Origin of the sequence: Schinkia azotoformans LMG 9581 (assembly GCF_000307855.1) — a bacterium.
In the GTDB taxonomy this organism is placed as follows: domain Bacteria; phylum Bacillota; class Bacilli; order Bacillales; family Bacillaceae_J; genus Schinkia; species Schinkia azotoformans.
The window spans coordinates 1-57671 of the sequence record NZ_AJLR01000044.1 but is presented as its reverse complement, the minus strand read 5'-3'; the positions used below and the strand labels follow the sequence as shown (position 1 = coordinate 57671).

Here is a 57671-nt window from a genome sequence, read left to right as displayed (position 1 = left end):
CGTTTTGACCTAATAACAAAGTTGCAGCAGTAGAAAGAATTTCCGTCCCATTTTCAAATGTTCCTGTTCCAGCCATTCTTGCACCAATTACACCAAGACAAACATAGATCATTGATAGTAAGATTCCTGCAATTAAACTTGCTTTTAAAGTATAGTTTCTTAATTGTTTACTGTCTTTTACACCGCGTTTTTTGATTGCCGAAAGAATTACAATCCCAAAAGCTAGAGCAGCAAGGGCGTCCATCGTGTTATATCCTTCAAGAAATCCTGTGAAAAAGGCACCTGATGTATATTGCTCTGTTGGGTGTTGAAATGGCGAATCAAGCTTAACAAAGCCGACTACACATAATACAACCATTGCAAGAAGTAGAGTCGGGGTAATAAAACGACCCATATACTTTTCCATTTTAGTAGGATTTAAACTAACCATATAGACAAGTGCGAAAAATAATACAGAAAACAATAATAAAACTAATGTCTTATTCATTGATCCACCCATATAAGGGGCAAAACCCATTTCAAAAGCCACATTTGCATTTCTGGGGATTGCTAAGAAAGGTCCGATACATAAATAAACAGCAACTGTAAATACCGTACTAAAAACAGGATGTACCCGATTTCCTATTGTTTGTACACCGCCCTTTACTAATGAAATAGCTAAAAGAACGATGAAAGGAAGACCGACTCCTGTTACGATAAAACCTGCCATTGCCAACCAGTAGTTCACTCCCGAACTTGCACCAAGCACTGGTGGAAAAATTAGATTTCCAGCTCCAAAGAACATTGAAAATAGCATAAATCCGATAAATAAAGTATCCAGTTTTTTCATCATCAATCTCTCCTTTTGTTATTTTTAAAAAACAAAAAGACCCGTCCCAAAAATAGGGACGAGTCTATAGCTCGCGTTACCACCCTTATTCCGTATATATAAATATACGACACTCAGTCAACGTACCATCATACGTGTTCCATCGTAACGGCGGACAACCCGTCAAAGCTTACTGTTTTCAGCTTTGCATCTCAGAGATGATTTTCGGATAAAGCCTGAACGTCGATTTTCACCAAGCATCGACTCTCTGGGGAACGGGGATTTTATCTTACTCTTCTCGTCATTGATTTTCTTGTTTGATAGTATATTAGCAAAACTTTAAATTATTAGTCAATAGTTTTATTTAAATTTTTTCATTGGGACAGAGGGTCGGGAACTATGGCACGAATTGTAGATGAATGTCAAAATAATAAACCAAAGTGGTGTTAATAATAATGGAATTCGTGTATCCTTTGCAAAGAGCATAACTACTAAAATAAATGCAAATAAAGCTAAAACAACATAATTAATAAACGGTGTTAATGGAGCTTTAAAGGTTGATTTCGCTCTTAAATCTGGACGACTCTTCGTATAGCGTATATGTGAAATTAGAATAATGCTCCAAACCCAAATGAAACAGATGGCGCTGATCGTTGTAACGATCGTAAAAGCTTGCTCCGGTACAACCTTGCTCAATAGGGCACCGACGGAAAGAACAATCGCTGACGTAACTAAGGCATTGCTTGGAACATGATTCTTATTCAAAATCGTAAATTTGTGATGTGCCAATTTATTGGAACTCAAATTATATAAAATTCTGCTCGTTGAAAATAAACCACTATTGCACGCAGATGCAGCAGATGTCAACACGACAAAATTGATAATACCTGCAGCAACCGGGATACCAATCAATGAAAATACTTCTACGAAAGGGCTGCTTGATGCACTCAACTTATCCCAAGGATTAATACAGAGAATAACAAAAAGTGCTCCAACATAGAAAAGTAGAATCCGAACAGGGATTTTATTAATTGCGGATGGTATACTTTTTTGCGGATTAGCTGTTTCTGCAGCTGAAACGCCTACCAACTCCACGCCGACAAAAGCAAAGACTACCATTTGTAATGAAAATAAGAAACCCGTTACTCCGTGTGGGAACATCCCCCCGTGGCTCCAAAGATTTGTGACCGAAACAGTTCCAGTATTCGTTTGAAATCCTATAACTAATAGGACAATTCCAACAATAATCAAAGCAATGATGGTGATTACTTTAATGATCGCAAACCAAAACTCTAATTCTCCGAACAGCTTAACGGTTAATAAATTGAAACCTAATAAAATAACAAGACAGATAAGAGCAGGTACCCATTGTGGGATGTCAAACCAGTATTGCGTATAGACACCGACTGCAATAATATCCGCCATTGCGGTCATAATCCAGCAAAACCAGTAGGTCCAACCAGTTACAAAGCCCGCCCAAGGACTGATATAGTCGGTAGCAAAGTCAGTGAAAGACTTATAACCGGAATTAGATAAAAGCAACTCTCCCAGAGCCCTCATAACAAAAAACAATGCAATACCGACAAGTAAATAGGTGAAAATAATCGATGGACCAGCCAGTTGGATTGACTTTCCTGATCCTAAAAATAAACCTGTACCGATCGTGCCCCCAATTGCAATAAGCTGGACATGACGGTTTTTTAAATCACGTTTTAATTCCTTTGTAGCCAATTTTTACGCCCCCTGTAGATACTATTTTGATATTATTCACAAGGACATTAGGCAACAAAAAATGAGATTGGATACTTCCAATCTCATAGAATAGCAGAATAACAATTTTATTGTCGTTACTCTTCTGTTCTTTTGCCTGAGATTGTGAATCCTTCGGCGCTGTACTAGGTACAGTCTCTCCAGAAGCCGCTCCAACTATAGTGTTATCCATAGCTTTCATCGCAAACTAGTATTTAGTTTATATTGATATATTATATTTTAAAAATATAACAGAAATTTTAGCACTTATAGCTTATTTCGTCAATGCACGAATAAATAGATGTATCTTTTTGCCTTGAGTAAATTTTTTTGGTTTGAATTAGGTGCCTTTTCAATAATACTGTAAAACTAAGAGAAACATAGAATTATTTTATTGACATATATAAATTATTGATATTTCTTTTATTGATTAAAATATATTATTCTTATTTCAAGAGAATTATTGAAAGGAGCCCTTATATATATGGAAACAGAAGTTTTAGTAGTCGGTGGCGGAAACGCCGCTATGGCAGCTGCCCTGTCAGCCCGTGATCGCGGTGCAAAAGTGCTAGTGATTGAACGTGCTCCTCACTTTTACCGTGGAGGAAATAGCAGACTTACTCGCGACTATAGATGTATGCACTTGGAGGAAAGCGAGTATATGCAGGGCCAATATACGGAAGAGGAATTTATGGACGATTTAAAACGTGTGGCCGGAGGAGAAATAAATGAAAGTCTTGCTAGATTAATAGTAAGAAAATCGGCAGAGCTTCCTGATTGGTTAGAGAGTCAGGGTATTCGTTGGCAGCCAACACTTTCCGGAACACTTCATTTAGGTAGAACGAATATATTTCAGCTTGGCGGTGGGAAAGCCGTAATGAATTCTTATTATCAGACAGCCAAGAAAAAAGGTGTAGAAGTATTGTACGATGCCAAGCTTGAAGATGTGGTTATAGAAAATAATGAGTTCAAGGCTGCGAAGGTACTTATAGATAATAAAGTAGTGATAATCAAAGCAAAGGCGATTATTTTTGCGTGTGGTGGTTTTGAAGCAAATATTGAATGGCATAAGCGCTATTGGGGTGAAGCTGCTGATAATTTCATTATCCGTGGAACCCCATATAATACTGGTAATGTCCTTGAAATGCTATTAAATAAAGGGGCTGCCCAAGTGGGTGAAAAGGACGCATTCCACGCAGTAGCTGTTGATGGTAGAGCGCCTAAGTTTGATGGTGGTATCGTAACACGTCTTGATAGTGTACCGTTTGGAATTGTGGTTAACAAGAATGGTCAAAGATTCTATGATGAAGGGGAAGACTTCTGGCCAAAACGTTATGCAATTTGGGGTGGATTAATAGCTAGACAACCTGATCAAGTGGCCTACTCAATTATTGATAGCGAAGCCCGAATGAGATTCTTGCCTTCCGTTTGGAAACCTGTTGAAGCACCAACAATTAAGGAATTAGCTGGGAAGCTAGGCCTTAATCCGGAGGCTGTGGAGAAAACGGTGAAAGATTTTAATAACGCATGTCGTCCTGGAAACTTTAATCCTGCAGAATTAGACGATTGCAAAACAGAAGGTCTAACACCACAAAAGAGTCACTGGGCATTAAAAATTGAAAAGGGTCCGTTTTATGCTTATCCACTTAAAACGGGAATTACCTTCACATATCTTGCAGTGAAAGTGACCGAGGAAGCAAGAATGGTCATGGATGATGGAAGTGTTACTAAAAATATGTTTGCTTGCGGAGAAATTGCCGCCGGAAACGTACTGAGACGAGGCTATTTAGCCGGATTTGGACTTACAATGGGAGCTAGTATGGGAAGAATAGCAGGGGAGGTAGCAGCGAATGCAATCTAACGATTCTAAAGATTTAGATTTAGTGGAAGATGGAAAACGCCAAATGGAATTATGTAACGCTTGCCGCTATTGCGAAGGCTATTGTGCTGTATGGCAGGCTATCGAATGGCGTAGGGACTTCAGCGATACCGATATGACTTATCTGGCAAATTTATGTCATGATTGTCGGGATTGTTACTATGCATGTCCATTCACAACTCCTCACGAGTTTGGTATAAATCCGCCACAATTATTTGCAGGTTTACGTGAGGAAACTTATCGAAAATATGCTTGGCCTGGTAAATGGGCAAAGGCATTAGGGGATAGTGTTGCAGGATTTTGGGCAACTTTTGTTTTCGCAATAATATTTGTAATAGGTTTTGTTTTTGCGAATAGTGGATTTGATGGATTATTCCGCCCGCAAACTGGTGATGGTGCATTTTATGTATTTTTCCCAGAAAATTTAATGATTGGTGTATTTGTTGCATTAGGATTATGGATGGTTGCAGGATGGGGTATTGGAGCTAACAGATTTTGGAGTGATATACGATCTACCAAATCTGAAAAAGACAGAGTATTATTCAAGGATATTAAGAAGGCTACATTATATGCAGCAAGTCTCAAGTACTTAGATGGTGAGGGCGCGGGTTGTACTTATCCATCAGAAGAGCCGGCTAAGGCTCGCAGAACGTTCCATCATCTTGTAGGCTATGGATTCCTACTTGATTTAGCATCTACAACGCTAGCATCCTTTTATGCACACTTTTTACACATTCCAGCACCATATCCTTTATTACACCCTGTTGTAATATTAGGATCAGTTGGAGGAATTATGCTTATCATCGGTCTTTGTGGACTTCTTTATCTTAAATCAAAAAGTGATAAAGAAGTTAATGATGAAAAGGCTGTTAAGACAGGATCTGCTTTTACATGGGCATTGTTGCTTGTTGCGGTAACAGGAATGGTGCTATTAGCATTCCGTGAAACAGGTGCAATGACAATGTTATTAGCTATCCATTTAGGTAGTGTCGCTGCATTATTCTTCACAGCACCATATTCTAAATTCTCTCATTTTGTATATCGCTATTTATCCCTTGTTAATTTTGCACAAGAGGAACGTGTAGCGCATGAGGCAGAAGTAGCTCAAAAAGCGAAACCTGCTAAAAAACCTGTTGCTATCGCTGGGGGAATTGCAAGCAAGAATTAATAAATTAAGTGTTCCCAATCCTTTCCCCAAAGGATTTATTATAATAGAGTTTTTAGAAAAGAAGGAATCGTCATGATTCCTTCTTTTCTGCTTAATTCAATCGCAATAATCGCTTAAAAAGTCAATAAAAGCTTTAACATATGCTAATTGCAAGGTGTTTTCTCGATAGATAATCCAGGTTTTTCTTAACAGTGGTTTACCATCACTGGTTATTATAGGAGCCATATAAAGGGGTTCTTCCTCCTTCACACAAATACTTGGAAGAATTGCATATCCGAGACCGTTCAAAACCATTTGTTTACAGGTATCTATCCTATCCACCTCCATTGAAATTCTTGGTGGAACTTTATACTTTTCTTGCCACCAATTGTCAATAAGGCTTTTCAAAGACGGGTCTGTTTGATAATTGATTCTTGAAAGTGTAGGTAATTCGTCAAAGTCAATAGGATTTATCGATGCAATACAAATTTTTTCCTCGCGAAATAAAACCTTGTTTCCTTGCCAGTTATAATCACCACGAACAATTCCAAGATGCACTTCTTCTTTATGGAGCATTTGATTTATTTCAGAACTCCACCCGGTTTTTAAATTAATATCAACATTAGGGTATCGATAGAGAAAATTTTTCATAATGAAGGGCAATTCATAACGAGCGAACATCCCGGAAACACCAAGTCTTAATGTCCCTTTAATTGTATCTTCTAAATTTAGGATATACTCCTTTGCTTTCTGTAGTTGCATAAGCATTTCTTTTGAGTATTGAACAAGATACTCACCCTGAACTGTAAATTCTACGCCTTTTTGACCCCGAGAAATGATCGTAGCGTCAAATTCCTTTTCGAGTTGTTGAATCCTATATGTGAGGGATGGTTGAGAAGTGTACAGTCGTTGGGCTGCTTTTGTTATATTTCGTTCTTCATATAATGTCTGCAAAATATTCCAATCTTTTTCATCCAAAGCTTTTTCCTCCTTTCCAAAAAGTAAAGAATTATTTTATTAATTTAAAATGTAAAACAATATATGATATTTTTCAATAAAAATTTTTTATCGAATTATATAAAACAATGATATTTTATTTATTTATGAAATTTTAATAGGATAAAAGGAAGGTCATAATAAATAATCTTAGGAGGGAAAATATGTCTGAAAATTATTTATATGAAACAGATGTGATTGTTATCGGTGCCGGTAATGCAGGCATGTGTGCAGCATTGTCTGCAAAAGAAAATGGTGCGGATGTAATTGTATTAGAAAAAGCACCTAAAAAGGAACGAGGAGGAAACAGTGCATTTTCTGCTGGTACTATGCGCTTTGCTTATAACGGAATAGAGGATTTATTAAATGCAGTTCCAAATCTTACTAAAGAAGAGATGGCGAACTCAGACTTTGGAACCTATACGACAGAGCAATTCCTAGATGATATTACTAGGGTTACACAATCTCGCACAGAAATGAGTTTAGCTAACATACTAGTCCGTGAAAGCTTAAATGCAATGGTGTGGCTGCGTTCAAAAAAAATTAGATTTGTCCCGATTTATGGTCGACAGGCTTTTAAGGTAAATGGGAAATTTACGTTCTGGGGTGGATTAGCAATTGAGGTTGTTGGAGGAGGTCCTAAGTTAATAGAAACTCTTCATAAAACTGCTGAAGAAGAAGGGGTAAAAATTTTATACGATGCTGAAGCGACCTCAATATTACATAACGATGACACTATATGCGGAGTAGAACTAAAAATAAAGGGCAAGACAGTGAGGATAAAAAGTAAGGCAGTTGTCTTGGCTTCAGGTGGGTTTCAAGCAAATACCGAAATGAGAACACGTTACTTAGGTGCAGGCTGGGAGTTAGCAAAAGTTCGTGGAACCCGTTATAACACAGGTGAGGGAATCCAGATGGCCTTAGCAGTTGGAGCAAGATCCTACGGCCATTGGTCCGGATGTCATGCAGTTAGTTGGGATTATAGTGCGCCAGAGTTTGGTGACTTGGCAATAGGTGATGGTTTTCAAAAGCACAGTTATCCGTTTGGAATTATGGTTAATGCAACAGGGCAAAGATTTGTTGATGAGGGGGAAGATTTTCGAAACTACACTTATGCAAAGTATGGAAGGGTAATTTTGGAACAACCAGGACAATTTGCGTGGCAAATATTCGATCAAAAAGTTGTCCACTTATTAAGGGATGAATACCGGATTAAGCATGTGACTAAAGTTAAGGCTAAAACAATTGAAAAGCTAGCACAGAAATTAGACGGTGTTGATTCTGCAGAATTTTTGGAATATATAAAAAGATACAATGAGGCAGTTCGATTAGAGGTTCCATTCAACCCGAATATAAAGGACGGACGAGGAACAGTAGGGCTTGAGGTTCCTAAAACTAACTGGGCAAATACAATTGATGAAGGACCATTTGAAGCTTATAAGGTTACTAGTGGAATTACCTTTACGTACGGTGGGGTAAGAATTAACGAGAAAAGTGAAGTAATAAATACTTTTGAAAAACCAATTTCAGGATTATTTGCTGCGGGAGAACTTGTGGGTGGTCTTTTTTACTTTAATTATCCAGGTGGTTCTGGGCTAACAGCTGGCTCTGTCTTTGGTAGGATCGCAGGGGAAAATGCTGCGAAATTTGCAATTGCAAGAATGGAAGAAGTTACGGTTTAAACAAATTTAATAGTTTGTTTTTACTATAGCGAATGATGTTATATTAAGAAAATTTTTTATTTACTTATATATTTTTAAACTTTATCATATTAGATATATATTTTGTTTAAATATCTACCTTTACCATACTAATATAGCTAGCGAAAATATTTTTTAACTATTATAACTATACAGAAAAATTGAATCATTAAAAATTTTTATGGTAACAGATAAACAACTAGTATTTTTGTTATGGTACAAGCGGTGATAAAATCAGTTTTGTAGTAAGTTAATTTAAAAGATTTGCAATTTTAAGTAAAGGGGAGAAAAAAGTTGAGAGGAATTGAAAGGGGTTTCACCAAGAATAAAAAACTAATGAATATAGCGAAAATGTCGCTACTTTCATTAGCACTGCTATTTCCGTTAGCTGGTTGCGGAGGTAATGAAGCAAGTTCTACAGAAGCTGCTAAAGGAGATTCGGATGCAGGTTATCAAAAACTATCAATTAAATTGTCACACGTTGCATCAGATAATACTCCTAAGGGATTAGCGGCTCTTAAATTCAAAGAATTAGTTGAATCAGAAAGTGGCGGTAATATCGAAGTTAAGGTTTATCCTTCCGGTCAGTTATACGGTGACAATGATGAGATTGAAGCAGTTCAAGCGAATAACGTTCAGATCATCATACCTTCAGCTGCTAAGTTAAGTGGTTTCGAGGAAACATTTGAGATTTTTGACCTACCATTTATGTTCAAAAACGAAGAACACCTTCGTGCCTTTGAAGATGGTGAAGGTGGACAAGAGCTATTAGCTACACTAGACGAGTATGGTATGAAAGGTCTTTCATTCTGGCCTAATGGTTTCAAACATATTACAAATAATAAAGTAGCTGTTGATGATCCAAGCGATGTTAAAGGATTAAAAGTCCGTACACATGGTGGACAAATCATCAATGAAGTGTATGAGACAATGGGAGCTTCTTCAACAAAGATTGCATTCAATGAAACATATCAAGCGCTTCAATTAGGAACAATTGATGGTCAAGAAAATAGCATTGTTAATATTGAAACTCAAAAATATGGTGAAGTCCAAAACCATTTGACACTTACAAGTCATGCTAGATCTGAATACGCTGTTGTTACAAATAAACAATGGTGGGATGGACTTGAGCCAAAAACACAAGAGTTATTAACAAAGGCAATGAAAGAGGCTACTAATGAAGGTAGAAATCAAGTAGAAAAGCTTGAAACTGAAGCAATTGAAAAAATTAAAAGTGAAGGCAAAATGGCAATAGTTGAATTAACAGATGAACAAAAAGAAGCATTTAAACAAGCTATTCAACCTGTTTTTGATAAGTGGGCACAAAAAATGAACCAAGATATTATTAACAAAGCTATTGAAGCTGGAAATTAAGAAAGAGAGTTTACCTCTCTTTTTTAATAAATTAAAAGGTTTTCTGGAAGGTGGTTAGGGTATGAATGCTATAAAAAAAGTCTATTCATTTTTAGAGGATTTCTCCTCCGGGATTTTCTTTATTACTGGTCTTTTGTTAATGTTTTATGAAGTACTAATGCGCTACGTCTTTAATTCTCCAACGACGTGGATAAACGAGACTGCTAGTATAATAGTAGTCTGGGGAATTCTGTTAGGTTTATCTATCGGACTTCGTGATAATCATCATATTAGTGTTGATATTTTTTATGCAATACTCCCAAAAAAAATGCAAAAGTTCGTTGATATTTTCGCTAATCTTGTCGGAATTAGCTTCTGTATATTCTTTATCTATAATGGAATTGTTTTAGTCAATCATACTTTTGCAAGTGGCCAAGTGACAATGGATACGAGGATGCCATTTTGGATTTATTATCTAGTTATTCCTATCTCAGGACTAACATTTTTGATTCGTTTTATTGAAAGGATAGTAAATATAATTAAAAATAATGACGGGGGGCAACTAGATGGCAACCATTCTGCTTTTTAGTTCATTTGCAATTTTACTACTTCTCAGAGTCCCGATAGCTGTTTCATTAATAGCTGCAACAACATTTGTGTTTTGGATGGATGGAAGTTTTAGTATGTGGACAATTCCACAAAAAATCTTTACAAGTATGAACTCTGTTACATTAATGGCGATCCCGGGCTTCGTCCTAGCTGGAACAATTATTGCCAAAGGTGGGATTGCTAAATATTTAATTGAATGTTTAAGATCTTGGATTGGCCACGTATCTGGTGGTTTATCTGTAGTAACGATTGTGGCTTGTATGTTCTTCGCTGCGATTAGTGGTTCAAGCCCTGCGACAGCAGCTGCGATTGGATCTATTATGATTCCAGCTATGGTAAATGCAGGATATAGCAAGAGATATGCAATGGGGTTGGTTGCGTCAGCAGGTACACTGGGTATCCTAATTCCCCCTAGCATCCCTTTAATCGTATACGGAGTTGTAACAGAACAATCCATTGGAGCGTTATTCATGGCTGGTGTAATTCCAGGAATTGGATTAACAATATGTCTTATTATCTACGCAATAATCTACGCTCGTATTAAAGGCTATGGGAAATTAGAAAAAGCGAGCTGGTCCGAAAGAATTTCAAGCTCGAAGAAAGCTATATGGGGTGCATTTTTACCTGTATTAATATTAGGATGTATATACTCCGGTGCAACAACACCGACTGAAGCATCGATCGTATCTTCTGTATATGCCGTCATTATTTCATTATTTGTATATAAAGAAAGATCACTTCAAAAATGGAAAGAAATCCTTAATGAGAGTATTGGCATCACAGCAATGATAATGCTAATTATCGCAGGAGCAATGACGTTCTCATTGTTCATGACACAAGAACAAATTCCTCAAGCACTTGCTGCTAAAATGATGGCTATGGAATCACTTGATGTCGTTCTATTCTTTGTACTAACAGCAATTTTATTCTTTATTTTGGGTATGTTCTTAGAATCATCGTCTATTATGCTTATAACCTTGCCATTGTTGTTACCAATCATGATAACATTGGGCATCAACCCAATTCATTTTGCGATTGTCATGATTATAAATATGGAGATTGCACAAATTACTCCTCCGGTTGGTTTGAATTTATTCGTAATTGGCGGTATTGCTAAATCTAAATTAGATGAGGTATTTAAGGGAGCCTTTCCATTTATTATAGTTATGATCATCTATATGATCATAGTTATGGCATTTCCGGAACTCTCTCTTTGGTTACCAAACAGGTCAGTATAATTTAGCGTGATTGAGCAATAAGAAAGTGGAAAAACATCCACTTTCTTATTTTATTCTAAAAACTGAGGGGGATTACTTATGGCAAACTATAAAATTGGGGTTCTGAATGGTGATGGAATAGGACAGGAAATTACAAAGGCGACTGTCGAAGTAGTAAAGGCAGCAACAAAACTGGTAGGTTCTACACAATTTGAATTTATACAATTACCTATGGGATGGGAAGCAATTGAAAAATATGGTGAACCAATGCCGCAAATTGTTAAAGATACATTAGCGGAGACGCATGGATGGATCTTGGGTCCACACGATTCTTCATCATATCCAAAAGAACACAAGTTAAAACGTAATCCGAGTGGAGAACTACGACATTATTTTGATTTGTATGCGAATGTTCGTCCAGCAAAAACAATCACAGGGATAAATGGGGTTGTCAAGGAAGCGGACTTGGTTATTTTCCGCGAGAATACAGAAGGTTACTACCCAGATAGAAATATGTTCGTAGGTGAAGGAGAATGGAAGATAACGCCTGATGTTGTTATTTCAGCGGGTGTATTTACTAGAAAGGCTATTGAAAGAATAGCACATTCTGCTTTTCAAATGGCAGAAAAAAGGCGGAAAAAGGTAACGATTGTTCATAAAGCGAATGTCATCAAATTAGGCTCAGGTCTATTCTTAGATGTTTGTCGTGAGGTGGCTCAGAATTATCCAGATGTCAAAATAGATGATTACCATATAGATGCGATGACTGCTCATTTAGTGCGGCGGGCAAAGGATTTTGATGTAATTGTAACAGAGAATATGTTTGGGGATATTTTATCTGACTTAGCCGGAGAACTAGTTGGTAGTTTAGGGCTTGCGCCATCAATCAATAATAATGAAAATATGGCAATGGCTCAAGCAGCACACGGCTCGGCACCGGATATTGCAGGGAAAAATATCGCAAATCCAATGGGAATCATGTTATCAACGGTTATGTTATTAGATTGGTTAAGTAGTAGACATGAAGAACCGCGGCTTTCTGAAATTTCGCACATGGTTGAGAGTGGAATATTGAATGTTATTAATGATGGAATCAAAACAAAGGATTTGGGTGGTTCCGCGTCTACTACGGAGTTTACTGAGGCTATAATTGAGAGAATTCAACTCAAAGATAGGTTTGAAAGATAGTTTTGAAAAGCTAAAGGTGATTAGACATAGTTTTTAAGGTTGTTTTAATTATTACTGCTTTCTCTAATTAGTTGAGGGGATGAATATGATCTTACGAATTGTACTGATTATGATATTTGGATATATGACGATTATTAACCTTACAAGACCAGTAGTCACATTATTTGCAACAGAATTGGGTGCTTCTGTTTTTGAAATCGGCATCTTAACAGCCGCTTTTGCCTTTTTTCCACTCATCTTTGCGATTCATGTTGGGAAAATTGCTGATAAAATTGGAGATCGGCTGCCGGTTTTATTAGGATTTATTGGTTTAACAATCTCGATGGCTATTCCTTATTTTTTTCATACGATGTGGGCTTTATATTTAAGTCAAATTATTGTTGGAATAGCCAATATATTTTTAGTAGTATCCTTGCAAAATGTTCTAGGGAATGCATCAACTCTCGAAAATCGTGATAGTTATTTCAGTTGGTTCGGAATGGCGACAGCTTTAGGCGTACTAGTAGGACCTATTATTGGAGGTTATATTTCAGAGCATTTTTCATATGCCGATGCTTTTCTAGTTTCGGTATTTATTAGTATTTTTACGATGTTATTTTCTTTTAAAATACCAGTTATTATAAAAGAAAATAACACTGTAAAAGCTGGACTCTTGTCCTCCATTGGCCTCTTAAAAATGCCTTTATTACGAAGTGCATTATTTTCAAGTGCTTTAGTCCTATACTCAAGAGATATTTTTGTAGCATATTTTCCTTTATATGCAAAACAATACGATATTTCAGACTCTACAATTGGATGGATCATAGCTGTACAAGGGTTAGCCATGTTATTTATTCGATTTGCCCTGCCCAAAATTACATCCTTATTAGGAAGAGATAAAGTATTAAGCATTTCGATTATCGTTGCTGGAATCGCCTTTTCTCTAATGCCCTTTACAGGCAATATACTATTGTTAGGCTTTTACAGCTGTTTGATGGGCTTTGGTTTAGGCTGCGGTCAGCCTCTGTCGATGTCGACCACCTACAGCGTATCACCGAAATCTAGAACCGGTGAAGTACTTGGCCTAAGGGTTTCTACAAACCGTCTTTCTCAACTGATAGCTCCTCTCTTTTTTGGTCTCATCGGTACTTGGATGGGGGTAATATCTGTATTTTTAATTAGTGGAATATTTTTATTCGGTGGAACATATTTTCTTGGATTAAAAGATTTTAGTGAAGAACAATAATAAAAATTGACCAGGGGTCTCATTGGGGGCTCCCTGGTCAATTTTCCATTACTATGCCGAAATTTGGGTATGTGAATTCTTCTTTAAATCCCAGTAATTTAAAAGCTTAAAAACAGGAGGTAGAGTTACACATACAGCGATTATCCGCAGTACTTGCACGGCCACGACAAATGTAGGATCCCCTTTCAGGACAACGGCTGTAGTGGTCATTTCAGCGACACCACCAGGCGCAAATGCTAAGGCTGAAGTGATAAATGTTATCCCGGTTATAGTTGATACAATATATGCACAGACAAGTATAGAGAAAATGAGAATAATTGTGCACAAGGAAGATATAATTAAAGTTTTCTTTATCCCAATAAACATACTTTTAATGAAACGAGAACCTATACTTGCACCGATGAAAATTTGAGAAAAAATAATCAATTCATGAGGCCACCATGCCAAAAGATCGTGACCAAAAAATAGTGGGCTAAATGATTTGAAGATAGCTACACTTACCATACTCCCAATCAACCATGGAGCTAGGAATTTCAAATATTTTCCTAAAAAATACCCAACAACTGCTACAAGTACTAATATTATTGTCATTAATATTTGATTAGGCTCAAAACTGATAGTTTCACTAGAAATGATATTGCTAAATTCTGTGTTTACCTGATTGCTAAACCAAGATGATAGAAGAACAGGTATCGTAAGAATAACTAAAAATACACGGACTGTCTGAATGATACTAACAACCCCAGTGTTGGCACCTACCTCATCCGCAATGCCAGGCATCGTAGACATTCCTCCAGGTGCAGTAGCGAAAAAGCTAGTTAGCATATTCAAATTACTATATTTCCATAAAATAAACCCTGCAAGCAAGGAGAAAGAAATAGACAGGAGAAGCATGATAGAAATAGCCAGCCAATTATCTCTAAAAGTAAATAATACAGTGGTATTCATTTTCTGTCCTAGTTCAATTCCTAAGATACATTGCCCTATATATAGCCAATATTTAGGGATGCCTGCCTTATTATTGGGTATGCTCAAAAACTTCGGTCGTGTAAAAGAAAGAACAGTCGCCATAATTAATGTACCAATCATCCAACCGATTGAGAGGCCGGTGAGGGATAGAAGGAACCCACCGGCCCCGCTTAAGACTACAAATAAAAATATTCGTAAAAAACCTTTGCTGCCTTTCACTTACTTTACCTTCTTTCAAAACAATAGTTTAAGAAACCATTATTTTTTCTGATATAAAAAAATGATAATACACATATTGTATTATTTAGTCTATATTTTAAATATGGTATTAATTTTTTAACAAACACCATGTATGCTAAATTCCGATTCCAACGTAAAAAGGAGAATGAGGATGAGTCAATACAATAGAGAAGAGATACAGATATATTCTGTAGATTCCAATGATAAAAGTACTGAAAATTTAGCTTTAATAATGAAAGAGCTTATTCGCTCTTCTGGTTATAAAATAGAAGATATTATCATTCTCTGCATCGGCTCTGACCGGTCTGTCGGGGACTCGCTTGGTCCTCTAGTTGGAACTATGCTTAAAGAACATAAAGTACCATATCAAGTATATGGTACTTTAGAAACCCCTGTTCATGCTTTTAATTTGAAAGATACGTTAAAGGACATAAAAAAACAATTTAAGAAAACTCTTATTTTTAGTATAGATGCATGTTTAGGTGAACAAAACCAAGTAGGCCATGTTTTATTTAAGGAAGGACCACTTGTTCCAGGTAAAGCTCTAAAAAAAGTTTTGCCAGAAGTAGGGGATTATCATTTTTCAGGAGTAGTAAACTATATAGATCCATTACCAACTATGCAATTTCTAAATGACACCCGTCTATATACAGTTATGAATCTGGCCAAGAAAATTGTAACCATAATTGTTCAATCAGCAAATGAATAGATTGGATGAGGCTGACCCTTTAAGAGTCAGCCTCATTGCCGATATATGGAAACCTGTAATTATTTGACTAATTTATTTATTAAATAGCCCCTGTTAAGAAAGCAACTATAATAATGGCTAACGAGCATAGTATAGCCCATTTAAATGCATATCTCTGCATTGTTCCGAAATCTGTTTTTAACATACCAACAAGTAAAAATGTGGATGCTACAAGTGGACTTAAAAAATGAACCGGTTGTCCTAAAACAGAAGCTCTTGCAACTTCTAATGGATCAACACCATAAGCAGCTCCTGCTTCAGCCAAAATCGGCAAAACTCCAAAGTAATAGGCATCATTGGATAGAACAAAAGTTAGTGGCATACTCGTTAAAGCAACAACGGTAGGGAAGAATCCACCTAAGGACTCTGGAATGATAGATACCATGGAATTGGCGATAGCATCAACCATCTTTGTACCGGAAAAAATTCCTGCAAAAATACCAGCAGCAAATACTAATATAACAACAGTAATAGCGTTACCTGCATGTGCAGCAATGCGTTCGCTTTGCTTCTGTATATTTGGGTAGTTAATCATGGCAGCGATTACAAACCCAATTAAAAATATTATTGCAGCAGGTAATATTCCTGCGATTAAAATATACATAACGGCGACTGTTAAAAGAAGATTAATCCAAATTAATTTAGGACGTTTAATATCATCCGTAACAGTTGCAACAGCTGTTACGGCTGCTTCCGCAAAAGCAAAAGAATTCTTCTTAGCAGCAACATCTAAATCAATAACCCCAAGTCTTGCACGTTCCTTTTTCCCGATTAAAAAAGCAATGAATAGAATAGAAGCCATACCCGCAAGCATTGTAGGTAGAATTGGAACGAAGAATTCATTTGCGTCCAAGCCTAAAGATACGATTGCTCTTGTTGCCGGTCCGCCCCAAGGAGTCATCCCACTCATGATACTGACAGATAGTAAAGAGATTGTAGCAAGTCCAAGTGGATTCATACCAATCCGTATAAAAAGCGGTAACATAGCGGAAATCGTGATCATATGAGTTGTTGTACCATCGCCGTCTAACGCAACAGTCATTGCAATAATGGCCGTTCCTATTGCGATTTTGACAGGATCCCCTTTAACGATAGTTAATATTTTTTTAATAAGTGGATCAAATAGACCCGCATCAATCATAATACCGAAAAATAGAATAGCAAATAATAGTAGAGCAGCTGATGATGCAACAGTTTTGATCCCATCGGCCATCATATCCCCAAGTTCTGCAATACCGAAACCTCCGAATAATGCAAAGATAATCGGAACGATTACAAGCGCCGCAACTGGTGATAAGCGCCTAGACATAATTAAGTAGGTAAATACAATTACCATTGAAGATCCTAGAAAAGTAAGCATAATGAAAAAATCCCCTCCTGTATCGAAATCGCTTACAAATAAGGAATAAAAAATAAAATAAGAAACCTACGATTTCTTGCATTATTTCTTAACTTCCTGTTTGCTATTTTTAGAATATTATAAACCTACTGATAAGTGAAATAGATATTTTTTTAAGTTTTTTTAAAAAAAATTTTATAATCCCTTTATTCTACATCACCATTAAGATTGGTATGGTTGTTTAAAAAATTAACGAAAGTCTTTACAGAAGAGAGATTTAAAGAATCCTGGTTATACATTAACCATGTATTTCTTAATACCGGTTCCCCGTTTTTATAAGATAATCCATAAGTATACAAGTTATCAGAAGGCTGCATGCATATTTCAGGTAAGATGGAAACACCAAGATCATTTTTTACCATTTCCTTGCAAGTCTCTTGTCGGTCTGTTTCCATGGTAATTAAAGGGGGTTCTGGAAAACGGTCCTGCCACCATCCGTTTATTAAACCTTTTAGTGAACTGTCTGTCTTATAATTGATAAATGGAAGGTTGGGTAAATTACTTATCTGGACCTCTTTTTTTGAAATTAAACAGAGTCTTTCCTTGTGGAGAAGCGTTTTTATTCCATACCATTCATAATTTCCCCGTAATATTCCTAAATGAACTGTCCCACTATCAAGTAGCTGCATAATTTCCGTACTCCAACCTGTATTGACATTAAATTGTACATGGGGATATTTTGTTGAAAACTTCTTTAATATTTTGGGAAGCTTATATTGTGCGAAGTTACTAGATACACCTAGACGTAACGTTCCCCGCACTTCCTTTTGCATATTTAACATATAATCCTTCGTTTTTTGAAGCTTTTGAATCATTTCTTCAGCATAGTTTGCTAAATGTATACCTTCAGAGGTAAACTCTATGCCTCCTTTTATTTTATAAAAAATACTTGTTCCAAACTCTTTTTCTAGGTTTTTTAGTCGATAGGTTAAGGCCGGCTGTGAAATAAATAAACGCTCTGCTGCCCGGCTGATATTTTTTTCTTCATACAATACGCTAATTGCTGTCCAGTCTTTTTCATCCATATTTGCAGTTCTCCTTTTATTAGGTTATAAGTATTTTTTTAGATTTTAGTTAAAAAATATGTATTTCACTTATGATTGGAGCTATCATACTATATTTTTAAAGGAACTACTAGTGAGAAATTCCGAGCAAAGGTGGTTAGCGATATGAAAGTACCAGTAGTAATTATGCGTGGGGGAACAAGTAAAGGGGTTTTTATAAATTTTGAACATATGCCTGCAAACCGATTTCATTGGGAAGACTTCTTACTTGATATCATGGGCAGTCCGGACCGTAGACAAATCGATGGTCTTGGGGGGGCTAATTCCTTAACGAGTAAGGCAGCCATTATTAAGAAGTCAGATTCACCTGAATATGACGTCGAGTACACTTTTGCCCAAGTAAGTATTGATAATCAAATGGTAGATTTTAAGGGAAACTGCGGTAATATATCATCTGCAGTGGGCCCATATGCAATCGAACAAGGACTTGTAGCTGCTAAGGAACCAATTACAATCGTAAGGATTTTTAATACAAATACACAAAAGTTAATTACAGCGGAAGTTGAAGTTGAAAATGGACAAGTGAAGACAGAAGGAAGTTGTTCTATTCCTGGAGTTCCTGGGACAGGGGCACCTATTTATCTATCTTTTAATCGGGCTGAAGGTGCTGTAACAGGTAAACTATTACCAACTGGAAATCCAATTGATATGATCAAAACAAAGGATCGTCTGATTCCTGTTTCCGTTATTGATGCGGCTAATCCTTTAGTTTTTGTAAGAGCTCAGGACGTTGGCTTAATTGGAAATGAGTCACCTTCTGACTATACTGAAGAAAAACTTAATGAGTTAGAGGCGATCCGTTCGATTGCGGCTGAAATGTGCGGATTTGCTGATCGGAAATCTGCAACACTGAAATCCCCGGCTGTACCGAAAATGACGATAATTGCACCTCCAATGGATTATATTGATATTACTGGAACAAAAAGAAATGCTTCAGAAATGGATTTAATGATTAGGATGATGTCAATGCAAAAGCCACATCAAGCTTTGGCAATCACAGGTGCAATTTGTACATCGACAGGGGCTTTTTTGAACGATAGCATTCTTTCAGATATGATAAATATTAAGCATGATGTTTTGCGATTAGCACACCCAGGTGGAATTATGGAAACAAAGGTAGAATTTCTTGGAGGTCATATAAGTGCTATTAAAGTTGTACGAACCGCAAGAACGATCATGGAAGGCTATGTTTATACGAAAAAGAGTCATAAGTTCTCTTATCAATTAGCTTAACAGTGTAATAAACAGCTACTAGAAAATGGACTACTCGCTCAGAGTGGTCCTTTTTTTAATCATTGAAATTTTCATACAACAGTATCTATAGTATAATTTAACTACTTCCGATTTAAGGATGGGTAAAATGAAAACGCTAAAAAACATAAAACTTCAATATCGAATTACAATTTTTACACTTACCCTAATTCTTTTTATAATTATTTTAACAAGCTTGTTATTCTATAAAATATTTTCTGAATCATTTGAACAGGAGCTTGGAGAAGATGCATTGCATGTAGCTACTACAGTTGCGTCAATGCCGGAAATTCGTAATGCCTTTGAAACAGATGAACCATGGAAAATCATTCAACCTGTGGTTGAAAAAATACGTATAGAGACAGACGCTGAATATATTGTCGTTGGTAATAATGAAGGGATCCGTTATTCACATCCAATTCCTGAAAGAATCGGAAAAAGGATGGTGGGAGGGGATAATGATAAAGCGTTAATTTATGGGGAGTCATACATATCGAAAGCAAAGGGATCCTTAGGATGGGCAATTCGTGGCAAGGCACCCATTAAAGACGATAATAATAACATTATTGGAATTGTTTCAGTTGGGTTTATGATGAACGATATCAAAAATGATGTTAAAGGTTATGTACCTTTTATTATTCTTATAGCTTTAGCTGGCTTGATCATAGGTACGGTAGGTTCAATCTATATTGCTAACAGAATTAAGAAAGGTATGTTTGGGCTGGAACCAGAGGAAATTTCAGCTCTGTATACTGTTCGTAATGCGGTCATTCAGTCTGTTCGTGAAGGAATTATTGTGGTTAATAAAGAAGGAATAATCGTAATAGTCAATCGTGTGGCTTATGATATTCTTTCACTTGAAAAGGGAAAAGTTGTCGGAAAACCCGTGTGGGAGGTTATTCCAACTACGGCGATGCTGGAAATCTTAAGTACTGGAGAAGAAAAACTCGATAAACAAGTGGAGTTTAATGGGAAAAAATTAATTGTCAATCAATTGCCTGTCAAGGTGAAAGAGGACGTAATTGGTATTGTTTCAAGCTTCCGATTAAAGTCGGAGATGGACCAATTAACAGAAGAATTATCACAGGTCAAAAGGTATACGGAAGCCCTTCGAGCGCAAACCCATGAGTTCAATAATCTTTTATATACAATATCAGGTCTATTACAGCTGGAAGCTTATGATGAAGCAATGGAACTGATTCATAAAGAAACAACTGTTCAACAAGGCATTGCCAAATTCATTATGGAAAAATTGAATGATCCTTGGTTAGGTGGAATTTTAGTAGGTTTTTATAATCGTGCCCGCGAATTAAAAGTTGATTTTATTTTGGACCAGGAAAGTAGTATAGAGCAAATGCCAAGCCATATAGACCAAAGCGATTTAGTTTCCATTCTCGGTAATTTAATAACCAATGCTTTTGAGGCAGTTGCAAAAAACGGTCCAACAAATAAAAAAGTAAGGCTTTTTATTACCGATATTGGTGATGATTTGTTGATTGAGGTGGAAGACTCGGGTCCTGGAATTGAAGATTATATGATATCCAGTATTTTTAAAAGAGGCTTTTCAACGAAGGAAGGCGGCAACCGTGGATACGGTCTGGCGAGGGTAAAAGAATTGGTTGAAGACTTAAATGGAACGTTGGCTATCGAAAGAGGGGACTGGGAGGGTGCTCTATTCATTATAGCAATACCGAAGGAAAGGTTGGAGTAAAATGTCCGATTTAATTGAAGTGTTAATTGTCGAGGACGACCCACGAATTGCAGAAATTCATCGTCGTTTTACGGAAAAAATAGAGGGGTTTAAAGTGATTGCAACAGCAACAACAGGGGAACAGGCAAAAGAGTGGTTAGAGGTTGTGCAGCCACATTTAGTCTTGCTTGACGTTTATTTGCCTGACATGAAAGGCGTTGAATTGATTAAGTTTATTCGCCAAAATTTTCAAGAAATTGATGTCATTATGATTACCGCTGCATCTGAAGTTGACATTGTCAGCCATGCTCTACGTGGTGGTGCTTTTGATTATATTATTAAACCTTTAACCTTTGATCGTTTTAAAGAAAGCCTTGAAAACTACCAACATAAGATAGCAAAATTAAAAGGAAATCAAGAGCTGACACCTGAACAAATTGAGAGTTTATGGAATACAAGGACCAAAGCCGGGACGAGTGAAGCAAATGATTCTCCAAAGGGAATTGACCCTTTAACATTAGAAAAAATTCTAAGATGTATTGAATCGATTGGTAAAGAAGGAATCACGGCAGAAGCCTTAAGTGCGGAGTCTGGTGTAAGTCGTTCAACGGCACGACGCTACCTAGAATATTTAATATCTAAGAAAAGTGTTTATGCGGAGCTTATTTACGGAAATGTTGGCCGTCCTGAGCGGAGGTATTTCCGTGTTCATTCGTGATTTTTATGAACAAAATGAAGTTTAAGTGGTTTATATAACTTATGACCTAATACTTCTAATATAGATAATGTTCTGATAATTTTAAGACAGCGCTTACAACGCTGTCTTTTTTCGATAAAAAAATACAAAGGGGGATTTAAAAATGAAGCTTAAAAAATTTTCTGCAGTATTTCTTTCAGGTATGTTGGCACTAAGCCTAGCCGCTTGTGGGGGCGGGGGAGAGAAAGCAAGTACAGACACTAAATCCGAAGGGGCTCCTGCAGCATCCGCTTATCCGGAAAAACCAATTACAATTGTTGCGCCATCTGGTGCAGGTGGAGGCTGGGATTTAACTGCACGTGCAGTTGCTAAAGTTCTTGCTGAAACAAAATTAGTAGATAAAACGATGACAGTCGAGAATAAACCCGGTGGTGGCGGCGCTGTTTATATGGCAGAGTACGCAACACAGGAAAAGGCTAATCCGTACAAGTTAATGGTAAGTTCACCACCAATCCTAATTAACAATGATAAGAAAGAAGGAAATAGTCCATATGGATATAGGGATACAACTCCTTTAGCACAATTAACTCGGGATTATGGTGCGATTGTTGTAAAAGCAGATTCTCCATATCAAGATTTAAAATCTGCTCTTGATGCAATTAAGGCGGATCCAACAAAAGTAACTGTTGCTGGAGGTTCAGCCCCTGGTTCAATGGACCACCTAGTGGCAGTTTTACCAGCATTTAAATATGGAATTGATCCAAAAGCAGTGAAGTATGTTTCCTATGATGGCGGTGGTGAAGCCATTGCTGCATTACTTGGCGGAAATGCCGACCTTATTGGAACAGATGCATCATCAATTACAGAGTATTTAAAGGCTGGTAAAGTTCGTGTCCTTGCCGTTAGTTCTACTGAGCGTTTAGGTGGAGATTTAGCTGATATTCCAACGTTTAAAGAAGAAGGAGTTGATGCTGAATTTACAATCTGGCGTGGAATTTTTGGACCGAAAGAAATGAAAGAAGAAGAATTGAAATTCTGGGATGAAAAATTAAAAGCTTTATCTGAAAATGAATTATGGTTAAAAGAGCTAGAAGCTAATGGTTGGGCAAGCGAGTATAAAAACTCAGCAGACTTCACGAAATTCTTAGAAGAACAAGATCAAGACATTATTGAATTATTGACAGCACTTGGAATGCAAAAATAATACGCCAAGGCGAATTTGATTAAACCAGGGGAAGAGATTGTCCTCTTCTCCTAATCTTTACTTTAAAGTAAAGCCTCCGGCGGATGCCTCAGATTTTTAGAGGTAGTTTTTCGAGCAAGCTCGAAAAAATCTGGGCGCAAATACGCCAAGGCGCATTTGATTAGGTGGTGAGTATGAAGATGAGTAAGACATTTGATCGTTACTCCAGTATTATCTTCTTAGTATTAGGAATTGGAATTATAGTTGAAAGCACTAAGATTTCTACGTCTTCTTATGGAAGTAATGTAGGGCCGGATGTTTTTCCGAAAGTTTTAGGAGCATTATTAATTATATTAAGCTGTCGGCTTTTCTATGAAACTTTTAAATATGTAAATAAGGGAAAAAATAAAGAGTCTCTTGATTATAAAAGATTTCTTGTTATTTTAGTTTCTGCGATTCTCTACGCTTTATTACTTGAAACATTAGGGTACGTCATTACGACCTTCCTATTCCTAACAATTAGTTTCCAAGTGATGCAGAAGGGTGGATGGTTGAAAACACTATTAATTTCAGGTGCATTCTCTTATGGTATTTACTTCCTCTTTGTAGAGGTTTTAGAAGGTACATTACCGGGGTTTCCAACATGGTTCAGCTAGGGGGTGAAAATAATGGAAACATTGCAATTTCTAGGTGATGGTTTTGCCCTTGCTATGCAGTGGCATAATCTGGTATTTGCATTTTTTGGAGTATTAATTGGAACAGCAGTAGGTGTACTACCGGGAATTGGTCCGATGAGTGGGGTTGCTTTATTGATACCGGTAACAGCCACTATAACATCGGGACTTGACCCGGAATCAGCTGCGACAAGTTCTATTATTTTATTAGCTGGTGTATATTATGGTGCGATGTATGGGGGTTCAACTACTTCCATTCTATTAAACACGCCAGGTGAGTCTTCGTCTGTTGTAACGACATTGGACGGCTACCAAATGGCGAAAAATGGCCGGGCTGGTGCGGCATTGGCCATTGCGGCGATTGGCTCTTTCGTTGCTGGGATTGTTGCATTAGTGGGACTTGTTATTTTAGCCGAGCCGTTGTCAAATGTCGCTTTATCCTTCGGTCCTGCTGAGTACTTTTCACTAATGATTCTCGGTCTTTGTGCCGTTAGTGGACTTGCAGGAAAATCAATGACAAAAGCACTTATTATGACAGTTGTGGGCTTATTGCTTGCAACAATCGGTATGGATAATGTCTCAGGGGTAGCCCGTTTTACGTATAATATTCCGGTATTATATTCAGGATTAGAATTTTTAACAGTAGCGGTAGGTTTATTTGCTTTAGGAGAAGTATTTAAAACGATTCTCCACAAGGAAGATGATGATGGAGAAATTGCAAAGGTCGGACGTGTTTTTCCTACGAAAAAAGATCTTAAGGATAGCACAGCTCCGATTCTGCGTGGATCTTTACTAGGATTTTTTATCGGCGTTCTTCCCGGGGCTGGTGCAACATTAGCTTCTTTCTTCTCTTACATTACTGAGAAAAAGGTGAGCAAAAATCGTGAGAATTTCGGAAAAGGTGCGATTGAAGGGGTAGCTGCTCCTGAATCAGCTAATAATGCGGCATCGGGTGGAGCGATGATTCCATTACTAACATTAGGAATCCCCGGCTCAGGTACAACAGCAATCTTAATGGGCGCCTTGATTATGTATAATATTCAACCAGGTCCATTACTATTTACAGATCATCCAAATGTTGCTTGGGGATTAATTGCCAGTATGTTTATCGGTAACTTGATGTTACTTGCATTAAATATGCCACTTGTAAAAGTATTTGCAAAAATTATTGAAACTCCTAAGAAATACTTACTACCGTTTATAATTGCAATTTCCATTTTTGGGGTATATGCAGTCCAATTTACTACATTTGACCTTTTGCTTCTTCTTGGCTGTGGTGTTGCTGGATATTATTTGACTAAGAATGACTTCCCGGTTGCACCGCTTGTATTAGGACTAGTATTAGGTCCAATGATTGAAAACAATATGCGTCGAGCATTGACGATTTCAAACGGTGATTTCATGATCTTTTTACAAAAACCATTATCTTTAAGCTTCCTAATTATAGCAGTATTGTGGATGGTAATTCCAATGATTTTAAAAATGAGAGGAAAAAGTGTCATTATAAATGAAGAAGGTTGATCCTAAGGAAGAGGAGATGAGAGAAATCATCTACTCTTTTTCTATGCCTTGTTTTTGCTGATAAAATAGATTACCTTTATTCAATAGAAGAACACTGACGAATAGGGGTCTATAAATAATGGCGATAAATAAAAGCTTTAAGGACTATCAAATAAGTGAAGAGATTGTAAGAGCACTTGAAAGCTTGAACTATAAAAACCCGACTGAAGTTCAGGCTGAAGTAATACCGATTGCATTAGAAAAAAAAGACCTGATAGTAAAATCACAAACGGGTAGTGGTAAAACGGCCTCTTTTGGTATACCCCTTTGTGAGATGGTAGCGTGGGAGGAAAACAAGCCTCAAGCACTAATTCTTACACCAACCCGCGAACTGGCTGCTCAAGTGAAAGAGGATCTAACGAATATTGGTAGGTTTAAACGGATCAAAGCTGTTGCTGTATATGGAAAGCAGTCGTTTGCAAAACAGAAAGTAGAACTAAAGCAAAAAGCACATGTAGTAGTTGGTACTCCTGGGCGGGTGCTAGATCATCTTGAAAAAGGTACACTTGTGGTGGGACAGCTGAAATTTCTAATTATTGATGAGGCAGATGAAATGCTAAACATGGGGTTCATTGATCAAGTTGAAGCGATTATTAAGAAACTGCCAACAGAGCGGATGACTTGTGTTTTTTCAGCTACCTTACCTGATGATATCGAAAATCTCTGCCATAAATATATGAAAAATCCAATCAAGATAAATATCCAGGATAAAGGGGTTACTACAGATAAAATTGATCATTCACTTTTAATAGTGGAGCGGGAAGAAAAACTACCCCTTCTTAAAGAAGTAATTACAGTTGAAAACCCAGACAGCTGTATTATTTTTTGCGGAACTCAAGAGGAAGTAAATAAGGTTCATAAGCAACTAAATCGATTTAAATTCCCATGTGAAAAATTACATGGAGGTCTGAACCAAGAAGAGCGGTTTGCAGTTATGAATGATTTTAAAAGAGGGAAATTCCGGTATTTAATCGCTACAGATGTGGCAGCTAGAGGAATTGATATTGAGAATATTACTCTAATAATTAATTATAACATGCCACGTGAAAAAGAAACCTATGTACACCGCACTGGGCGAACAGGGCGGGCAGGCAAGGTGGGAAAAGCGATAACATTTATAGATCCACTTGAAGAAAAGTACTTAACTGAAATTGAAAAATATTTAGGTTTTGAATTACATAGAAAAGATCCGCCTTCAAAGGAAGAAGTTAAGCTAAAAACGGCAGCGTTTAAAGCGAAGATTAACGAAAAACCTACGCTAAAAGAAGATAAAAGTGCAAAATTAAACAAAAACATCATGCGGTTATATTTTAATGGTGGCAAGAAAAAGAAGCTTCGGGCTGTAGATTTTGTAGGCACTATTGCAAAGATTGAAGGTATTAGTGTGGATGATATTGGAATTATTACGATCCACGAAAACGAAACCTTTGTTGAAATATTAAATGGCAAGGGACCACTCGTTTTACAAACAATGAGGACAACCACGATAAAAGGAAAGCTATTAAAAGTTCATATAGCCAAATAAGCGGGACATTAATTTGCCCCGCATTATTATGAACGGTAGATGGTAGTTCTATTTCTTCCATTATGCTTAGATTGATAAAGGGCTGTATCAGCTCTTTTTATGACCCTTTCAGGTAGCTGGTCTTTCTTATAGTATGAAGATATTCCCAAAGAGATATTGATAGCTTTTCCGATAGGGCTCGGCGTTTCCGCTATTTTAATCCGCAATCGTTCTGCTAGAGCAAAGGCTTCTTCCTCATTTTTTTCTTTAATGATGATTGCGAACTCTTCACCACCATAGCGATAACACAAATCTTCTCCCCGAATTATGTCAAGCATGATCGAAGCAAGAAATCTTAACACATCATCTCCAACTAAATGACCATGTTCATCATTAACTTCTTTAAAATGGTCGATATCAGCCATAATTAATGAAAATGGGATTTGTTGATCTATTAGTTTTTGGATATCTTGATCAAAAGCCCTTCGATTGGCTAATCCAGTTAGACCATCTTGATGGGCTTGATTCGTTAATACTTGAAAATGCTCTTGAATATGCTTTAACAACTGACGAACTTCATATATATATGCTCTCATTTCAATCAGACGAATGGATTTAGTGTCTTTATTAGGAAGAATGGCTTCTTCTGAAAATCTTGCTAACTTATTAATTGGACTAGTAATGTGACTTGAAATAATCCATCCAAGTACTAAAACGACTAATAAAAGCGGAAGTGATTGAATAATAGTTTTTTTTGTTAAGATGCGAAGCGATTCTTCGATAACAGAAGTGGGCGTTTGTGCAATGATTCCCCAACCAGTGTTTTCTACAAAGGCATAACCAGAAAAATATTCAGTGCCCCTGTTGTTAATAATTTGAGCAGAACCACTTTTCCCCTTCATGATATTTTGGACAAGAGGATGATCAGCAATGGATTTATTGATTTGGCCAGGATCAGGATGATAAATAATAGTCCCTGAACGATCAACAACAAAAACAGAGGACTTGTCCAAAAACTCATGATGATTTAGTAGTCTTTTAAGAGAATTATTACTTTCGAGATAGATTGTGCCGTCTACAACACCTTTATAAATTCCTTCGTCACTAAAAATCGGATAGGATATTAGCACCATTAAGTTCCCGGTTTGTGCCAAATAAGGATTTGAAATAAACGGTTTTTTCTCTTGTAAAGCCTGCTCCATAAGTGTAGATTTAATTTTCGTTCCAGGCTGTACTCCGCCCTTATTGTTTGGAACCGCCTGAGGGCTCATTAATTGAACAATACCGTTTGCATCTGTGATAAATAGTGAATTATAATAACCACTATTGCCGGTCCTCCAATTATCTAAATCAGTTTGATTGAATTCTTGCTGACCAATAATTTTAGCTAATGTACCAAGATTATGCTGAATATCATCAAGTAAAACATTTGTATTTATGGAAACCTTCTGTGCGTAACGATAGTTATTTTCTAAATGATTTGCTGTTAAAGTATTTTTCAAGTCTTGATTTGATAAATACCAGTTTATGAGGGTAGTGCTAAAGACAGTAAAAACCACTAATAGACTTATCGCAAAGTTCAATTTTATCCCTTTTTTTAGTATAGCCATAATGATTTCCCCTTTTGCGATAAAAGTGAAGATCTTCATTCTAGTATAATTTTACCATATCAGTAAAATAATAATAGTTCTTTTGGCATATGTTCACTAAATAGCCATGGGGCGAGACCTTGTGGCTCACCCTAAATGATTTTGACCTCGACCCATTTGCGTACACTGTTTATAAACCACAGCTTGGTACATTTCTTTAAATCAGATAATGTCAATGACTTTTCTTGAATTTCTCCTTTATCGATTAATGATTCCCGAAAAGTGCCAGCTAATAGGCCGCTAGTAATCGGTGGTGTCCATAGTTGGCCATCCATTTCCAGAACAACATTGCCGTTCGTAAATTCCGTTAATTCCCCGGATTCATTCCACAAAAGGACATCGAAGACATCTGGGAATTTCTTTTGGAATTGAGTATATACATCTCTGTTCGTTGTTTTATGATACGAGAATGGATTATCTATTGTTATAGGTTTGTCAGCTAGCTTTACCTTCAATGGTTCTTCCGGTTGGATGATGGGGCTAGCTTCAATTGTCATCTTTCCACTTTTCGGTAAGAGGAAACGAACCTTCAACCTTCCTATATTATTTTCCTTTGCAAAGGCTTGCAGTACTTTTTGAATAACCTCTTTATTAAAGGGAAATCCACCAAAGTATTGAGCCGAATTTTGTAAACGATTGAGATGTTTCTCTAATAAGAAATACTCTCCGTCTATTAATAATAAACTTTCAAGTAGTTGAAACTCTGGGCGCTCCACCTCAAGGAAGCTAGCTTTCTCAAGTATTTCATTATACTCTCCCTCCACAGTTGAATCCCATGTTACACCACCGCCAACCCCGTAGATTGCCTCACCAGACCCTTGTTCAATTACAACCGTCCTTATCGGTACATTAAAGATTGCTTCTTTATGCGGTGTTATAAAGCCGATAGCTCCACAATATACTTCGCGTGGAGTTGATTCTAAGTCCTTAATAATCTCCATTGTCCTGATTTTCGGTGCGCCAGTGATGGATCCGCATGGAAAGAGTGCTTTAAAAATATCGACGAGAGTAGTGTTTTCAGATACCTTTGCCGTGATTGTTGATGTCATTTGATGAACGGTTGGGTATCGTTCAATTTCGAAAAGCTTTGGAACATGAACAGATCCAGATTCAGCAATCATTCCTAGGTCATTGCGAAGTAAATCGACAATCATGACATTCTCAGCACGGTTTTTTTCTGAATGATAGAGCCACTTGGCTATTGCTTCATCTTCTGTTATAGAATTCCCGCGTTTAGCCGTCCCCTTCATTGGACGTGTAATTATCCGATCTTCTTTTAAGTGGAAAAAAAGTTCAGGTGAAGCAGAAATTATACTATGTTCTCCTGTATTGATATAAGCGCAATAATTTGAAGATTGGGCCTTTTTTAATTTTTCAAAAAGGGCGATATCGTCTCCTTGAAATTGGGAGGTAAGCCGAATCGTATAGTTGACTTGATACGTATCTCCGCTTGCAATAAATTGCTTGATAGCTGAAATTGCAGTCTGGTAATCATCCATACTAATGGAAGGCTGCCATTGCGTGTGATTGTATGAGCCTGAACTGCTTAACGAAGAATGCTGGGGCTCAGAAAATAAGCCAAACCATAAAAGCGGCATAGAATGTCCTTCACTTACATTTAAAGCTTTATCAAAGGCTGGCGCACTTTCGTAGGATAGAAATCCTGCAGCATAGAATCCTTTGTTAACCGCATCCTGTACTAGTTGCAGGCTCGTTAACACTTCATCCATTGTATGGGCAACAATGATCTTTTGTGGATTGCAAAACGTAAGTGGTTGTATTTCACCGGAAGAATCAACATATTCAAAGGATAAAAGGGGTCCCAGTTTTGCTTTATTTTCTATTTGCATGTAGTTAGTTCCTTTTCATTAAATTTTCATTAAAGTTTTGTTTCTAATAATAACACATTTGAATCTGGGACAGAGAACCCGATCCTCTGTCCCAGGGGCAGACCCTATGGCTCAAAGTAAATGACATGTTGTCATTTATTTGTTGACTTGTGACATAGTGTCATTTAAAATTAAGTATAAAGGGCATGACAAAGTGTCATAATAATGAATAGAATAAAGAATTCAAGGTTTCGACATCGTTAGGACACATTTGTATATTACTATTAATGGAAAGGGTAAATAGTTCCGAATGAACAGGAGGTATTATTTTGCCCAAAATTACTTTTTTTAATTTGGCAAAGGATAAGAGACAATTATTGATTGAAGCACTTGAACAAGAGTTTTCCAGAGTTCCATTATATAATGCCTCAATTTCTAATATTGTTAAAGCGGCGAACATACCGAGAGGGAGCTTTTATCAATATTTTGAAGACAAAGAGGATGCGTACTTCTTTCTATTAAAAGAACAAATACTTAAAAATAAAGAGAATTTCATTTTGTCCTTGCAAAAGTGTGATGGTGACTTATTTGATACGATGACTGAATTGTACGGATTAACGGTAAGAGAACTATCAAAAGGTGAAAATATTAATTTTTTAAAAAATGTCTTTTTGAATATGACGCATGAAATTGAAAATAAATTTAATGAAATTTTTCATGCAGACGGTGATATCGAACATTTTAAAAAAATAAGCTTGCTTATTAAAAGAGATGATTTAAATGTTGCCAATGATCAAGAATTACTTCATCTAATGAAAATAGTCATAACGATTACACTACGCAATCTAATTGAAAAATTTGCACAAAATTTATCTGAAAAAGAAGCTATGAATAATTACTTAATTGAAATTGAATTATTGAAAAAGGGTTTAAAGAAAATCTAAGGCAGAAGGGATGTTGGTTGATGACTGTAACAATTTATGGATCCCCGTGTGAGTCGTTTCGAAAGGCGAAAGAATGGTTTGAAAAACATAGTATTCCCTATGTTGAAAGGAATATTTTTAAGAATCCATTAACAGTCCATGAACTTCAAGAGGTACTGTCATTAACATCAGAAGGAACAGATGAAATTATCGCAACTAGATCAAAAATCTATAAAGATCTTGATTTAGATTTTGAGGATCTTTCTCTAATGGAATTACTAAATTTAGTTGAAAGTCATCCTGGCTTATTACGAAATCCAATCATCATTGATAATAAAAAAATGGTAATTGGCTATAACGAGGATGATATACGGAAATTTCTTCCTAGAAAAGTTCGTAAACGCCAATGGCTTCAATTATATACGCAGCAATTATCGATGGTGGATGGTTAACAATGGTTGATCGTCCGCTTTTTTTTGTCTAGCTCCAGCACCCAGCGACTAGTAAACTTCGCCCACCTCCCTACGATAAGTCAACATCGATTCGCTAATGGCTCATCGTGTTTCCTTTACCTCAGTCGATGTGCTCCAGTTTATACGTCGCTGAACTAGCTTTAAGCTTTTCTATTTTGTCACGCAATGTCCATAATATGATACAGGAATATGAGTTTTCAAGATGAATTTATAATATAAATAGATATGATTTATAGCTGAAATCTCCATTTTATCGATAGGGGGGAAAACTAATGAGTTATCATTTGGAACCTCATCTTCTTGGTGAAATCTGCACTTTAAAGCATAAACATGAATTATGGATTGGTCAAATTGTGCTAATTAAGGATGAACTATTTGAGCTTCAATTATTGGAGGAAAAGGTAAAGTCCGTTCCCCTCGGAAAGCAGCCGTTATGGATTACAATTGAAACCATTGACCATGAGATTCATTTGTTGGATGTAGAAATAGTATCGGATAGTCTACGAGACAATGATCGAATTTTACTGTTGAAGGCGGTTTCTGATCTTAAGTTTCAGAGTAAGCGGCAAGATACTCGATTACCGATTGCAGATGAAATTGAAATGTTTTACCGCGAATTTCCACCAAGATACTACAAATGGGAGAAAGGCAGCTTTTTAAATATTAGTTTAGGAGGAGCACAGTTTACCGGAAGTAAGTATATCTCACAAGGAAATTTAATCGAAATAAAATTAGGCCCCCCTTTCTTTGGCGATGACGATGATGAAGTTGTGATTAGCCGTAATGTTCATGCTACTAGTGAAAATGGCGATTACATTTTTTCAGTTCAATTCTTAAATTTAATTGAATCGCATCAAACACAATTGAAGAAATACATTGAAAATATATATTCAGGATTGAAAACTCCCACTTTCTGATTCTAGGAAGTGGAATTTTTTGTATTTTGTACTGATAAGTATGTATTTTTATTGAAATCAGTATAAGAAAAAACATCGAAATTTGCATTAGTGGGCAAATTTCGTGTTTTTCTAAACAAATATCGATATTAAATATGATAGAATTTGGAAAAGACGGTAAAGCGAGGGGTTAAATATGAACATACAAGAATATGAAAATGTTTTATCGATTCACCGGGTACCTGCATCAAAACTTTGTTCTGAGTTTGAATCAGAAAATTTTTCATTTGAGACAACAGATGATCTTGAGAAATTGCCAAATGAAATGATAGGGCAAAAACGTGCTGAGAAGGCAATGAATTTTGGACTAGCCGTTGAACAATCAGGATATAACTTGTTCGTAGTTGGCCCTGCAGGTACTGGCAGGATGACGTACGCCTTAGATAGTGTTTCAAAGGTCGCAGAGCTGCGAGCAGTACCAACTGATTGGTGTTATGTCTATAACTTTGAAAATCCGGATATGCCGCTTGTGATCCCTTTTCCAGCTGGCATGGGGCAGAAATTTCAACGGGAAATGGAAGTATTATTAATTGATATTGAACGACTTATCCGCTCGTCTTTTACTAGTGAAGTATTTGAAAAAGAGAAACGGAGAATACTAGATGAATTTCGGGATGAAATAGAAGATCTTTGGGAACAGACTGATGCCTATGCCCTGGAAAATCAAATTAAAATAGAACGGACTCCAACAGGAATTGAAACCATCCCACTATTTTTTGGCCGTCCAATGGAAATAAAGGAGTTTGAACAACTAGCCGATACGAACAAAAAGATGATTAAGGACAGAGAAAATCTAGTTGAGAATAAAATTGATGAAACCATCTACCAAATTCTAAAAATAGAGGACCAACTAAAGAAAAAGGTAAATCAATTTATGATGGAAACAGCTGCTAATTCCATTCAGGAGCTTTTTCAACCACTTAGAGAAACCTATAAGGAGAGCAAAAAAGTGCTTGAATACCTTGAAGCCTATTTCCACGATGTAGTCACTCATTTTTCATTTTTCATCGAGGATAAGCCGCAAGATGAGCAGCAAAATATTATGAATGCTTTGATGGGTTCCAAGGAACAATACCTCCGTCGCTACACGGTCAATTTATTTGTTAGCCAAAGAAATTTGAACGGGGCACCAATCATTTATGAAACAAATCCAACCTACCATAACTTATTTGGAAAAGTAGAATACCATGGTTCATTGGGAAGCTGGGATACAGATTTCACTTTAGTGAAGCCGGGGGCACTGCATCTTGCTAATGGTGGTTACTTAATCCTGCAAGCAACAGAACTTCTGCAGCATCCAAATGCTTGGATTCGACTGAAGCGAGCCCTGCAAACGGGCAGTATTCAGATTGAAAATTTAAATGAGGACAATGTAGTGATTCCTACAAGCGGAATTAAACCGGAGCCGATTCCATTGAATCTAAAGGTTATTATTATTGGCTCCTATTATCTTTATGACTTTCTGGCAGAATTCGATGAAGACTTTCATAAGCTTTTCAAAGTAAAAGTGGAATTTGTTACGCTAATGGACAAGGATCAAGAAAACAGCTGGAAAATGGCACGATTCGTGAAAAACTTCGTGGACCAAGAAGGGCTGCTCCCATTCCACCGCCGGGCGATTGCAAAGGTAATCGATTACAGCTCCCGATTAGTGGATGAACAATCGAAGCTATCAACGAATTTTCATGAAATCACAAAGGTTTTAGTGGAGTCTAGCTATTGGGCGAAATTAGACAATGAATCTGTTGTTGATGGCCTGCATGTTGAAAAAGCATTATCTGAGAAGGCGCTTCGCTCTAATCATGTAACAGAACAGTATCGAGAAATGATCAATAACGGCACGATCATGGTTGAAACAGACGGTTCACGAGTCGGACAAATTAATGGTCTAGCTGTTCTAGGTACAAGGGATTCAGTATTTGGAATTCCAACGAAAATTACAGCTCAAACCTACGTTGGCAAAAGCGGGATTATGAATATTGAAAGAGAAGCTGCCCTAAGTGGTCAAATTCATAATAAAGGTATGATGATTTTAACAGGTTTCCTTTCCGGAGAATTCGCAAAAAATCGTCCAATTCCATTATCAGCAAGCATTACCTTCGAACAAACGTATTCAACAATTGATGGTGACAGTGCCTCCAGTACGGAATTATATGTTTTACTCTCATCTCTTGCTGAGGTGCCCATTTACCAAGGTATAGCGGTAACGGGATCAGTAAACCAATGGGGAGAAATCCAATCCATTGGCGGCGTAAACGAAAAAATTGAAGGCTTTTACCATATTTGTAAAGAGCGAGGCCTAACCGGTAAACAAGGCGTGATCATTCCAAAACAAAATATTCAAAATTTAATGCTTGAAGATGATGTTGTGGAAGCAGTCAACAAGGACCAATTTCATATTTGGGCAATCAGCCATATTGCTGAAGGCATTGAAATATTAACAGGCGTCAGTGCAGGAAATGTACGGAACGAAAAAGGAAAATATCCTTCCAATACAATTTTTGCAAAAGTTGAGGAACGTTTTAACAAAATGTATGAGTCAACGAAAAAAACAAAAAATGAATGAACCAGAGGGTCGGGAACTGTGGCTACTCTGAGTGAAGATATTTAAAAAGGCGGTTCACATTGACCGCCTTTTGTTTTTATCTATTTATTTACACGAATATAAAAATATAAATCCGGTCCTTGTTTTTCCGGTTCTTTCATCAATTCGTAGCCGTGCTTAACTACTTCCTCAGGCACGCTGATGAAAGATTGCGGACAATCGGCGATTACTTGTAATGTTTCGCCAGTTTTCATTGTTTGTAACGCATCCAGCGTATACATGACTGGATACGGTCAAGGTTCACCACGGATATCTAAGATAAAGTCTATTGCTTCTTCGTTCATGTTTTTTCACCCTCAATATCATTATTGTTTAACAGCAGGTTTTACAATATAGGTATCTTTTTCTGGGACTGTCAAACCTTTTCCATAACGATAATGCTTTTCCCACCAATTGGACAAGAAGAACCATGCAGCAAGCATAGCCATTGTGCCAAACAGTGCCTGATAAGGTCCCCATGCCTCGATTAAGTTCAATTTAGGCCATCCTTCTGTTAAAACGCTGTAAAAACCAAGATGATCCCAAGCATATGCGAGTATTGTTGCTCCTGTAATATTTCCTAAACCGACAACCCAAAAGAGAACTTGCCCTTCCATTGCACGGTACATCCATCCTGTTTCACAACCACCAGCAAGAACGATACCAAGTCCAAATAAAAGACCACCAATAAAAGTACTTGGTGCAGCTGGTTTAATAACAGCTTCCATTCCAGATTGAAGGAAGATAAATGTAAGAATTACACTTATGCCTACCCCTACAGCCAATGCTTTGGTCATAGTGGCACGTCCACTGACCCATAAATCACGAAATGCAGATGTAAAACAAATTTGTCCTCTTTCTATTAGAATACCAAATCCAGCTCCAAATAAGGCTGCAGCTGCTAATAACGCTTTACCATTTGCAACATATGAAACTAGTATAATAGCAAAAATGAAGGCAATGCCAATTCCAAGATAAACTTGAATATTACTATTTTTGGCTTGTTTTGGTACGGCATTACTTAAAGTAGGTTTCTTTCTTTGAAGATTTGGCTTTCCGCGCCACCATGTTGTATTAATAACTTTTACTCCTAAGTATGTTCCAATCCCAGTTGTCACCATGAAAATCCATGAGTGGAAAGAAAACTGTGGGATTCCTGTGAAAAATGCCGCTAAATTACAGCCTAAAGCTAAACGTGCACCAAATCCGGCAATAAGTCCACCGATGAAAGCTTGAACTAAACGTCGTTTTTGTTGTGGAACACGAATTTTAAAATTTTTACCTAGCAAAACGGTAATTAAGGCACCCACAAACATTCCAATGATAATCCAACCATCGGTGCGGGTAAAGGTTGTTCCATTCATGGTGACGAGATTAAAATATGCCCAATCAGAAATATCGACACCGAAAAATTGAAGTAGATGGCCTCCAAATCGGGTAAACTCCCCTGTGACCGCCCAAACAGTTCCGGTCAAGGCAAAATAAAAAGCACTAAGTACTCCGGCTAATCCAACTGCAACATATGGATTCCAGTAATTCACAAAGACTTTTGTATAAAATGATTTAAACACTTAATTATCACTCCTTGCGCTATTCCTAAGTCCTAATCTAATTATATGATTATTAACATACCTTATAATTATAATTAATAATTTTAATTTGTCGAATTAAAGAATTTTCCATGCTCCCTCTTTTTGGCTTGTATCCTTATGGTGTATTATTATCTTAAGATAAAAAATGGGGGAAGTGGCAATCTTGGGAAGATTGTTATCAAATTATAAGTTAACGATTTTATTATTGGCTGCGATCGTGATAGGTGGCGCTGCCGGAATTATTTTTGGTCCGAAGGCGACAGTTGTCAAACCGTTTGGGGATTTATTTTTAAATTTGATGTTTATGATTATTGTGCCTTTAGTCTTTTTCAGTATTTCTTCGGCTATCGCCCATATGGGCGGCATGAAAAGGCTAGGAAAAATTATGGGAAGTATCGTGATTGTCTTTCTCATAACGGCTCTCATTTCAGCAGTTTTGGGATTTATCGGGATATCTATTTTTGACCCTTTAAAAAATGCCGATGTTGAGTCGATTAAGAGTTTAATGGCGGACACTGGAGGAGACGAAGGGGCTGAAGAATTAACCTTACTTGGTCAGCTTGTAAAAACATTCTCCGTTTCCGATTTTAATTTATTGTTTTCAAAAAGTAATATGCTGCAGTTAATTGTGTTTTCGATTTTATTCGGTTTAGCTACAGCGCTTGTTGGCGAAAAAGGGAAGCCATTCGCTACTGTGTTATCTGCTGGTTCAGCTATCATGATGAAATTTGTAAAGATCATTATGTACTATGCTCCTATTGGACTTGGATGTTATTTTGCAACGATTATCGGTGAGCTTGGGCCACAAATTTTGGAAGGATATGCTCGTGTTTTCGCATTATATCTTGTTATTACTCTTGTCTATTATTTTGGTTTCTTTACACTTTATGCTTTTATTGCTGGAGGAAGAGAGGGTGTAAAAGTATTTTGGCAAAATGCAATTACCCCTTCCGTAACAGCAATCGCAACATGCTCAAGTGCAGCGTGTATTCCTATTAATCTTGATGCAGTGAAAAAAATGCGCGTACCGAATGATATAGCTGAAACAATTATTCCGCTTGGTGCAAATACACATAAGGATGGCTCTGTTTTCGGTGGAGTTTTTAAAATAGTTTTCTTGTTTAGTTTGTTCGGAAAAGATATGACAAGTATGTCGAGTATTCTAGCGATTTTAGCAGTTTCGTTCTTGGTTGGGGCTGTGATGGGGGCAATTCCTAGCGGCGGGATGATTGGTGAAATGCTGATTCTAAGCGTTTTTGGATTTCCTCCTGAAGTACTGCCAATTATTGCTGTAATCAGTACGATTATTGATGCACCAGCAACCTTGTTGAATTCTACTGGAAACACGGTTTGCGCGATGATGGTCAGTAGATTGGTGGAAGGAAAGAATTGGTTAAGACATGCTTTTACCAATTAAAAATTTTAATCAAGGAATCTGGAGGCTCTGCCTCTAGATTTTTTTTGTACTATAAGTATAAGGTTTTATAGATTAAAGTATAAGAAAATAGGGCCTTTAGGTACATCGTAATTTGCCATTATGGGCAAATTACGTGTTTTTCTTAGAGTATAATTAAGAAATATTATGAAACAGGAGTAGAGGTAAATTGGAAGATAGAGAGAACAGTAATTATAGATGGGTTGTTTTTTTAGCGGTATTATTCACATACTTTTTGATTGTTAGTCAAAGAACGGCGCCGGGATTAATCACGGATCAGTTAATGATAGATTTTCGAATTTCCGCTTCCGTTATCGGTTTACTGACAAGTATTCAATTTTTAGCTTATACGGGGCTGCAAATACCGATTGGGATTTTATCAGACCGTTTCGGTCCTAATTATTTTCTGATTGTAGGAACGCTTCTTAATGGAATCGGAACGATTGTCTATAGTATAGCTCCCAATGAATATGTCCTTATTTTTGCAAAATTATTGGTGGGCATTGGTGACTCTACGATATGGGTGAATTTGGTGGCGATCTTAAGCCAATGGTTTAAGCCTAAAGAATTTATTAAATTAATAGGGTTCGCTGGAATGAGCGGCAGTCTGGGATTTTTATTGGCAACCGTACCATTTTCAAAATGGATTGCTTTGACAGGATGGAGACCACCGTTTTTAACTGTAGGAATCATTTTATGTATTTGTGGACTCCTATTATATTTAATTCTTATAAAAAAATCAGAGCAAATTGGAAAAGATAATCCCGTCGTTTTTCCTAAAGCAGTTAAGCAAAATCGTGAAAAAACTTCGAGCCTTTTATTACGGGTTTGTAAAAACAGGCAGGCTTGGGCCGTGTTTCTATGTCACTTTGGATTAGTGGGAACGTATGTTGGATTTATTGGCTCGTGGGCAGTTCCTTACGGTATGGATGTCTATGGGTTAACGCGTTCTGGAGCGAGTCAGCTTGTCATGCTTGGTGTTTTTGGTGCCATAATCGGTGCACCATTAACAACTTGGGTTTCTGGGCGTCTTAATTCTATCAAACAACCATTTGTATTTATCTATTCGATTGTTTTGGTTGTTTGGCTAGCTTTAGTAGTATTAAATGGAAAGCCGTCTTTTTCTCTATTAATTATTCTTTTCTTTATATTGGGCTTCGGTAATGGTGCAAGTGCATTAACATTTGCAATCGTCCGCGAATCCTTTCCTGTAAACGAAGTTGGCGTAATATCAGGTTTTGCCAATACTGGGGGATTCCTAAGTGCCGTTTTACTTCCAAGCCTTTTCGGAAGGGTATTAGATCATTTTAGTATAACTGCAAGTAATGTTGGCTATCATTACGGATTTATAATTCCGGTAGCTTTTACGTTGTTGGGGTTAATTGGTAGTCTCCTAATAAGTAAAGAAGAAGAGAAAACAAGTAGTTACCCATCATCAAATCGTGCTGAGATATAATTTGGTGCAGGATAACTGCGTGTTATCTACCATCAAATGGCTCCCGAGCTCCGTTTGGTGAGGATAAAATCAAGTTATCTATCATCAAACGTCTCCCGAGCTCCGTTTGGTGAGGATAAAATCAAGTTATCTATCATCAAACGTCTCCCGAGCCCTATTTGGTGAGGATAAAATCAAGTTATCTATCATCAAACGTCTCCTAAGCTCTGTTTGGTGAGGATAAAATCGAGTTATCCATCATCAAAACTAGCCAATTCCCGACTCGGTTATAGAAACCGTAACCGGACTTATCATCAACAACAATCCCACCTCATTTGTCTATGGTCACCTTTTTGAATATCTGGCAAAAAGAAACGTTCAACAAATTACAAGTGCAAAAGTAGTTGAAATTAAAGAAGATAAAGTAATCCTTGAAGATCGTGAAATTCCAGTCAATCATGTCATTATTGCGGCTGGATACACACCAAACAATCATTTTATTGATGAATTAAAAGCAAAATACAATAATGTACAAACAATCGGAGATGTAAATCAACCGAGACGTATTATTGACGCCACCGCTGAAGGATTTTTAGTTGGGGCAACAATATAAAAAGCAAGGGAAGAGAAATAATGCCGGAGACGACTAAATCATAATGATTTTAGTCGTCTTTGTTGATTGCTGTAACTATTTTTCCTTATCTTCCAAACTACATTTCCTACAGCGATCATCCAAAGTGCGGCAAGCACAATGTAGGTGTAAAGGCTCCCTAAATAGGATACGTCTAATGCTGCTAATAATGTCCTAATATTAGTAATAATAATAATTCCGCCCACGAGAGTGCCTAATAGATTAGTCGGAATAATCTTTACTAACCAAGCAGCAATTGGGGCTGCAATAATCCCGCCGATAATTAAGGCAATAACCCATTGAATATTGATCTGTGACCATCCTAAAGTTATTAAAAATCCTAATGTGGAGGATACAGCAATGGCAAATTCGCTTGTATCAACGGAACCGATTACTTTTCTTGGTTCCATCCTGTTACTCGTTAATAACACCGGGGTAGCAATTGGCCCCCATCCACCTCCACCGGTTGCATCAAAAAAGCCCGCTATAAACCCTAAGGGTAAAAAATGTTTTTTGGGCATCGTTTTCTTTGATAGCTGCTGTGCGGGATTAAATTTAAAGAGGAACCGGTATATTACAAAAACGCCTAACAGTAGTAAAAAGAAGGATACATATGGTTTAATGACATCCCCGGGTATACTGCCCAAGAAACAGGCGCCTAGAAAAGCCCCGATGGAACCAGGTATTATTAATTTATAGACAACCTGTTTATCGACATTTCCAAAGCGGATATGGGAGACACCAGATGCAGCAGTTGTTACTACCTCTGCCATATGAACGGATGCCGAAACAACCGCTGGTGCAATTCCAAACATAAGCAGTAACGATGAGGATGTTACCCCATAGGCCATTCCTAAAGAACCATCAACTAATTGTGCTACTAAACCAATTAATGCGAGTAAAACTAACCTTCTCAAAATTTATCTCTCCTTTTTTTTACATAACCGAATAGACTAGAAATAAGATGGGGTAAAAACTCCTTAATTGTTGATTAAACTAATCAAGTTTCTAAATCTACAGTATGATGAATCCTATGGGTGGGTTCTTTAATTAACAAAAAAGGGCTACTATCACAAGGCCAACTAAGGGAGAGTGTGACATGAAAATTTCAAGTCGGGGAGAATATGCTTTGCGTGCTTTAATATATTTGGGCACAAAACATAATGAGGTTATTACAATCGAGGAAATTTCTGATAAAACACTAGTACCAGTCAATTATTTAGAACAAATTCTTTTACAATTAAAACGAAATGGATACGTACAAAGCAGAAGAGGTGTGAATGGAGGTTATAAATTAAGCAGAAGTCCTGATGAAATAAACATTGGAGAGGTTATTCGGAATTTAGAGGGCCCACTTGCTCCGATGGGGTGTGTAAGTGTTACTTCATATGAAAGTTGTCCGATTGAGGCGGGTTGTTTATTAAAACCTCTATGGGCCCTTGTAAGAGATACAGTTGCCAATTTATTAGATCATACTACTTTAAATGATTTGCTAAAGGGCGATCTATAGAAAAAAATCCATTCTCACAGAAGCAAGAATGGATTGCATTTAGATGATTAACGAATTTCTAAGACTTTGTAGATATCGAAATCGCATCACGAAAAAGTATACAAGCTGAGCAACTAGAAAGCTACCAAGTACAACCGCCATCTCCCCAGCAATTGATAATGTGTAAAGACTTTGCAATGCCATAAAGGCAAAAGAACTATGGACAATTGCTACAATAACCGGGATAAAAAACAGTAAGGCTAATTGGCGGGTAATGATTATATTCAATTCTTGGTCGGTTAAGCCCACTTTCTTAATCGTTAAATAATGGCGCAGATCATACTCTAAATCAGCATAAAGTCTAAAGTATAAGAAGCTTCCTGCCGCAATAAAGAAGACGGCGCCAATTAAGAAGGCAACAAATAGCATCATTTTATACATGTTTATTTGAATTTCGTAAATCGTTCCGCTGACAGTCATGGCAAAAGGGTTTTCTTTTGAAAGAAAGGCTCTTCCGTTTTCCGTAAGATTTGCTCCTATTCCCGCAGTGGCTTTAAGATCATTGGTATAAAAGCCGGTGAGTAAACCGGTCTTAACAGCCGAAAGCTTTTCAAATAACTCATCACTTACAATAAGTCCATCGTCCTGAATGATTGTAAATGGAGTGGTCACATGTTTTGAAAGATTCGTTGTTTGAAGCTGAAATTGGTTTTGCTTTAATGTATAAGTCGATGATTTAAAGCGTTCAAGTGTTGCTTGCCGCATAGCCAAAGCCTCCTCGGCAGCAGGTGGTTTTTCAGAATATCCGCCGTAGCCCGCCGCTTCCGAAATCTTTTTATAGCTAGAAAAAGAAAGAACAGCCAGCTGCTTCGAAGGATAAGCATTTGTTGTGGATGCAAACTCGATAAATTTTACCGGTACTTGATTGGTTGTGAACTCAATATTTTTATTAGTCAACTCATCTTCAATCTGCTGTAAATGTTGCTTGTGAACCGGTTGATCATCCATTGCCAGATATGTGACAGCAGCCGGATATTCACTTGCAATTTGCTTGTTCATCACATTCATAGATGCTAGAGCACCAACTGCACAAAAGGCAACGGTGGAAACAATAGTGACCATGAAAAACATTCGGGCATTATCCTTTAAGCGGTACGCTAGACTGGAGATTGTAAGTAAGTTTGTTTTTTTCCAAAACACCATCCGGTTTTTTTGTAGCATTTTTGTAATGAATACGGACAGTTGTGTGTAAAAGAAATACGTACCAATAACCGTCATCGTGATAACAGGCAACATGAGAAAGAATAAGGTCTGCAATGTGGCTGTTGCCGCTAAAATATAGCTGATTGTAAGTAAGAATGCTGAAAGAATCGATAGGAAAGTGGATACTTTCGGTTCTTTTTTTGGCCTTTCATTCGCTTGGAATAGATCAATTAACTTATTTGTTTTTACAAGGAATGTAGTGACAAATGAAATAGTTAAGAATAAAATTACAAATGCACAGATCGTAAGAAGTAGTGCTTTACCTGATAAATAAAAAGGTAAAGGTGGTATTCCGATCATCCTTGCCCCTATCATTAAAAATAGTTTGCCAGTCAACATGCCTGCGCCAATGCCGGCAACAATGGCCCCGATCCCAATTAACATATTTTCCAAAAAGACCATGGCATTTAATTGGCTTTTTGTCATCCCGTGTATCATCAGAATTCCAAATTCCCGTTTTCGTGATTTTAAAAAAGTGCTGACAGAATATAGAACAAACAAGAAAGAAAATACATACATAATGACTTCTGCTATTATCATTAACTGTATGGCAAGTGCCTGTGTAACCCCCTCTTTAATATCAGGGTGGAAAATAAAAAGGGCATAAACAAAGAAAATCAAGACAGAAAAGGCACTGCTAAAGAAATAGGCAGCATAAGTTCTTTTATTACGGCTGACATTTCTAAAGACGAACTGTGGAAAGGTCAAGACTATCCCCTCCTAATAGAGCCAGCATATCAATAATCTTTTGGAAAAATGCTTGGCGGTTATCGCCTCGGTAAATCTCGTTATAAAGCTGACCGTCTTTTATAAAAATGACACGGTGACAATAGCTGGCAGCAACAGCATCATGGGTTACCATTAAAACAGTTGCCCCATCCTCTCTATTAATAGAAGAGAGGGTTTCCATTACATCTTTGGATGCTTTTGAATCCAAGTTCCCTGTAGGTTCATCCGCCAAAATAAGCGAAGGATGATGAATAATCGCCCGTGCAATGGCCGTGCGCTGCATTTGCCCGCCGGAAATTTCATATGTCCGCTTTTTTAATATTTGCTCAATCCCCAGCTTTTTGGCTATGGTTTGTAATCTTTGTTCCATCTCACTAATCCTCTCCCCATCCAGTGTTAGTGGAAGGATAATATTTTCCTCAATCGTTAAAGTTTCTAACAGATTAAAGTTTTGAAAAACAAAACCAAGTTCATGTCGTCTAAACAAGGCGGTTTCTTTTCGATTTAAAAGATGAGGGTTTTTTCCGTTAATTACAATCTCTCCTGCAGTTGGTTGATCGATTGTTGCAATAAGATTCAGTAAGGTCGTTTTTCCACTACCCGAAGGCCCCATAATGCCAACAAATTCACCCTTTTCAATTGAAAAATTGATATTATTTAAAGCTTTATGGGCAACCTTGCCTTCATAAATTTTTTCGATATGCTTTACAGCTAAAATTGACAAACTCATCACTCCTAAAACCGTTTCTATCTTCATTTTATCCAGTGCAAGGAGGAACAACTATTTCTTAAACTTACAGTTAGCTTACAACTTTGTAAGAATTAAAATTTAGTTTTACAGTGGTCCCTTCATTAGGAGCCGATTCAATGTCGATATTAATTCCGAGTTTGTCGCATATTTGCTTAGTTAAATAAAGTCCCATACCCGTTGACTCTTGAAAATTCCGCCCATTCTCACCAGTAAAATAGGGGGCAAAGATTCGAGGCAAATCGCTTTTGGGAATCCCTACACCCTCATCTCGTATTTCTAAAATGACTTGGTTATTTTGTTTGTAGCCACGAAAATGAATTTTTTGATTCTCATGGATTGTATATTTAATAGCATTCGTAATAATTTGTGTTAAAACAAAAGAAAGCCATTTTTCATCGGAAGCAACCGTAATTTTTTCATCAAAATGGATGGACGGGAAGACGCGTTTGCGAATAAACAGACGTTTTTGATCGGAGGTGACAGAACGAACAATGGCCTCGAGATCAAGCGATTCCACATAAAAGTCGTGTTCAAAGGAATCCAAACGAGCAGTATACAATGCCATTTCCAATCCCTTCTTCAATTTGTCCAGTTCATCCCCAATTATCGTAAAGCGGGAATCATCTTCGTCTTGGATCAGCAGATGGATGACGGAAAGAGGTGTCTTCATTTGGTGGACCCACTGATTGATAAATTGGATATGGCCTTCTAACTTATATTTATAACGATGAATATCAGTTTTATAAAATCGAAATTGACTTGTCAGAAGTTGGTGCAAGCTTTTAGACAGCGGTGTTTTTTCCACCTTTTCAGGAAATTCATCCAATGATGCTAATGGTGTTTCAAGTCGTTTGTAAAAAAAACGATGTGTACGATAACGGATAAAAAGATAGAAAACGAGTAAAATGATGCTCAATAGGGCAGCATATAAGCTTATTTTTAAATTTTCGTAGCCATCTAGCCAGTAAACCCCTGTTATAATTCCGATTTGCATGAAATATACAAAAATAAATGGAAGTAGGTCACGAATAAAAAGCTTCATCTATTCTTCCTCCCAGTTTGGAAGCAGCCGATAGCCTTGGCCTCGAATGGTTTGAATGGCATCGTGAATACCTAATGACGTCAATTTCTTCCGAACACGTGTAATATAAACATTTAAAGTGTTGTCATCCACGAACACTTGATCATCCCAAATTTTTTCTAAAAGACGGTCCCGGCTCACAAGTCGTTCAGTTTTTTTCATTAATTCATCTAAAATTTTCGCTTCCGTATGGCTGAGCTCAATTTCATTCTCTTGTAGTGAAAGCTTCATTTTCTCCACATCAAGCTTCAATCCATTAACAGTCGTTGTTCTTTCATTATTGGATATCGCATAAGAACCGTAGGCCCTTCTTAGCTGGCTATTAATTTTTGCAATGACAATCTCATATTCGAATGGTTTTGTTATATAATCATCCGCTCCGTTTTCCAGAGCCATGACTTGGTCCATCTTACTATCCCGGGCAGAGATGAATAGAATCGGACATGTCGAGATCGTCCGAATTTGGCGGCACCAATAAAAGCCATCAAAATTAGGGAGATTGACGTCTAATAACACAAGATGGGGTTGATATTGTTCAAATTGTGCTCTTACTGTTTCAAAATCATCTACTGATTTTGTTTCAAACCCGAATTTAGTTAAATTATTATCCAATAAGCGTACAAGCTGTTTGTCATCTTCAACAATGAATATTTTAAACATGTGCATTCTCCTCATAGTTCCTTCTTTAAAAGTTTACCAAAAAAAGCTGGACAAAAATCATCCAGCTACTTAGAAATCTTTTGTTTTTATTTTTGGACGTGATACATAACGCTCGATTTTTTCATAGAGTTCAAGAGCATGATTGATAAACGTTAACTTCGGTAAAGTGAAGTAGACAACGATCGTAGAGAATATGCTAATCACTGCCCCAACGATAACGTCAGCCGGATAATGAACGCCGACCCAAATTCGAGAAATACCAACTATAATAGCAAGAAGCAACCATAGAAGTCCACTTCCTTTTTTGAATAGCCAAAATGTCATACAAAATGAAAAGAACAAAATCGTATGATCACTAGGAAATGAATTATCTACTGCCTTTTCTATTAATTGATTCACATTTGGCAGCTCGGAAAAGGGTTGATAGTTTGAATGAATTTTTCCAGCTATCTTTCCAATCATTTCAGAAACGATAAAAGTTGAACCGGCACATATGACCATTATTCTACTATGTTCGTTACGTCTAAACCAAAAATAGATAACAGACAATGCAAGGAAATAAACCATGTATTCGGCAATAAACACGAAAGACGAGTTAAAATGTGGATACTGTTTCCCTAAGTCATTGATTAATCTAAATAGATAAATATTTGCTTCTGAAAGAGCCATTTAGTTGTGCCTCCCCATTTCAATATATGATTCATTTTATTTTGGTTGAAACAAAATAAACATCGCTTTCCCTTACATAAACTTACAATTTTGTAAGGTTGTAAGATTCATGGTAATGATATTGTTTTATACGATATTATAGTGTTATAATGTGGTAGTGTATTAAAGCGAAATAATAAAAAAATAAACATAAAAAGGTGGTTTACTGAATATGAAGCGTTTTGCGTCTATTATTCTAGTAATGGCAGCAGTATTTTTAATTGTTACAGGTTGCTCCTCTAATACAGGTTCAACTACCGAAGAGAAAGAGGGAACTCCTGAACAAGAAACAAAACCGTTGGTGATCGGTATTGATGATAAATTTGCACCAATGGGATTCCGTGACGAGAAAAATGAAATTGTTGGTTTTGATATTGATCTTGCAAAAGCAGCAGCGGAAAAAATGGGACTAGAACCAAAATTCCAACCAATTGATTGGAAAACAAAAGAATCTGAGCTTGCCAGTGGACGTATCGACTTAATTTGGAACGGATACACTATTACTGATGAGCGTAAAGAGAAAGTTCTTTTCACAAAGCCATATTTAGCAAATGCACAGGTTGTTGTTACATTGGCTGATTCAGATATTGCAACATTAAATGACCTAGAAGGTAAAGTAGTTGGACTTCAATCACTTTCATCTGCATCTGATGCTTTAAGTGCGAATCCGATTGCGGAGAAAATTAAGACAGTAACAGAGTTTGCTGATAATGTGCTAGCATTGAATGACTTAAGAAGTGGACGTCTGGATGCAGTAGTTATTGATGAAGTTGTAATTGATTATTACATGGCTGAACAAGAGGGTACATTTAAAGTACTTGATGAAACGCTAGAACCTGAAGAGTATGGAATCGGTGTGAAAAAAGGGAATGAAGAGCTTTTAGAGAAACTTCAAAAAGCACTTGATGAAATGAATGAAGATGGTACAGCAGCAGAAATCTCAACTAAGTGGTTTGGAGAAGATAAAGTTCTTAAGTAATTTTGAATAAAAGCTAAAAAGGGCAGTCTACCTGAGACCGCCCCTTTTTTTGGAGGAATCCTTTCATGTCTTTAGATTATTTAATTACAATACTAAAGCCAATGCTCGAAGGGGCACAAATGACAGTCCTGTTGTTTTTTATTGCTATTGTTACTTCAATCCCGCTTGGGTTTGCTTTAACATTAGCTGTAAAAAGTAGATTCAAGCTTGTTTCATGGTTGGCTCATGCCTACATTTATGTTATGCGCGGAACACCGCTATTGCTTCAACTTTTGCTAATTTGCTTCGGACTGCCAATGCTGCCTGTCGTAGGTGAATATTTAGTATTAGACCGGTTCGTGGCTGCATGTCTAGGCTTTATCCTGAACTATGCCGCTTATTTTGCCGAGATCTTTCGCGGAGGACTCCTTGCTATTGATAAAGGACAATACGAGGCGGCTCAAGTTCTAGGATTGAATAAATGGCAGACAACTACGCGGATTATTTTACCGCAAATGTTCCGAATTGCTCTTCCGGCTGTAGCAAATGAATCCGTGACACTTGTTAAGGATACAGCACTTTTATACGCAGTTGCGGTACCGGAGTTATTGCACTTTGCCCAGACTGCCGTTAACCGGGACTTTACAATCGTTCCATTCTTCGTTGCTGGTATCATTTATTTAATTATGACACTACTATTAACATTGTTCTTTAAACGACTTGAACAAAGGTTTAAGTTTGAATAGGGAGGGGTGATGATATGGCAATCATTGAAGTATCCAACCTCAAAAAGTCGTATGGCACTTTAGAAGTACTAAAACAAATTACATTTGATGTAAATAAAAACGATGTTGTGGCCGTGATCGGACCTTCAGGTTCAGGTAAAAGTACAATGCTCCGCAGTCTTGTTCATCTTGAGGAAATAAATGGTGGCAGTATTTGTGTCGATGGGGACTATTTAGTAAAAGACGGTCAATATTCAAGCCCCCAAGAATTAAAAAGAATTTCAGCCAAAATGGGGATGGTCTTCCAGCATTTTAATCTATTCCCACATTTGACTGTGAAAGAAAACTTGGAAATGGCGCCACGTTTGTTAAAAAAAGAGTCGATTCAAGACATTCAAAAGAGAAGTGTGGAACTTTTAGAGAAAATAGGTCTTACAAATTGGGCTCAGTCCTATCCGGCGAGACTTTCCGGCGGCCAAAAACAAAGGGTGGCGATCGCCAGGGCGCTGATGATGAATCCTGATATTCTGTTATTTGACGAGCCAACCTCTGCTTTAGACCCAGAATTAACAGGCGAGGTTCTTCAAGTAATGAAGGATCTGGCAAAAGAGCATATGACCATGATCGTTGTAACGCATGAAATGGGATTTGCAAAAGAGGTAGCAAATCGCGTTGTTTTCATGGATAATGGCGAAATCGTTGAATCTGCCCATCCAACAGAACTATTTGAAAATCCTAAACATGAAAGAACGAAAGCGTTTTTGAATCGCAGTTTGAAATAAATATTAACATCAAACTCCTTATTGTTTTATTAAGGAGTTTTTGTGTTGAATTTTATATATTTAGTTTTCAATATCATTTAATATGTAGTTATAGCATGTAAAATATATAAAAATTAATACTTTTACCTATATGTGGGGTGAAGATTCTTGTGCTAAATAGGATTCATGAATTAGATGGTTTTGACCAATTAACAGGTCTGTTAAATAGAGAAAGATTTGAAAGTTACTTAAGAAAAGAATTATTCAGTACTAATGAAAATTTAACAATCATGTTTGTTGACTTAAAACGTGTAAAATTTATTAATGATGCCTATGGTTTTACTGTTGGTGATGTAGTTATAAAAAAAGCGGCAGAGCGATTAGTATACTGTGTTGGGGATGAAGGGATTGTTGCAAGACTGCATGGCGATAATTTCGGAATCCTTTTATTTAAAGAAAAAAATATTGAACAAATCGAATTAATCGCAAATAGGTTAGTTTTTAACTTTAGAGACCCAATTGAGGTATACGATGATTTACACTTACATGTGTCAATCAGTATCGGGATTAATCGCTGTGCAGCATCAGACAACCATGATGTTGAAACGATATTAAAAAATGCACATTTAGCCTTAAGCTTTGCCAAGGATAATCTCAGTAATGAGTTTTGTTATTATAATTCTTTTCTAGATAAAATTGCCAAAAAAGCAATAAGACTTGAGCTAGATATACAGAGGGCGATTGAAAATAATGAACTGCTTTTAACCTATCAGCCTAAAGTAAATTTGCAAAATAATAAACTCGCCGGAATTGAAGGATTGATAAGATGGAATCACCCATCTTATGGAATCGTATCACCAGGAGAATTTATTCCGATCGCTGAGAATACAAAGGAAATTATTCCAATTGGCAAGTGGGTTATTAATGAAGGGTTTAGACAAGCTAAAGAATGGAATAAACAAGGGGTTCATTTTAAAAAATTGGCATTAAATGTTTCCCCTCTGCAATTTTACACTTCCAATTTTGTCGATTTTATTAAAGAAATGCTTGATCTATACCAATTAGATCCGGAATTAATTGAGTTAGAAATTACTGAAAGCGTTATGAATAATATAGGCAGAGCCCTTGATATGATTAGCCAGTTGAAAGCGATTGGCATTACAGTAGCATTAGATGATTTCGGTACAGGTTTTTCATCATTAAATGTTTTAAATCAATTGCCTTTTGATTGTTTAAAAATTGATAAATCATTTGTCAAACAAGTTCTTACTGATAGAAAAACTGGGATTCTAACAAAGATGATTGTTCAAATGGGAAAAGAATTGGATATGGAGTTAGTTGCAGAAGGAATTGAAAGTAAGGACCAATTGACTTTTATGAAACAATGCAATTGTAATATTGGGCAAGGCTATTACTTTAGTAAGCCATTATCAGTGAAAAATATGGAGGCATATTTACGACTCCAGTGCTGAAAAAAGGCTGGAGTTTTACTTATTTAAACCAGCCCTTTTCCTTTGATTGCTTAATTGCTTCTATTCGATTTTTTACTTCAAGTTTATCAAGAATCGTTGAGATATAATTGCGAACGGTTCCTGCTTTTATGCTTAATTCATCGGCAATTTCCTTTGTGTTTTTTCCGTCAGCAACGAGGCCAAGGACTTCGATTTCCCGATCAGTCAGCGGGTTTCCTTCGCCATAAGCAACTTCGATTAACTCAGGTGCGTAAATCCGTTTACCTGCGACAACGCTGCGGATTGAGTTGGCTAATTCCTCGCTTGGGCTGTCCTTCAATAAATAACCATTTACACCTGCTTTTAAAGCTCGCTGAAAATAACCTGTTCGGGCAAAGGTAGTTAAGATAATAATTTTACAATCGGAGCCCTTAAGCTCTTCAGCTGCATCCAGTCCTGTTCTACCGGGCATTTCAATATCCATAATACAAACATCTGGCTGGAATTTACGAACAAGTGCTATTGCCTCGTCGCCATTTGAAGCTTTTCCGACGACCTTCATATCGTCTTCAAGTTCGAGTAAAGATCCGAAAGCTCCAAGTAATAGCTGCTGATCCTCTGCAATAACAATATTTATCATCTTCACCCCTCCTAATCGACCTGTTTTACATCATTAGGGACACGAATAATTAAAGTTGTCCCTTTGTTTTTTAAAATTTCTAGACTTCCGTTCACAAATTCCAGACGTTCCTTCATTCCGGCTAACCCGGACCCTTTCACTTCTGATTCGCAAGGTTCTTTAAAAGTGCCATTATCCTTTACCGTCATGATGATTTCCTTCCATGTTTGTTCAATCGAAATGGAGCATATCGTGGCACCGCTATGTTTAACAATATTCGTTACCGCCTCTTTTAAACACATACCTAAAATATTTTCGGTCAATAAATTTACATTGGTCAGCTTAAAATGGTTGACACCTTCAAAGTCAATTTTAGCAGCATTTAAAATTTGTGTAACTAATACAATCTCATCTTTTAAACTAACGACTCTCATTGAGGAAACTAATTTACGAACTTCATTTAATGCTGTCCGTGCAGTTTGTTGGACATCCTTTAGCTCTTTTCGAGCCTGCTCGGGATTTTTATTGACTAATTTTCGTGCAAGGTCACTTTTAAGGCCAATTAATGATAGCTTTTGTCCAAGTGTATCATGGAGGTCTCGGGCGATTCTTTGACGTTCCTCTATTTTACTTAGTTCCGCTAATCTTTTATTAGCATCCTGGAGCTTCTCTTCCAGCTGACCTCTCTGATTTTTATTGTGAATATTAAAGGGCAGAAGAATGACACTGATCCACACAATAATGACAAACGGCAGCTGCTTTAGAAAAAGACTGCCATGCTGTGTAATACTAAAATAAATCGAAACGGTAGTGCTTAATAGATGAACGATGTAGAGAATAAGGAATGTTGATTGTTTTTTTATATTTCCGATAAAATGTACCAAAAAAAAGGCGAAATATATATAGCTAAAGAAGCTAGTTGTGACCCCTGAAATCCCAATTAAAATAATAGTCCATATGTAGACGAGCCATCCTTTAGAATAAAAGGCAACTTGATAGATGGCAAAAAACAAGACCGTAAGTAATATACCAACAACTATTTCAGTAGTAGAATCTAATTGAAAAATATAATAAAACGGTAAGACATATAGAATTGTCCATATGTAAGGTGACATACCATGATTTTTGTGAAAGGTAATATACCTTTTGAACATAAAATAAACCTCTTGTCCTAAACTTATTTGATATTAGTATAATCCTATCATAAAAATCCTCAACTACTTACAAATATCTTTATGATAAGAAGTAGGAGAGGACATTTTTAACGAAACTATTTAGATTGAACGGAAATCTGATTTATTTTTGTTTTAGGCAAAGTCCTAAGATGTTTAAAAGAGACGAATCTTTTTTCTTGCTCATCCCAAAGGTGAAATTTTAAACAGCTAAGACTTGTTGATAATGTAATCGTTGGGACGTTTTGCAAAGCTTCAGTATTATTATGGGCCTCTTCAAGATGATAATTTGGAACCTTTGGGCTTAAATGATGAACATGATGAAAGCCGATGTTCCCTGTAATCCATTGTAAGACCTTAGGGAGTTTGTAAAAAGAACTGCCTTCTACTGCGGCTTTTACATAATCCCAATGCTCATCCGGCTCAAAGTAGGAATCCTCATAAGTATGCTGGACATAAAAAAGCCAAATTCCAGCTACCCCTGAGATAAAAAAGATAGGGCCCTGTACTAAGAGGAAGCTTTGCCATCCAATCGTAAGGCAAAATACTGTTACAATTGCTGCAATCGCAATATTTGTAATGTAAGTGTTCAGACGTTCCTTTGCTCTTGCATTTCGATGGTTAAAACGATTTTTTAGTAAAAAAACATAGATTGGGCCAAGAATTAGCATAATAAATGGATTTCGATAAAGGCGATAAGAGATTTTAGTCCATGTAGATGACTTTAAATATTCATCGACCGTAAGAACTGAAATATCACCCACACCGCGTTTATCTAGATTACCACTCGAAGCATGGTGAACAGAATGATCATGCTGCCATTTTCGATACGGGAATATTGTAATAATTCCCGTAATAGTCCCAAGAATATCATTGGCTTTTCGACTTTTGAAAAAAGAATAGTGACAACAGTCATGAAATATTATAAAAATTCTTGTTAATAGACCTGCACCAATAATCGCAAGTGCTAGAGTAAGGAAATAGGAAATGGATAAGCTTTTGTAAGCCAAAAACCACACTAGGAAAAACGGTAAAACTGTGTTTAATATTTGAAAAATACTCTTTTTCATTTCTGATTTCTCATAAGGAACCATTTGTTTTCTTAGCATCATTTGATTTTGTTTTGCCATTATTTTATTCCCTTTCCATATTTTTTGATTTAGTAATTATAATAATAAGGTCTTAAAAGGAGTTTGTGCAGACATACCTGTCATGTGGCAGATATGACAAATGTCATATTGCATGAAACTATTAATTGGGGGACAAATTAAAATTGTTATCATACGGAATTTGGATAAAGCGGAAGAAAGGAATTTAAAATGAAAAATACAGCCTGATTAAAGTAAGGATGCTTTCCAAAATACTTTAATCAGGCGTTTTTCATAGTTCATCTGCAATCCCGAGCAGAATAATTCCAAGCATCACAACGACAATAACTGCATAGTGCTTGTTGCTAAGCTTTTCCTTAAGAATCATTCGTGACAATATCACAGAAAAAATGCTATAAGAGGCAATAAGTGGCGCTGCAATAATAGCGTTTTTTGCCATTGCAAAAACATAGAAAAACTGCCCGGTTGTTTCTAAAATGGCCGCTAGCCCCTTATCACGTTCTTTAAAAATATGAAACTGCACCTTTTTAAATCCTTTTAAAAATATAAATGTAAAGACAGCACAAATGAAAAAGGTAAATTCGTAGGCAAGAAGAGCCGCCTCCTCACTTATCAGCTTCATTTCATCAAGATAAATTCCGTCGGCAAACGTTCCTAAACCATCTATAACACAATAGATAATTGGGAAGGTAATGGCCAAAAAGCCGATTTGATATTTTTTATCAATTTGAACGGCACTTAATTTGAGCGCCTCACCCTCTGCTTTCTTTTCTAAAAAGGCGAGACCAACGACGCCAAACGTTATGATTACAATTCCTGCAATATCAAAGAACCCGAGGTCCTGTGGAAAAAAGATAAATAATAAAATGGCAGTAACGGCTCCAGAAGAGTTTTGTACAGGAGATGCAATGGAAAGCTCAATATATCTTAAACCAATGTAACCGATGGTCATCGATAAAATATAAAGTCCGGAAACAGGCAAGTATCTTACCATGTCCATTGGATCGAATGTGAGGTCTTTAATAAGCATGTACCCAGTACCATGTACCCCCATCACTAAACCAACAATAGCTACGATTTTAAGATGACTGTATTTATCATGGCTATCGGATCCTTTTTTATAAAATAGGTCAGCACCGCCCCATGCTAATGCTGTTAAAAGTGCAAAAACAAACCACATAAATTGATCTCCTTGTGATGTATTTTCTGTTTTTTGAAAACAAAAATGGTGTGATATAAATCACACCTAATTATAAATGGAAAAATTGATTATTTCTATAACATGGTTAATATTCACTTTCAATTTTTGTAATCCTATCATAAAGCTCTTTATTTACAGGCGTGGGAATATCGTATTTCCTACCCAACTCCAAAACTGTTCCCGCAAATAAATCAACTTCACTGAAACGTCTAGCTTCAACATCCTGCGCCATTGATGGTTTTCCTTCAGGGCTTAATTTACTTAATACATCTAGCCAATATGTAATGTCATCTTCCGTTAAGGTGATCCCTTCTTTTTCAGAGAGCATAGCAACTTCTCTCATAGCTGCGATCATCATATCTCTTGCAGGGCCGTCCTTTTGAATTTCACCATAATTGCTCTCATAAACGGCAACTGTTTGATTGACCCCGACATTCAGCATGAATTTCCCCCACAATTTCTCCTTCATATCAGTCAGAACCTCATGGGCGAATTCCGTTTTTTCAAAAAACGCCTTAACTGCTTTTACTTTTTCAGAAATAATTCCCGGTTCCCGGTCACCAAAAACAAGCATTCCCATATTTGCATACGTAAGCTTGTTCCCTACCTTAACTGCATCCATGCCTTGGGCGACACAATATAACACTTTGTCCGTTCCATAAGCATCGCCGATTACTCCTTCACTGGAAATCCCATTAAGTGCAGAAATGATGATAGTATTTTCCCCAACATGATTTTTCACAGCCTTAATGGCATCTTGTAGTCCATTAAACTTAACTGTAAAAATAAGCAAATCGGCTGGCTCGCAAGCCTCTTCTGGGGAAATATAGTTGAAATCACAGCGTTCATCATTGCAATACACACCATCGGTTTGGTATTTTTGGATTCGGTTTTTATCAGCGATAATTCTTAAATCTTTTTTTGGCATTCTTTTCGATAAATGATGTCCAAATAAAATTCCCAATGCACCTAAACCAATAATTGAAACTTTCTTGATTTCCATGGCAACTTCAAACCCTTTCTTTGTAATGTTGTTATGAAAATCTTATCATGAAATTATCAATCATATAAAATAAGTTGATTATATACATCGAAAGAAGGTGTCAATACATGGAAAATTAAAATGTTTTTGAAATAAGTCAACTTGCTATCCATATTAGAATGATAAAATTTAAAAAGTAAACACTAAAAGTAGTTATTTTTCGAAGTTGTCATTATACAATTTTACGTAAATCTGATAAAGTATTATTGATTACATTATACATTACCTGGAGGTAGATTATTTGGGCACCGAAATATTGGTACTCATTGTACTGATTCTTTTGAATGCATTTTTTGCAGCGTCAGAAATGGCACTGGTTTCCTTGAACGATAATAAAATAAAGTTGATGGCAGACAGTGGACATAAAAAGGCGAAAATGGTACAAACACTTTTAAATGAGCCAAGCCGTTTTTTAGCAACGATACAGATTGGTATTACACTTGCTGGATTTTTAGCGAGTGCTTTTGCAGCCGGTAGCTTTGCAGGAAGGCTTGCGGAATTTCTATATAATTTAGGGTTGCCGCTCTCGCAATCAACACTTGCGACGCTTTCTACAATCATTATTACATTAATCCTATCTTATTTTACATTAGTGCTAGGTGAACTTGTTCCAAAAAGGCTCGCATTACAAAAGGCTGAGCAAATCTCGTTTTTTGCCGTATCACCATTAACAGTGTTATCAAAAATTACATCACCTTTTGTAAAGTTCTTAACCTTGTCTACAAACTTAATGGTAAGAATGCTTGGGTTCGACCCAAATGCAGATGAGGAAGATGTAACGGAAGAAGAAATTAGAATGATGGTCGATGTTGGACAAGAAAAAGGAACCATTCTAGAAACAGAAAAACAAATGATCAATAATATCTTTGAGTTCGATAATAAAACGGTCTCGGATATTATGACTCATAGAACGAATATCGTTTCGATTCCTGTTGAAACGACTTTAAAAGAGGCACTACATGTTGCCAATGTGGAAAAATATACGAGACTTCCTGTATATGATGAAAAAATAGATAATATCGTCGGTATTTTACATGTTAAAGACCTGTTTCAATTTATTGAAAGCGGAGACAGGGAGAGTTTCAATTTACGTGAACTGGTTCGAGAGCCGTATTATGTGTTGGAATCAATCAAAATTGACCAACTATTTAGAGACATGCAGAAGAATAATGTCCATATGGCGATCGTAATTGATGAATATGGTGGAACGGATGGAATCATCACAATTGAGGATTTAATTGAGGAAATCGTCGGAAATATTTTCGATGAATATGATGAACCTGAGATGGACGTAGTAGAGATTGAAGAAATTGATGAATATCATTACATTATGGCAGGTACGACAAATCTTTATGAAGTTGAGGACATTCTGAATATTGATCTTCCGATACAGGATTATGATACATTAAGTGGATTTATGATTGGACAACTAGGCTATATCCCTGGCGTTGAGGAACGTCCTGCTATCGAATACAAAGACATTATTTTTGCAGTAGAGGAAATGAATGACCGAAGAATTGTCAAAGTAAAGGTAAGTATTAAGGAAAATGTTCCGGAAGAAGCATAGAAAAGCGGAAGCGCCTTGCTCATCGCCG

49 protein-coding genes, 1 riboswitch and 1 other annotated feature (1 of these 51 running past the window's edge) are annotated in these 57671 nt (G+C 36.8%); of the genes, 28 read left to right on the top strand and 21 right to left on the bottom strand.

Features of this window, described 5'->3' with window-relative positions:
* Positions 1 to 829, bottom strand: partial view of a branched-chain amino acid transport system II carrier protein gene (gene brnQ, locus BAZO_RS06715; protein WP_003330605.1) — the 5' portion only. Its footprint begins 506 nt before the window's first position; the window shows 829 of its 1335 coding nt (coding positions 1-829); the start codon lies at positions 827 to 829; the stop codon falls past the left edge of the window.
* Positions 830 to 880: 51 nt separating this feature from the next.
* Positions 881 to 1122 (bottom strand) — a binding site (T-box leader).
* A gap of 46 nt (positions 1123 to 1168) precedes the next feature.
* On the bottom strand, positions 1169 to 2539 hold the full coding sequence (locus tag BAZO_RS06710) for an amino acid permease (RefSeq protein WP_003330604.1): 1371 nt from the start codon (positions 2537 to 2539) through the stop codon (positions 1169 to 1171).
* 114 nt (positions 2540 to 2653) lie between these two features.
* Positions 2654 to 2732: riboswitch (glycine riboswitch) on the bottom strand.
* A 309-nt stretch (positions 2733 to 3041) separates the two neighbouring features.
* On the opposite strand from BAZO_RS06710, the gene tcuA (BAZO_RS06700) reads away from it, so the two are divergent.
* Both tcuA (BAZO_RS06700) and tcuB read left to right on the top strand, forming a co-directional pair.
* Positions 3042 to 4418, top strand: a complete 1377-nt coding sequence (gene tcuA / locus BAZO_RS06700; RefSeq protein WP_003330602.1) for an FAD-dependent tricarballylate dehydrogenase TcuA — start codon at positions 3042 to 3044, stop codon at positions 4416 to 4418.
* Positions 4408 to 5604 (top strand): tricarballylate utilization 4Fe-4S protein TcuB, encoded by a 1197-nt coding sequence (gene tcuB / locus BAZO_RS06695; protein WP_003330601.1) that lies wholly within the window; start codon positions 4408 to 4410, stop codon positions 5602 to 5604. The genes tcuA (BAZO_RS06700) and tcuB overlap by 11 nt, the downstream gene beginning before the upstream one ends.
* A gap of 96 nt (positions 5605 to 5700) precedes the next feature.
* Here the strand turns inward: tcuB and BAZO_RS06690 are convergent, their stop codons facing one another.
* The gene (locus tag BAZO_RS06690; RefSeq protein ID WP_003330600.1) at positions 5701 to 6561 is read right to left on the bottom strand and encodes a LysR family transcriptional regulator; all 861 of its coding nucleotides are present in this window, start codon (positions 6559 to 6561) and stop codon (positions 5701 to 5703) included.
* 182 nt (positions 6562 to 6743) lie between these two features.
* On the opposite strand from BAZO_RS06690, the gene tcuA (BAZO_RS06685) reads away from it, so the two are divergent.
* From tcuA (BAZO_RS06685) to BAZO_RS06660, 6 genes are all read left to right on the top strand, one after another.
* Positions 6744 to 8261, top strand: coding sequence for an FAD-dependent tricarballylate dehydrogenase TcuA (tcuA, locus tag BAZO_RS06685; RefSeq protein WP_003330599.1), 1518 nt, complete (start codon positions 6744 to 6746; stop codon positions 8259 to 8261).
* Between the two features lie 312 nt (positions 8262 to 8573).
* Positions 8574 to 9653, top strand: coding sequence for a DctP family TRAP transporter solute-binding subunit (locus BAZO_RS06680; protein WP_003330598.1), 1080 nt, complete (start codon positions 8574 to 8576; stop codon positions 9651 to 9653).
* 61 nt (positions 9654 to 9714) lie between these two features.
* Entirely contained in the window at positions 9715 to 10221 is a 507-nt protein-coding gene (locus tag BAZO_RS06675) for a TRAP transporter small permease (protein WP_003330597.1), read from the top strand.
* Entirely contained in the window at positions 10199 to 11479 is a 1281-nt protein-coding gene (locus BAZO_RS06670) for a TRAP transporter large permease (RefSeq protein WP_003330596.1), read from the top strand. The genes BAZO_RS06675 and BAZO_RS06670 overlap by 23 nt, the downstream gene beginning before the upstream one ends.
* A gap of 78 nt (positions 11480 to 11557) precedes the next feature.
* A complete protein-coding gene (locus tag BAZO_RS06665) occupies positions 11558 to 12646 on the top strand; it encodes an isocitrate/isopropylmalate dehydrogenase family protein (RefSeq protein WP_003330595.1) in 1089 nt (362 codons plus the stop codon).
* Between the two features lie 85 nt (positions 12647 to 12731).
* Positions 12732 to 13871: an MFS transporter gene (locus BAZO_RS06660; protein WP_003330594.1), complete on the top strand. Its 1140-nt coding sequence runs from the start codon at positions 12732 to 12734 to the stop codon at positions 13869 to 13871.
* A 51-nt stretch (positions 13872 to 13922) separates the two neighbouring features.
* Here BAZO_RS06660 and BAZO_RS06655 read toward each other — a convergent pair whose 3' ends face one another.
* A complete protein-coding gene (locus tag BAZO_RS06655; protein ID WP_003330593.1) occupies positions 13923 to 15059 on the bottom strand; it encodes an AbrB family transcriptional regulator in 1137 nt (378 codons plus the stop codon).
* A 172-nt stretch (positions 15060 to 15231) separates the two neighbouring features.
* On the opposite strand from BAZO_RS06655, the gene yyaC reads away from it, so the two are divergent.
* Complete coding sequence (gene yyaC / locus BAZO_RS06650) at positions 15232 to 15789, top strand: spore protease YyaC (protein ID WP_003330592.1); 558 nt, start codon at positions 15232 to 15234, stop codon at positions 15787 to 15789.
* Positions 15790 to 15868: 79 nt separating this feature from the next.
* Here yyaC and BAZO_RS06645 read toward each other — a convergent pair whose 3' ends face one another.
* Together BAZO_RS06645 and BAZO_RS06640 are read right to left on the bottom strand one after the other, a co-directional pair.
* Positions 15869 to 17188: a CitMHS family transporter gene (locus tag BAZO_RS06645; protein ID WP_003330591.1), complete on the bottom strand. Its 1320-nt coding sequence runs from the start codon at positions 17186 to 17188 to the stop codon at positions 15869 to 15871.
* A 185-nt stretch (positions 17189 to 17373) separates the two neighbouring features.
* Positions 17374 to 18252: a LysR family transcriptional regulator gene (locus BAZO_RS06640; RefSeq protein WP_003330589.1), complete on the bottom strand. Its 879-nt coding sequence runs from the start codon at positions 18250 to 18252 to the stop codon at positions 17374 to 17376.
* A 144-nt stretch (positions 18253 to 18396) separates the two neighbouring features.
* Between BAZO_RS06640 and BAZO_RS06635 the strand changes: the two genes are divergently transcribed.
* The 7 genes from BAZO_RS06635 (at position 18397) to BAZO_RS06605 (ending at position 26871) form a co-directional block, all read left to right on the top strand.
* Positions 18397 to 19524 (top strand): 2-methylaconitate cis-trans isomerase PrpF family protein, encoded by a 1128-nt coding sequence (locus tag BAZO_RS06635; protein WP_003330588.1) that lies wholly within the window; start codon positions 18397 to 18399, stop codon positions 19522 to 19524.
* 127 nt (positions 19525 to 19651) lie between these two features.
* Positions 19652 to 21253 (top strand): ATP-binding protein, encoded by a 1602-nt coding sequence (locus BAZO_RS06630; RefSeq protein ID WP_003330587.1) that lies wholly within the window; start codon positions 19652 to 19654, stop codon positions 21251 to 21253.
* Position 21254: 1 nt separating this feature from the next.
* Positions 21255 to 21950 (top strand): response regulator, encoded by a 696-nt coding sequence (locus BAZO_RS06625; RefSeq protein WP_003330586.1) that lies wholly within the window; start codon positions 21255 to 21257, stop codon positions 21948 to 21950.
* 142 nt (positions 21951 to 22092) lie between these two features.
* Complete coding sequence (locus BAZO_RS06620; protein WP_003330585.1) at positions 22093 to 23133, top strand: Bug family tripartite tricarboxylate transporter substrate binding protein; 1041 nt, start codon at positions 22093 to 22095, stop codon at positions 23131 to 23133.
* Positions 23134 to 23312: 179 nt separating this feature from the next.
* Positions 23313 to 23768 (top strand): tripartite tricarboxylate transporter TctB family protein, encoded by a 456-nt coding sequence (locus BAZO_RS06615; protein WP_003330584.1) that lies wholly within the window; start codon positions 23313 to 23315, stop codon positions 23766 to 23768.
* Between the two features lie 12 nt (positions 23769 to 23780).
* Positions 23781 to 25307, top strand: a complete 1527-nt coding sequence (locus tag BAZO_RS06610; protein ID WP_003330583.1) for a tripartite tricarboxylate transporter permease — start codon at positions 23781 to 23783, stop codon at positions 25305 to 25307.
* A gap of 118 nt (positions 25308 to 25425) precedes the next feature.
* The gene (locus BAZO_RS06605) at positions 25426 to 26871 is read left to right on the top strand and encodes a DEAD/DEAH box helicase (RefSeq protein WP_003330582.1); all 1446 of its coding nucleotides are present in this window, start codon (positions 25426 to 25428) and stop codon (positions 26869 to 26871) included.
* Positions 26872 to 26897: 26 nt separating this feature from the next.
* On the opposite strand, the gene BAZO_RS06600 is transcribed toward BAZO_RS06605, so the two are convergent.
* Entirely contained in the window at positions 26898 to 28460 is a 1563-nt protein-coding gene (locus BAZO_RS06600; RefSeq protein WP_003330581.1) for a sensor domain-containing diguanylate cyclase, read from the bottom strand.
* A gap of 131 nt (positions 28461 to 28591) precedes the next feature.
* A complete protein-coding gene (gene pabB / locus BAZO_RS06595; RefSeq protein WP_003330580.1) occupies positions 28592 to 30349 on the bottom strand; it encodes an aminodeoxychorismate synthase component I in 1758 nt (585 codons plus the stop codon).
* Between the two features lie 308 nt (positions 30350 to 30657).
* Here pabB and BAZO_RS06590 point away from each other — a divergent pair, with 308 nt between their 5' ends.
* The 4 genes from BAZO_RS06590 (at position 30658) to BAZO_RS06575 (ending at position 35246) form a co-directional block, all read left to right on the top strand.
* Complete coding sequence (locus tag BAZO_RS06590; protein WP_003330578.1) at positions 30658 to 31272, top strand: TetR/AcrR family transcriptional regulator; 615 nt, start codon at positions 30658 to 30660, stop codon at positions 31270 to 31272.
* A 20-nt stretch (positions 31273 to 31292) separates the two neighbouring features.
* Positions 31293 to 31703 carry a transcriptional regulator Spx gene (spx, locus tag BAZO_RS06585; RefSeq protein ID WP_003330577.1) on the top strand — a complete coding sequence of 137 codons (411 nt, stop codon included), beginning with the start codon at positions 31293 to 31295 and terminating at the stop codon, positions 31701 to 31703.
* A gap of 293 nt (positions 31704 to 31996) precedes the next feature.
* Positions 31997 to 32641 (top strand): PilZ domain-containing protein, encoded by a 645-nt coding sequence (locus tag BAZO_RS06580; protein ID WP_003330576.1) that lies wholly within the window; start codon positions 31997 to 31999, stop codon positions 32639 to 32641.
* A 175-nt stretch (positions 32642 to 32816) separates the two neighbouring features.
* Positions 32817 to 35246 (top strand): Lon protease family protein, encoded by a 2430-nt coding sequence (locus tag BAZO_RS06575; protein ID WP_003330575.1) that lies wholly within the window; start codon positions 32817 to 32819, stop codon positions 35244 to 35246.
* 80 nt (positions 35247 to 35326) lie between these two features.
* Here the strand turns inward: BAZO_RS06575 and BAZO_RS21125 are convergent, their stop codons facing one another.
* The gene (locus BAZO_RS21125; RefSeq protein WP_035196371.1) at positions 35327 to 35506 is read right to left on the bottom strand and encodes a sulfurtransferase TusA family protein; all 180 of its coding nucleotides are present in this window, start codon (positions 35504 to 35506) and stop codon (positions 35327 to 35329) included.
* Between the two features lie 84 nt (positions 35507 to 35590).
* Entirely contained in the window at positions 35591 to 36835 is a 1245-nt protein-coding gene (yedE, locus tag BAZO_RS06570; RefSeq protein ID WP_003330573.1) for a selenium metabolism membrane protein YedE/FdhT, read from the bottom strand.
* A 184-nt stretch (positions 36836 to 37019) separates the two neighbouring features.
* Here yedE and BAZO_RS06565 point away from each other — a divergent pair, with 184 nt between their 5' ends.
* Complete coding sequence (locus tag BAZO_RS06565) at positions 37020 to 38273, top strand: dicarboxylate/amino acid:cation symporter (protein WP_003330572.1); 1254 nt, start codon at positions 37020 to 37022, stop codon at positions 38271 to 38273.
* Between the two features lie 187 nt (positions 38274 to 38460).
* The gene (locus BAZO_RS06560; protein ID WP_003330571.1) at positions 38461 to 39747 is read left to right on the top strand and encodes an MFS transporter; all 1287 of its coding nucleotides are present in this window, start codon (positions 38461 to 38463) and stop codon (positions 39745 to 39747) included.
* A gap of 630 nt (positions 39748 to 40377) precedes the next feature.
* Here the strand turns inward: BAZO_RS06560 and BAZO_RS06555 are convergent.
* On the bottom strand, positions 40378 to 41274 hold the full coding sequence (locus tag BAZO_RS06555; RefSeq protein ID WP_003330569.1) for a sulfite exporter TauE/SafE family protein: 897 nt from the start codon (positions 41272 to 41274) through the stop codon (positions 40378 to 40380).
* Between the two features lie 182 nt (positions 41275 to 41456).
* Here BAZO_RS06555 and BAZO_RS06550 point away from each other — a divergent pair, with 182 nt between their 5' ends.
* Positions 41457 to 41867: an RrF2 family transcriptional regulator gene (locus BAZO_RS06550; protein WP_003330568.1), complete on the top strand. Its 411-nt coding sequence runs from the start codon at positions 41457 to 41459 to the stop codon at positions 41865 to 41867.
* A gap of 39 nt (positions 41868 to 41906) precedes the next feature.
* On the opposite strand, the gene BAZO_RS06545 is transcribed toward BAZO_RS06550, so the two are convergent.
* The 5 genes from BAZO_RS06545 to BAZO_RS06525 form a co-directional block, all read right to left on the bottom strand.
* Positions 41907 to 43817, bottom strand: a complete 1911-nt coding sequence (locus BAZO_RS06545; RefSeq protein WP_003330567.1) for an FtsX-like permease family protein — start codon at positions 43815 to 43817, stop codon at positions 41907 to 41909.
* Positions 43792 to 44562, bottom strand: a complete 771-nt coding sequence (locus tag BAZO_RS06540) for an ABC transporter ATP-binding protein (protein WP_003330566.1) — start codon at positions 44560 to 44562, stop codon at positions 43792 to 43794. The genes BAZO_RS06545 and BAZO_RS06540 overlap by 26 nt, the downstream gene beginning before the upstream one ends.
* 76 nt (positions 44563 to 44638) lie before the next feature.
* The gene (locus BAZO_RS06535; protein ID WP_003330565.1) at positions 44639 to 45631 is read right to left on the bottom strand and encodes a sensor histidine kinase; all 993 of its coding nucleotides are present in this window, start codon (positions 45629 to 45631) and stop codon (positions 44639 to 44641) included.
* Positions 45632 to 46330, bottom strand: coding sequence for a response regulator transcription factor (locus BAZO_RS06530; protein WP_003330564.1), 699 nt, complete (start codon positions 46328 to 46330; stop codon positions 45632 to 45634).
* Positions 46331 to 46399: 69 nt separating this feature from the next.
* Complete coding sequence (locus BAZO_RS06525) at positions 46400 to 46999, bottom strand: undecaprenyl-diphosphatase (RefSeq protein WP_003330563.1); 600 nt, start codon at positions 46997 to 46999, stop codon at positions 46400 to 46402.
* Positions 47000 to 47210: 211 nt separating this feature from the next.
* Here BAZO_RS06525 and BAZO_RS06520 point away from each other — a divergent pair, with 211 nt between their 5' ends.
* From BAZO_RS06520 to BAZO_RS06505, 4 genes are all read left to right on the top strand, one after another.
* Positions 47211 to 48017, top strand: a complete 807-nt coding sequence (locus BAZO_RS06520; protein ID WP_003330562.1) for an amino acid ABC transporter substrate-binding protein — start codon at positions 47211 to 47213, stop codon at positions 48015 to 48017.
* A 65-nt stretch (positions 48018 to 48082) separates the two neighbouring features.
* Complete coding sequence (locus BAZO_RS06515) at positions 48083 to 48742, top strand: amino acid ABC transporter permease (protein WP_003330561.1); 660 nt, start codon at positions 48083 to 48085, stop codon at positions 48740 to 48742.
* Between the two features lie 14 nt (positions 48743 to 48756).
* Positions 48757 to 49503 carry an amino acid ABC transporter ATP-binding protein gene (locus tag BAZO_RS06510; protein ID WP_003330558.1) on the top strand — a complete coding sequence of 249 codons (747 nt, stop codon included), beginning with the start codon at positions 48757 to 48759 and terminating at the stop codon, positions 49501 to 49503.
* A 149-nt stretch (positions 49504 to 49652) separates the two neighbouring features.
* Positions 49653 to 50954 (top strand): putative bifunctional diguanylate cyclase/phosphodiesterase, encoded by a 1302-nt coding sequence (locus BAZO_RS06505; RefSeq protein WP_003330557.1) that lies wholly within the window; start codon positions 49653 to 49655, stop codon positions 50952 to 50954.
* A 19-nt stretch (positions 50955 to 50973) separates the two neighbouring features.
* Here BAZO_RS06505 and BAZO_RS06500 read toward each other — a convergent pair whose 3' ends face one another.
* The 5 genes from BAZO_RS06500 to BAZO_RS06480 all read right to left on the bottom strand — a co-directional run bounded on the left by BAZO_RS06500 (position 50974) and on the right by BAZO_RS06480 (position 56037).
* The gene (locus tag BAZO_RS06500) at positions 50974 to 51573 is read right to left on the bottom strand and encodes a response regulator transcription factor (protein ID WP_003330556.1); all 600 of its coding nucleotides are present in this window, start codon (positions 51571 to 51573) and stop codon (positions 50974 to 50976) included.
* A gap of 11 nt (positions 51574 to 51584) precedes the next feature.
* Positions 51585 to 52706 (bottom strand): sensor histidine kinase, encoded by a 1122-nt coding sequence (locus BAZO_RS06495; protein WP_003330555.1) that lies wholly within the window; start codon positions 52704 to 52706, stop codon positions 51585 to 51587.
* 116 nt (positions 52707 to 52822) lie between these two features.
* Entirely contained in the window at positions 52823 to 53854 is a 1032-nt protein-coding gene (desA, locus tag BAZO_RS06490) for a Delta(5) desaturase DesA (protein WP_003330554.1), read from the bottom strand.
* 250 nt (positions 53855 to 54104) lie between these two features.
* Complete coding sequence (locus tag BAZO_RS06485) at positions 54105 to 55013, bottom strand: EamA family transporter (RefSeq protein WP_003330553.1); 909 nt, start codon at positions 55011 to 55013, stop codon at positions 54105 to 54107.
* 106 nt (positions 55014 to 55119) lie between these two features.
* The gene (locus BAZO_RS06480) at positions 55120 to 56037 is read right to left on the bottom strand and encodes a ketopantoate reductase family protein (protein WP_003330552.1); all 918 of its coding nucleotides are present in this window, start codon (positions 56035 to 56037) and stop codon (positions 55120 to 55122) included.
* Positions 56038 to 56317: 280 nt separating this feature from the next.
* Between BAZO_RS06480 and BAZO_RS06475 the strand changes: the two genes are divergently transcribed.
* A complete protein-coding gene (locus tag BAZO_RS06475; protein ID WP_003330551.1) occupies positions 56318 to 57643 on the top strand; it encodes a hemolysin family protein in 1326 nt (441 codons plus the stop codon).
* The last annotated feature ends 28 nt before the right edge of the window (positions 57644 to 57671 follow it).

What these genes read in the sequence shown, in the direction of transcription:
- BAZO_RS06645 (WP_003330591.1), bottom strand. Translation starts at nt 17,188, where the DNA reads ATGCTTACTTTTCTAGGATCTTCAATGGTAATTGTATTTACCTACTTA.
- BAZO_RS06615 (WP_003330584.1), top strand. Translation starts at nt 23,313, where the DNA reads ATGAGTAAGACATTTGATCGTTACTCCAGTATTATCTTCTTAGTATTA.
- BAZO_RS06575 (WP_003330575.1), top strand. Translation starts at nt 32,817, where the DNA reads ATGAACATACAAGAATATGAAAATGTTTTATCGATTCACCGGGTACCT.
- BAZO_RS06495 (WP_003330555.1), bottom strand. Translation starts at nt 52,706, where the DNA reads ATGTTCAAAAGGTATATTACCTTTCACAAAAATCATGGTATGTCACCT.
- BAZO_RS06605 (WP_003330582.1), top strand. Translation starts at nt 25,426, where the DNA reads ATGGCGATAAATAAAAGCTTTAAGGACTATCAAATAAGTGAAGAGATT.
- BAZO_RS21125 (WP_035196371.1), bottom strand. Translation starts at nt 35,506, where the DNA reads ATGTATACGCTGGATGCGTTACAAACAATGAAAACTGGCGAAACATTA.
- BAZO_RS06620 (WP_003330585.1), top strand. Translation starts at nt 22,093, where the DNA reads ATGAAGCTTAAAAAATTTTCTGCAGTATTTCTTTCAGGTATGTTGGCA.
- BAZO_RS06550 (WP_003330568.1), top strand. Translation starts at nt 41,457, where the DNA reads ATGAAAATTTCAAGTCGGGGAGAATATGCTTTGCGTGCTTTAATATAT.
- BAZO_RS06480 (WP_003330552.1), bottom strand. Translation starts at nt 56,037, where the DNA reads ATGGAAATCAAGAAAGTTTCAATTATTGGTTTAGGTGCATTGGGAATT.
- BAZO_RS06675 (WP_003330597.1), top strand. Translation starts at nt 9,715, where the DNA reads ATGAATGCTATAAAAAAAGTCTATTCATTTTTAGAGGATTTCTCCTCC.
- BAZO_RS06500 (WP_003330556.1), bottom strand. Translation starts at nt 51,573, where the DNA reads ATGATAAATATTGTTATTGCAGAGGATCAGCAGCTATTACTTGGAGCT.
- BAZO_RS06640 (WP_003330589.1), bottom strand. Translation starts at nt 18,252, where the DNA reads ATGGATGAAAAAGACTGGACAGCAATTAGCGTATTGTATGAAGAAAAA.
- BAZO_RS06665 (WP_003330595.1), top strand. Translation starts at nt 11,558, where the DNA reads ATGGCAAACTATAAAATTGGGGTTCTGAATGGTGATGGAATAGGACAG.
- BAZO_RS06515 (WP_003330561.1), top strand. Translation starts at nt 48,083, where the DNA reads ATGTCTTTAGATTATTTAATTACAATACTAAAGCCAATGCTCGAAGGG.
- BAZO_RS06610 (WP_003330583.1), top strand. Translation starts at nt 23,781, where the DNA reads ATGGAAACATTGCAATTTCTAGGTGATGGTTTTGCCCTTGCTATGCAG.
- tcuA (WP_003330599.1), top strand. Translation starts at nt 6,744, where the DNA reads ATGTCTGAAAATTATTTATATGAAACAGATGTGATTGTTATCGGTGCC.
- tcuB (WP_003330601.1), top strand. Translation starts at nt 4,408, where the DNA reads ATGCAATCTAACGATTCTAAAGATTTAGATTTAGTGGAAGATGGAAAA.
- BAZO_RS06485 (WP_003330553.1), bottom strand. Translation starts at nt 55,013, where the DNA reads ATGTGGTTTGTTTTTGCACTTTTAACAGCATTAGCATGGGGCGGTGCT.
- BAZO_RS06660 (WP_003330594.1), top strand. Translation starts at nt 12,732, where the DNA reads ATGATCTTACGAATTGTACTGATTATGATATTTGGATATATGACGATT.
- BAZO_RS06600 (WP_003330581.1), bottom strand. Translation starts at nt 28,460, where the DNA reads ATGGCTATACTAAAAAAAGGGATAAAATTGAACTTTGCGATAAGTCTA.
- BAZO_RS06520 (WP_003330562.1), top strand. Translation starts at nt 47,211, where the DNA reads ATGAAGCGTTTTGCGTCTATTATTCTAGTAATGGCAGCAGTATTTTTA.
- yyaC (WP_003330592.1), top strand. Translation starts at nt 15,232, where the DNA reads ATGAGTCAATACAATAGAGAAGAGATACAGATATATTCTGTAGATTCC.
- pabB (WP_003330580.1), bottom strand. Translation starts at nt 30,349, where the DNA reads ATGCAAATAGAAAATAAAGCAAAACTGGGACCCCTTTTATCCTTTGAA.
- tcuA (WP_003330602.1), top strand. Translation starts at nt 3,042, where the DNA reads ATGGAAACAGAAGTTTTAGTAGTCGGTGGCGGAAACGCCGCTATGGCA.
- BAZO_RS06630 (WP_003330587.1), top strand. Translation starts at nt 19,652, where the DNA reads ATGAAAACGCTAAAAAACATAAAACTTCAATATCGAATTACAATTTTT.
- desA (WP_003330554.1), bottom strand. Translation starts at nt 53,854, where the DNA reads ATGGCAAAACAAAATCAAATGATGCTAAGAAAACAAATGGTTCCTTAT.
- BAZO_RS06635 (WP_003330588.1), top strand. Translation starts at nt 18,397, where the DNA reads ATGAAAGTACCAGTAGTAATTATGCGTGGGGGAACAAGTAAAGGGGTT.
- BAZO_RS06510 (WP_003330558.1), top strand. Translation starts at nt 48,757, where the DNA reads ATGGCAATCATTGAAGTATCCAACCTCAAAAAGTCGTATGGCACTTTA.
- BAZO_RS06530 (WP_003330564.1), bottom strand. Translation starts at nt 46,330, where the DNA reads ATGTTTAAAATATTCATTGTTGAAGATGACAAACAGCTTGTACGCTTA.
- BAZO_RS06625 (WP_003330586.1), top strand. Translation starts at nt 21,255, where the DNA reads ATGTCCGATTTAATTGAAGTGTTAATTGTCGAGGACGACCCACGAATT.
- BAZO_RS06580 (WP_003330576.1), top strand. Translation starts at nt 31,997, where the DNA reads ATGAGTTATCATTTGGAACCTCATCTTCTTGGTGAAATCTGCACTTTA.
- spx (WP_003330577.1), top strand. Translation starts at nt 31,293, where the DNA reads ATGACTGTAACAATTTATGGATCCCCGTGTGAGTCGTTTCGAAAGGCG.
- BAZO_RS06670 (WP_003330596.1), top strand. Translation starts at nt 10,199, where the DNA reads ATGGCAACCATTCTGCTTTTTAGTTCATTTGCAATTTTACTACTTCTC.
- BAZO_RS06535 (WP_003330565.1), bottom strand. Translation starts at nt 45,631, where the DNA reads ATGAAGCTTTTTATTCGTGACCTACTTCCATTTATTTTTGTATATTTC.
- BAZO_RS06525 (WP_003330563.1), bottom strand. Translation starts at nt 46,999, where the DNA reads ATGGCTCTTTCAGAAGCAAATATTTATCTATTTAGATTAATCAATGAC.